The following is a 57011-nucleotide window of genomic DNA, read 5'->3' as shown; positions in this document are numbered from 1 at the left end:
CCGGCGCGAACGCCCATACCTACATTTTTGTAAGCACTCATAGCAATACTGATAGCGCGGTAGCCTTGGTTGGACAAGGACAAGGCGGATTTAGCCAAATAATCGTTGGCGCTGGCATAGTCGCTCTGCCCCAAGTTACCGTATTTACCGGCAATAGAGGAGGCAAAGGCGAAGAAACCGTCGTCGCGTACAATATTGTTAGCCAAGAAAGTGGCAAAACTCGTGGCTTTTACGTCAAAGATGCGGTAATATTCAGCCGGGTCTTTATCGTAAATAAGTTTAGAGCGTTCCAAGCCAGCAAAGTGGATAAGCCCGTCCACGCGTCCGTTTTTGGCTTTAATCTTGGTGCAAACTTCCTTCATCATAGAGGAGTTCATTACGTCGCAGTGGTAGTATTCCACTTCACTGCCCAAGTTGCGCAATTTCTGCAAGTTGTTATAGAGCGTAATGGAATCTTTCACGCGGCCGAAAGCGCGTTCCAACATTACAGGGGTAGCCTTTTTGGTCGGATCGGCTTTGAGGTCTTCCCAGATTTGTTTTTTGAGCGCGGCTAATTCGGCTTCGTTCATAGAAGCCCACAACGGCGTTTTTTCTTGGATTTCAATGATATCCAATACAATAATTTTGCTGTGGTACTGGGCGGCAATCTTTTGGGAAAGCATCGCACCGATACCGCGGCCGGAACCCGTGAAGATAATGGTTTTGCCGGCAAGGTCAAAATTCTTGACTCTCTTATCCAACCGGGTCGGCAAAGAAAGAATCGTGGAGCGCACGTTATCTCTCGTACCAATCATCAGGCGCATATCGCCGTGGAGCACTTCGTCCATCGTCTTTTGGGCCATTTCGTCCGGAGTGGCGGTGGGTTCAAAATCCATTAATTTGCTAATGGCGCCCGTGCGTTCGTACACGTCCTTGCGGTAGCAAGTAGTACCGCCCGTAAGCGCACCCACAATCGGGTTAAACTCCTCTTTCGTCGTATAACCGAAGTTACCGTCAATCTTGGTGTTTACCGCAAAGAACGTATCGGCATCTTGGCGGTTTGCAAGGCCTTTTTCAAATACGCGCAGCGCAATAAACAACGGCATAACGTATTTGGTCAGTTCTGCGTGCGGGCTGGCTTTTTTATCAAACTTCTTAATCGTCGCGCCCAACAGGTACACGATACCTTGGATATTCGGGTCCTCGGCTTCGTATGCTTTCAAGGCCGCTTCGGTTTCTTCGTACGATTCCCAATTTACAATAGTCGTGTTTTTGCTACGGGTTTTGAGCGTGGTAAATACGTGATATTTTACGCCCAATTCTTTAAATTCTTCCGTATATGCCTTAATCAGTTGGGAATTGTCGGCAAACAGCAACACCGTGCGGTCTTTGGAAAGACGTCTGTTTTCGCGTTCCGTAAGCGGCGCATCGGCTACCGTAGTAACATAGCGCAATTTCTTTTCGTGGCAATGTTCGCCCTGATACCCCTCTCTTTCGGGGCGTTCCGCCAAGGAAAAATGCTTTTCAATCGGAGCCGTCGGATTGGTAATCAGCGCATCTTCCTGCGGTTTACCAATGTGTTCGGCTACGATATGCGCCGGTTTTTTAATAAGTTTCGGCGAGGGAGCCGCAGGGGCTTCCTCGGCAGGTTTAATTTCCTCTTTGGCCGGTTCCGCTACCACGGGCTTTTCTTCCGTCGTAAGCGGAAGTTCAACAGGCTGCTCGGCAACGGCAGGAGCGGCTTGTTCGGCAGTTTTGCCACCCGCATTGGACAAGGCAAAATTAATGCAATGGCGGATAGTCGGGTAATCCTTCAACTGGATACCTTCCTGCTGGGCAATGCCGTAATGTTCGCGCATTGCGGCAAAAAGTTCAGCCTGTTTGACCGTATCAATGCCGAGGTCGGCTTCCATATCCAGGTCTAAATCAAGCATATCTTCCGGATAACCCGTCTTTTCGGCTACCATCTTCACGATTTCTTTCGTTACGCTGGCTTCGTCTAACGCTACCGCAGGTTTAGCGGCAGGAGCCACTGCGGCTTGTGCAACAGGAGCAGGCTGTACAGGAGCCGGAGCCGCAACAGGTGCGGGCTGAACAGCAGGTGCTACCGCCGGGGCAGGAGCAGCCACAGGCGCGGTTTTACCTGCATTAGAAAGTACAAAGTTAATGCAATGGCGGATAGTCGGATAGTCTTTCAACTGGATACCGTCTTGCTGGGCAATGCCGTAATGTTCGCGCATTGCGGCAAAAAGTTCAGCCTGTTTGACCGTATCAATGCCGAGGTCGGCTTCCATATCCAGGTCCAAATCAAGCATATCTTCCGGATAACCAGTCTTTTCGGCTACCATTTTGACTACTTCTTTCGTTACCGTCGCTTCATCAAGCGCGGCCGCAGGTTTAGCGGCAGGAGCCACCACGGCTTGTGCCACAGGAGCAGCCTGTACGGGAGCCGGAGCGGGCGTTACCGTCGCTTGGGCCACCGCCGGAGTGGCCACAGGGGCCGCGGCTTTACCTGCATTAGAAAGTACAAAGTTAATGCAATGGCGGATAGTCGGATAGTCTTTCAACTGGATACCGTCTTGCTGGGCAATGCCGTAATGTTCGCGCAAGGAAGCAAAGAGTTCAGCCTGTTTGACCGTATCAATGCCGAGGTCGGCTTCCATATCCAGGTCAATATCAAGCATATCTTCCGGATAACCAGTCTTTTCAGCCACCATACCTACTACTTCTTTGGTTACGCTGGCTTCATCAAGCGCGGCCGCAGGAGCCGGAGCCGCAACAGGTGCGGGCGCGGCCGATTGTACGGCAGCGGGTTTGCCCGCATTAGCGAGCACAAATTTAATGCAATGGCGGATAGTCGGATAGTCTTTCAACTGGATACCGTCTTGCTGGGCAATGCCGTAATGTTCGCGCATTGCGGCAAAAAGTTCAGCCTGTTTGACCGTATCAATGCCGAGGTCGGCTTCCATATCCAAGTCAATATCAAGCATATCTTCCGGATAACCAGTCTTTTCACCTACCATTTTCACGACTTCTTTCGTTACGCTGGCTTCGTCCAACGCTACCGCCGGAGCGGGCGCGGCCACAGGGGCTTGCACTGCCGGAGCAGGTTTGGCAACAGGCGCAGGTGTTACAGACGCTTGGGCTACCGCAGGAGCGGCCACAGGAGCCGGAGCCGCAACAGGTGCGGGCGCGGCTGCTTGTACGGCCGCAGGTTTGCCCGCATTAGCGAGCACAAATTTAATGCAATGGCGGATAGTCGGATAATCTTTCAACTGGATACCGTCTTGCTGGGCAATGCCATAATGTTCGCGCAAGGAAGCAAAAAGTTCTGCTTGTTTGACCGTATCAATACCGAGGTCGGCTTCCATATCCAGGTCAATATCAAGCATATCTTCCGGATAACCAGTCTTTTCGCCTACCATTTTCACGACTTCTTTGGTTACGCTGGCTTCGTCCAACGCTACCGCCGGAGCGGGCGCGGCCGCAGGGGCTTGCACGGCCGGAGCAGGTTGCGCCACAGGAGCCGCGGCCTTGGCTTCGTGGGCGTGAATCGTGTTCACTTTATCCACAAAAGCCTGAGAACCTTCCATTACCAAGGCGGGTTTTACACCGTGGCGATAGTTATCCTTAATACGCAAGGTGTTCTGCACAACTTCCAACACCGGGGCTTCCTGGCCGGAAATGGCTTTCAACCAAGAAGCGTGTTTGGCTTCATCAGCGATACGGGGTTCCCCCTCTTGCCATACTTTTTCAAGCAAAGTCATACCAAGTTGAGAACCGAACCCGGCGGCTAAGCGCAAAGCATATTTAAAGTTGTAATGTCCGCCTTTGCTCAGCGTAATGCCTTCCAATTCGGGGTCGGCTTCTTTAAAGTTTGCAATCGGCGGCACGAGGCCCGTGTTCAGGCAGCGCACGGCGATAGCATCTTCCAACCCGGCACCCATAGAGTGCCCGGTGAAACCTTTGGTATTGCTGACAATTACACTGCTGACGTCTTTACCAAAGGTGGATTTAAGTGCATACGCTTCGGCACTGGCGGAACCGCCGCGGGCGGGCGTATAGGTTTCGTGAGAGATGAACACCAACTGCTTGGCAATATCGGAACGGTTCAAACCGTATTCCTTTTCTGCGTGGGTTACCAAGCGGTCCATCACTTGGGCAACGTGGCCCACATCCAAACGGGTTACGTGGAAACCGCTGTTGGCAATTTCGGTGGACAAGAGTTTAGCCAACGGTTTCATACCGCGTTTGGCGGTTTCGGCTTCGTCTTCCACAATCAGGGATACCGCACCCATACCCACAATCATACCGTTGCGGCGGCGGTCAAAAGGCAAGGCCGCTTTGGTAACGTCGGCTTCCGTCGTAGCAGCACCGGAGGCCAAGAAGGCCGTCAAAATCCACTCGGACACATTATCATTGGTAATATCGTCGGCACTGATGACGATTACGCGTTTGCAGCGGCCGAGTTTAATCCAATCCTGCGCCACAGCAATTGCCTGGGCAGTAGAGGCGCAAGCCGCGCTCATAGCCGTCGCCGGGCCGCGGGCACGAATCCATTGGCAGAAGTGGCAATGGGCAATAATAATGGTCTTTAAAATAAATTCCGAGGTAAAGGCTTCGGGTTCAATTTCTTTGTCTTTAAAGTTATCTCTGTACCAAGCCTCAATTTCGGCTTTGAGGGCCGGGTCGGAAATTTGGGCAATAAATTTGTCGCAGAACGCGCGGACTTCTTTGGCGGTTTTGTTGTTAAGCAAACCGGACACGCGTTTGGAAAGGTCGCCCATCATACTGTTGGCCACCGGGAAAGCGGAGGTGAAAATTACGCCAGTTTCGTCAATCATTTCGGCCGGCAGACCCCAGCGGTCCGGCAAATAACCGCCCGTAGAAGTGGGTTTATAATATAAGACCAACGGGATACCCGCGTCCTTCAAGGCTAAGATACCTGCGGCAATAGCCAGTTGGAAACTGCGGTCCATAGAGCGGACCCATTTGGCGGGCAGACCGAATTCTTTTTCCAGGTCAAACGCGCCGCCCTTGGCCGCCAATTTAATGGCCTGCATCGGAGAGGTCAAGCGTTCAAAACGGTGGTTACCGTCTTTGGATTTGATAACAAATTCAACGTGCTTATCAATTTGTTTCTGCTGAATTTCCGCAGAGACGGGCTCAATCATATTGCGGCCGGAAAGAATTTCGTCCAACACGCCTTCGCGGAAGATTTTATCCCAACTGCCGGGACCGCCGGCAGCAATACCGCTAATTACCACGGATTTTTTACCGTTGTTCGCGGCGGGCGCGGACACTTTGCACGCGCAGGTTTTGGGAGTTTCGGCAGAACCTTCGGTTTTTTCAACCGGGGTAGCATTGCCGGTTACCCAGTTTACAAAAGCAGGGTTAAAGGTGTGGTTATCACCATACATATCAGTACCAGTCCAATCCAAATGAATACCGGAGGAAATTAAGTTAGCGAACAAGTCGTTAAATTCCACAATACCGCCCTTTTTGGGGTGGTTGGAGGCCAACACTTTAATATCTTTTTTGTCAGACAAGGTGTTAGAGGCCAAAGCGGACAACACGCGTTTCGGGCCGCACTCTACGAACAAGCGCACGCCGGAATCGTAGGTGGTTTGGAGTTGTTTAATCCATTCCACAGAATGCGAAATCTGCGTAACCATAAGGTCTTTGATTTTTTCCGGGTCGCTCGGGTAAAATTCCGCCGTAACATTGGTAGTAATAGGCATCTTGGGGGCGTGGAACGTAAGCGTATCCAAGAATGCGCGGTATTGCGGCATAGCCGGGCGCACGATAGCAGAGTGGAAGGCGTGGGAAACCGGGATTTGCACCGCTTGAATACCCATATCGGTAAACATTTTAATTGCATCATCCACGGCTTTGCTTCCGCCCGCAATAACCGTCTGGGTCGGGCAGTTCTTGTTTGCCACCGCCACATAACCGTTAATGCGTACAAGTTCGGGTTCTACGCGTTCCACAGGAGCCGCGACAGAAGCCATTTTGCCGTTGTCTTCTACCTTAATTTCGGACATTACTTTACCGCGCGTGCAAACGGCTTTCAAACCGTTTTCAAAATCAAAAATACCGGCGGCTACGGCAGCGGCATATTCACCCAAACTGTGGCCCATTACCACATCCGGCTTGATGCCGAACGAGGACAAAAGACGCATCATCGCGATATCGGCCGTAAGTACAGCAGGCTGGGTCATTTCGGTCTTTTTGATAGCGGCTTCACGCAAGGCAATTTGCTCTTTGGTTTCGCCGGGTTTGCTCCACAAAGTATCCGTCAGATTTTGGCCGATAATGCCCATCAGCAGGCGGTCGGCTTCGTCAAAGGTATCCTGCACAATTTTATACTTGGCAGCCAGGTCCTTCATCATATCCACATACTGGGAACCTTGTCCGGGGAACATAAAGCAGACTTTCGGTTTGATTTCAGTCGGGGTAAAAGGATAAATACCTTTCATACGCAGGTACAGAGATTCTTTTTCCCATACGTCTTGGGTAGAAGCGGTCTTCTTGAAAAATTCAATTTTTTCTTTTAATTTATCCGGATTTTCAACATTAATCGTTACCGCAAATTTGCCGGGTTTAGCCATATGGTTTTTATAGGAAATGCTCGGCAAATAGGTCGGGTCGTATTGGATAGCCACAACGGCTTTATCTAACACATTGAAAAGTTCCTGTTTGGTAGCGGCGGAGAAAGTCAAAACGTCGCTTTGGATTTTTTCACCGGGAACGTGAAGGGTGTAACTGCTGCTCATGGTAGATTTCTCCTGTGCGGGGGTTGAAACGGTGTGCTGAGTGGCTTCTTCGGTCTGTTTCAAAAGGCCGTCGTTCATTTCTTCCATAGCCACGTGGAAGTTCGTACCGCCAAAGCCAAACGCGGAAACGTTGGCGCGGCGCACTTTATTAGTGCTCCAATCTTCCGTATGCGTAATCACGCGGAAGGGGCAGGTGGCCCAATCCACAATCGGGTTGGGGGTTTTGAAATTGACAGACGGCGGCAACACCTTATTATATAAGGCAAGCGCCGTTTTGATTAAGGAAGCGATACCGGCCGCCGCTTTGGCGTGGCCGATTTGGCTCTTTACACTTCCAAGCCCAATGGTGCCCGGTTTGGCATACGGGGCAAACAGTTCGGTCAACGCGCCAAGTTCGGTAGCATCACCCACGCGGGTACCCGTACCGTGCGCTTCAAGCAGGCCGACTTCACCGGGAGTATAGTCCAACTGTTCAAACGCTTTTTCCACAGCCAATTTTTGGCCCTTGGGGTTCGGAGCGGTAATACCCTTACCTTTACCGTCGGAGGAAGCCCCTACGGCGCGGATAACGGCATATACGCGGTCGCCATCTTTTACGGCGTCGGACAAGCGCTTCAAAATAACCATACCGGCACCTTCGGCCATTACAAAGCCGTTGGCGCGGGCATCAAAGGGATAGGAGCCGTCCTCGGACAAAGCACCGATTTTGCAGAACTTAATATAGGCAGAGGGCGACATCATTTGGTCCACACCGCCGGCTATGGCCATATCAAAGTTCCCCATACGCAGGCCATTTACGGCTTGGTCAATAGCCGCCAAAGAGGTGGCGCAAGCAGCATCCACCGCAAAGTTGGTACCGTGTAAATCAAACACATTGGCTACGCGGCCCGGAATAACGTTGGCCAGTTCACCCGGCATAGAATCTTCGTTAATCGGGGAAAATTTTTCGCGCACACCCGCATCCATTTCGTCCAGCATCTTCTGGGCGTCGGCGGGAGCCAGCGACTTGAAAGAGGAGGTATTTTTGAGAATTTCGTACAAGAACGGACGGTTCAAGCGGGTGTTGGACATTTCGTTCTTCATACCGCCCATAGAGTTACCAATAATTACCGCCGTGCGGTTATGGTCATAGGCTTTTTTATCGTATCCGGCATCTTCCAAAGCCATACGGGTAGTTTCAATGGCCAGGTGTTGCACCGTGTCCATTTGCTTGGCAATTTGCGGAGGAATACGGTATTTTAAGGAATTAAATTTGAAACTTTGCGGAATAAAACCGCCGATTTTGGAGTACAGTTTATCTTCTGCTTTATGGTCAGGACTATAAAAGAGATGATAGTCCCAGTACGACGCGGGAATTTCGGTAATGCAGTATTTGCCTTCTTTAATATTTGTCCAGAATTCGTCTTTATTCAACGCTCCGGGCATAATCGCCCCAATACCAACAACGGCGATAGGTTCAAGGTTTTTATTTTTCATTTGTTCTCCTAACGTAAAATCCTCTTTCCTTGGCATACGTATATAGATATATTTTAGGAAATTTAGAAAGGCAAAACAAATTTTAAACGGTATTTTTGAGCAAGAGTATTGACAAAATCTAATCCGTTTTGTCAGAAATCGCTTCTCTTGGGAGCGGTTTGCAGCGGTTTACCGTCATAGAACGGGTTTTTGGATAAAAGAGCAATATCGCAAAATCGGGCTTAAATTTGCATTTTTTAAAAACGCCTGGGAAAAATTTGGGGCTTAAAATTTTAAAACCGCCGCAGAACTTGCGGCGGTTTTAAACCAGAGCAAAGCAAATTTAAAACTATTTTTGCGTTTTTTCTTCCGCCACTTTCATATTTTCCAAATCTTCAATCAGGCTTAACAAAGTGGGTTGGAGTTTGTTTACATATTCTTGTTCAAAAGTGCTCATACGCTGTTCCATCCGGGCCATTTGTTTAGCCAAATCGCCGGCGGATTTATCTTGCGCCATTTTGAGTTCTTCCAAACGGTAATGCAAATTTTTCACTTTTTCCTTTACATCAGCCAGGTCCAACGAAGAAGAGCCCTGCAACGATTGCAAAAGCGAAGCACGCGGCTTAAAGGAAGGCGGTTGGGCCACGGTTACCACGGTTAAATCTTCCACAGCCGGCTCAAAGTCCGTTTCGTGCGCCAAAGCCGCGCGGTACTTGGCCGTAAAAACGAACAACAAAATAAAACAAACGGTAAAACCGATAAGTTGTAAAATGACGGTAGTTTCCATAGTTTTTATAATACCATATTTTTAAGAGTCTGATATGCCCGTTATTTGGAACGCACAATCACAAAACTGGCAAAAAACGCCCCCAGCGCAAACACCCCATATATAAGGTAACGCCAAAAAGCATTATCCGGCACTGGGCACAGCCAGTAAAACAGCCCGCACAGCACCAAAAAAGACACAATCCCAAAAGTATTAAATTTAAAAGTTAAGTGCATTTGTTGCTCCTATTTAATAACTGTACCCGTTTGGCCCGTTTGATAGTGGACAATGCGAATTTCCACCCCCTTTTCCTTGGCCAGACATACCGCGTCCGGGTGCAGAACACTCGCGCCGTTTAAAGCCAACTTATACATTTCATCAAAATCCAGTATCTCATATTTCTGCGCTTTGACATCTTTGTTCGGGTCTGCTGAGTAAACTCCGTCCACATCTTTAATCATTTCCACGTGGCCCGCACCTAATTGGGAGGCTAAAAATACGGCGGACACATCACTTCCCCCGCGTTTTAAAGTGGTAATTTCCTTATTTTCACCAATGCCCTGGAAACCCGCCACAATGGGCACGTTACCGGCCTCAATTTCGCGCAATAAACGGTCGCCTTTCAACTTTAAAATATCCGCGCCGGTATGATTGCAAGTAGTAATAAGGCCGATTTGCGAACCGGTCAGCGATACAGACGGCACACCCTTAGCCCGCAAAGCAATAGACAAAAGCGCCACGCTCACACGCTCTCCGGTGGTAATCAGCATATCCAACTCACGCTTATCCGGAGTTGGCGTAATGCTAAACGCGTGGTCCAAAAGGACGTCCGTCAAATTGCCGTTGGCAGAAGCCACCACCACCGGGATAAATCCAGCCGTATAGCGGGATTTAATCAAATCGGCCGCCATTAAAAGTTTTTGTTTGTTGGCTAATGTATTGCCGCCAAACTTCATAATACAAATCGGTTGCATAAATACTAAAATTCCCCTGCAAACATTATACCAAAGTAACCCTTAAAGCCGCTTTACGCTTTTCGCCAAAAAAACTAATATGTAGGCAAACGGAGGTTTGTATGAAAAGACTTGTACTTTTGCGCCACGGGCAAAGCCAGTGGAATTTAGAGAACCGCTTTACGGGTTGGACGGATGTAGATTTAACTCCGCAAGGAGTGGAAGAAGCCCGCAACGCGGGGAAATTATTAAAAGAGGCAGGTTTCTATTTTGATGCGGCTTATACCTCTTATTTAAAACGGGCGGTCAAAACCTTAAACTGCGTGCTGGATGTGCTCAACCAAGATTGGCTGCCCGTGGAAAAAACGTGGCGGCTTAATGAAAAGCATTACGGGGCCTTGCAGGGTTTAAATAAAGCCGAAACCGCCAAAAAATATGGCGACGAACAGGTAAAACTGTGGCGGCGCAGTTATGATGTGCGCCCGCCCGCTTTAACCTTGGATGACCCGCGCGCACCGCAAAACGACAAACGCTATGCAGGGGTAAATTCCAAAGATTTACCGCTGACCGAAGCCTTGTGCGACACGGTAAACCGCATTTTGCCGTATTGGAACGAAGTCATTTTTCCGCATTTAAAAACGGCTAACGAAATTATTGTAGCGGCACACGGAAACAGCCTGCGCGGAATTGTAAAACATCTTAAAAATATTTCAGATGCGGATATTATCGGGCTAAATTTGCCGACGGGAGTGCCGTATGTGTTTGAATTTACGGACGAGTTAAAATTGAAAAGGGATTATTTTTTAGGAGATGCGGAAGAAATCAAAAAGAAAATGGCCGCCGTTGCCAATCAAGGAAAAGCCAAATAAAACTTTACAGCAAAACTCCCTATCGTATGATAGGGAGTTCCGTTTATAACCGTTCAATTCCAATTTTTGCGCAATTTTTTTATGGCTTTTTTAAGTTCCGGCTTTAATACCGGGTCCACCAAATCAATAAACAACTTGCCGTCCAGGTGGTCCACTTCGTGTTGGAAAGCCTTAGCCAACAGCCCGCGCGCACGCTTCACCTGCTCCACTCCATTTTCGTCGGTATATTTCAGGGTTACGTCCGTCGCGCGTTTTACTTCGGCCCACAAACCGGGCAGAGAAAGACAACCTTCTTCTTCCAGTTTTTCTCCCCGCATAGAAAGGATTTCGGGATTGATAATCACATATCTTTTTAAAGGCGCGTTTTCTTTATCACTTTCGGGAATCAAAATTACCGCCAAACGGTAATCCAACCCAATTTGGTTAGCCGCCAAACCTACCCCTTTTACCGCCAGACAAGTTTCCTCCATATCTTTTAGCAGTTGGGGCAGTTGCGGCTGCAACGCTTTAAAATCAACAGGTTTCAATTTTTGGCGCAAGATATCTTCGCCGTATTTTGTTACACGCAATATTGCCATAAGTTTATTTTAGCATAATTGGACTCGGGCCGAAGGCGCGTCAGCGAGATAAGCGTTCAGCCACGGCTTGCGGGTCGTTTAACGTAAGCAATTCTTGGATAAAACCGGGCTGAAAGGTCTCTGCCAATGCCGCCAAAACCTGCAAGTGTTTTTGAAAGAAAGCCGGCTTGTCGGGCGATAAAAACAAAAACATCACGCGAATAGATTTATTATGGCGTTCCTCCGTCACGGGAACAGGCAAAACCGCCAGCGCGGCAACAAAATCGTCCAATCCCTCCACACGGGCGTGCGGAATAGCCAAGCCCGTATCCAAGGTAGTGCTGATGCCTTTTTCGCGTTCCAACACCTGGGCTGTTACTTCTGCCGGGTCCAAGCGCGGGCATTGGCGGCAAGCCATACGCACCAAGGTTTCAATTAAACCGTCTTTGTCTAATCCCTCGGGAGCCACCAGCACGCGCTGTGCCGTAATCAGCCTCCCCAGGTTTATTTTTGTTTGTTCGTTCAATGCCATAATTCTAGGTTTTTATGGTAGCAAATAAGCCCCCCTGCTGGCAAGTTGTCAAAAATCGGTTTTATTCCCCCGCTAAAAAAGATAGAATACATATATAATGACAGAGAACGAGTTGCAAACCCTTTTTAACACCCTTTCCGCAGGCCGTGTGCCCGGGAAACAGGATTTTAATGCTTCCAAGATGTTTTCCTTGCTGGAAGACCCTTTCAGCATTTGGTGCGTTTTTCACGCCCCCAAAGAAGAAGCCGTTCCGGAACCTAACCGCTACGAAAATTTAAAAATCCGCACCGACCGCACCATTCGCGATAATTGGATTAAGCAGGAGTTTCCCGGTGTGGTATTCATTACGGGTGAAACGGAAAGCGAACGCTTTAAAAACACTTTATCCGCTATGGCCAAAGGTGAAAGTGCTATTGCCAATGCCTTACTTTGGAACTTGCCTGAAAACACCTACGGCAGCATAAATTTACTCGTCCGCTCCAATAATGCTTCCAGCATATGGGGCAACTATCATTATCATATTTTCCAATTTAAACGCGCACACGATTTAAAGGAACATTATGCCTTACAGGTCTGTCTGCTTAACCGCATACTGGGCTGCACGCAAAAATACACACCGGCTAATACGCGCGTGTTCCTGCGCGACCGCACGATTGACGTTTGCTATGAAGACCATTGCGACCGTCTGGCCCGGGAACTGGCCTATTGGCGCAGCATCCGCGACGGGAAATCCCGCCCGGAGGCCCACAAACCGCCCAAAGCCGCCAGTGCGCCTTGGCGCGTTTATGCTAATAAAGTGGTGGCCCAAAGCAAAGATTTACTAATGCTCCCCGGCCTAAATACCGAAATGCGCCAATGCCTTAAAATCAATGGGATGTTCACCACTGACGATGTGGCACACGCCGGATTAGAAAAATTACAGGGTATTTTGGAAGAACCGCACGCCACAAATTCCTATTACAATTCTTTGGCCTATTTGCACAACAAACCCGTCTTGCGCGAAGCGGGGCATTTCCCGCCGCCTGTAAAAAAATATAATTTATATTTTGATTTTGAGGCCACCGAAACCTTTACCAAAAACAATGTATCCTTTGTCTATTTAATCGGTATTTGGGATAAAGAAGAAGACAAATATGTAAGTTTTGTGGCAAAAACCCCGGAAGAAGAAATTAAAATCTTTGAACAGTTTTACGACTATATCAAAGATTTTTCCGACACAGCACTCTACCATTGGACGGAATACGAAGTAAAAAAGATGAAAAATCTGGCCGGGAAAAATCCGCAAGATGCTGCTAAATTAAAAGCCCTCTGCTCCATTTGTTACGACTTAAAAGTGTCCGTAAACAAACAGTTCTATTTGCCCGCACCCAGTTTTTCGCTCAAAGCCGCCGCGCCTGCCTTTGGCTTTAACTGGCGGCAAGATGACTGCGGCGCAATGGACAGTATGGTCTATTTTACCAACTGGCTGAAAACCGGCAACCAAGATTTGTTAAACAAGGTATTGATGTACAACGAGGATGACTGCAAGGCAATGCTCGTACTGGAAAACAAATTAAAAGAAGCCGACGTACTGGACCTGAAAAAATGAAAAAAGAATTTGCCGTACTGCAAGCGTGTTTAGCCGCCGCGGCCAAAACGGTGCGCAAAAATTTTGGCAAGGTGGGCTATGAATTAAAGGGAAAGGCCAACTTGGTTACTAAGGCAGATGTTGCGAGCCAAAAGGCTGTTTTGGCACTGATAAAAAAGAATTTCCCCGCGCACGACTATTTAGCCGAAGAAAACGGCATCAAAAACACCGGAGCAGATTATACTTGGGTGATTGACCCGATTGACGGAACTACTAATTTTGCGCATACTTTCCCGCAATGCAGCGTATCCATCGCACTTTTTTATAAAAACGAACCTGTTTTGGGCGGTGTAGTCAACCCGGCCACCGGCGAAACTTTTTTGGCCCAAAAGGGCAAGGGAGCCACCCTAAACGGCAAAAAAATACACGTTTCCAAAACGGCTAAATTGGAACAATCGTTATTGGTTACGGGTTTTCCGTATGACCGCTTTACGCGGTTGCCAAAGTTGCTAGACCGGTTTGGGCGTTTTTTAAATTCTTGCCACGATGTGCGCCGGCTAGGCTCCGCCGCTCTGGACTTATGTTGGCTGGCAGCCGGGCGTTTGGACGGCTATTGGGAAGATAATTTAAACCCGTGGGACGTCGGCGCGGGGGTGCTTATCTTGCAAGAGGCCGGAGGCAAAGTTACGGATTATTCCGGCAAAAAATACAAAAAAATCAAGGATTTCGGACATACACTTTTAGCAACCAACGGCAAAATTCATACGCAAATGCTAAAAATCATCAAAGAGACCGAAAACGAATTGCCAAAAATTTGAGAAAAGGACCGCCAAAACGCGGTCCTTTTTGTTGTATCATCGGCGGCGGTGTGATATAATTTTAGGTAGGGTTTTATTTATAAGGGGTTATTATGTCTATCAACGTAGTCAAGCAGTACAGCGTCTTCCTGATAAATGAACCGGGTGCGCTCAAAAATTTTGCCGAATTATTTGTACGCGAAAATGTAGATGTAATCGCCATTTCGCAAGATGTCCGCTATGATGCTGCTGTTGTCCGCCTGACAGTTAAATACGACCAGGAAATCAGCCACGCGCTGACCAAGGCCGGTTTTACAAGCGTAAAGACAGATGCCATCTGTATTGATACCCCCAACCGCGTGGGATTGTTGCGGGATATTGGGGCCGTCCTTTCCAGCCACGGGATAAACATTACCACCATTTACGGTACCGCAAGCACAGGGCCGAACAGCCGTTGGATAGTGGTAGTAAATGATATAACCAAAGCGTTAAATGCCCTGGAAAGTTCCGGTATATTTGAGTAAGGAAATTTGCATATATAAAAAACCCCGCAACCTGCGGGGCTTTCTAGATACAACAAAAACCCCCGGTATTCGGCCGGGGGTATGTTGCAAAAGGCTTTTGGGTTAATGCAGTTTTTCTTTGGCTTCTTTGAGTTGTTTCTTCCAAGCCTTTTTGGCGGCTTTGTGCTTTTTTTCAGCCACACCGGACAATAAGTCCTCTACGCGCCGGGCTTTTACCTGCTCCAAGTTGGCCTCGTCGGCTTTCACCTTGTTTTCCCAATTATCCAAATTTGCGCGTTCAGCGGCGATGCGGTCCTTTACATAAGCAAGTCCCGCATCCACTCCGGCAGAAACTTCCTCCGCCAATTTGGCTTTAATGGAGGCTTTATCTTCCGCCGTTTTGGCTTTTTTGTACTGCTTTACTAATTTTTTTATGCGTTTTTGGCGTGCCTTAAAGGCCTTTTTCTGCTCGGCAACCGTCTGTTTCTTCTCCGCAGAGGAAAGATGTCCGCCATCTTTTTTAACAATGGGGGCCGACTCCGCGGGCAAACTGCACTCCGCCGGAGGTTCCACCTCAATATCCTTTAATTCCGCCGCCGTTATACCGCCCGCCAAACACACCGCCAATAAAGCCAAAAGGAGTTTTTTCATTTTTATCTCCGTTAATCAAGCGACGTATCGTGCACGCCCGCTTCGGCAAAGCCTTTGGCGCGCAATTTGCAGGAATCACAATGGCCGCACGGCTTTTTGCCGCCCGCATAGCAACTCCAAGTGAGTTCAAACGGAACTTTCAACTTGGCAGCCAGGCGCACAATATCGGTCTTGGACATCCGCATCAGAGGTGCCAATACTTCAATGCCTTCCGTTACACCCATTTTGGTACCGCGGTTAAGCGCGTCCGCCGCCGCTTTAAAGAATGCAGGGGTGCAATCGGGATAACCCGAAAAATCTATCGCGTTGGGGCCTGCAATAATCGTATCGGCGTGAATTGCATCCAATAAAGAGCCTGCAATAGAAAGGAACATCAAATTCCGCCCCGGTACATAGGTAGAAGGAATTCCCTCTTTCGGAATATCCTCTAATGCCACATCCGGCAGGGCCTGACTTTTATCCACTAAGGAACAGCAGGACAGCCACGGCAAATTAAGCGTAATCATATGGTGTTTAATACCCAGATTGCGCGCAATCATTTGTGCGGCCAACACCTCGCGGTCGTGGCGCTGTCCGTAAGAAACGGTAAGCGCTTCGCACTCGTAACCGTGCGCCAAGGCCCAATACAGGCAGGTAGTGGAATCTAGTCCGCCCGAAAAAAGCACAATGGCTTTCTTTTTTGCCTTGCCGCCAAACACGGCCGCCTTGCCCGAAAAAGTAACCTCGGCAGACGGCACCGCCTGTTGCGGAGCAACCGGCTGCACCTCTGCGGGCACCTTAGTAGCAGGCTGTTGGGCCGGAGTTTGGACGGAACTTCCAGAAGAAGCGGCGGCCCGGGCCGGAGTCTTTTTTAAAGCGGCGTCCAATAAATCCTCCGCCGGAGCAGGCACGTTATCCACCTTACTTTCGCCAAAACTATTGGCAATTTCTTGCTCCAATTCTCTCTTTTCTTCTTTTACTGTATTTAAAATCCCACTAAAAAAACTTTTAAGGCCACTCTTGGTGTTCTCCGCCGGTTTCGGAGTAGCCACTGTTTCCTGTGCCGCCGAAACAGGCTTTTGCGCAGGAACATCAGCGGGCTGTTCAGCGGGTTTGGTAACCAACCAAGCCTCCGGCGCCTGCGTGCCGTACGGGTAGCAGACCGCATAGCCTTGGTCAGAAAAAGACACCTGAGGCACAACCTTTAAATCATCCACTTTAAACGCAATTTTGGCATCTTTTTCGGCATTTTTAGGCCCCTGTTTCAAAAACTCTACACAGCGCATTGTGTTATTAAATTCCACAATAGCGTCCTCGGGGTTGCCGATACCTTGCACGCAGTCTTTCAAGGCAGACACGCAGAAACCGTCTTCTACCGAATCCGCCGTACCATACAAAGCGGCCGGCACCAGCAAAACATCCTTATCTATATTAGCAAGCACATCAGCCAACGTATAAAAATTGCAAAAACCGCCGACCAATACGGTGCTGGCGTTTTTGGCGGCGAAAAGTGCCTTCATCCCTTCGTTGCTCAGCACCAAAGCAGGCGTACGGCCCGAAGCACGCGACGCCGCATAAGGAGAATCGTCCTCGTGCGAAACGGACAATTTTTGTTCGCTATATACCTCAAAATCAGCGTGCCGGCTTGTAAAAGCGGTTACGTCCTCCGCCTTATCAAACCCCAAAACAGTTTTCTTGCCGCGTGCCAACAACGCACACAGCGTGGTGGACGTACGCAATACATCCACGACGACGGCTACATCCGTCCATTGTTCACATTCTCCTGCGGTTTTAGCTATCAGAACGCTCATTTAATATCCCCAATACTTTAAAATCTTCAATCGCTTTTTCGTCTTCTTCGCTCAAATTATCCACATATTTAATGGCATAGATAATCAGCGTTACGCGCGGGTTGGACGCACCGTCCTCCGCGCTGTTGTACTGGCCGATAAGCATTGCATCGGCCCCCTTGGAGGCTACAAACTTGCGGCCCTTTTCCACGCCCATTTTTAAATTATCGCGGGTGGGCTGTAAATTTTTAATGCGCAAAAGCCCCAAATTACCGTACGGGCGGGTAATATCACTCTTACTGCCGATAATTTCCACATTTTTGGCCTTGGTGGGCGGAAAGTCCGGCCCTATTGGAATCCAATCCAAATTATTCATTTCCAACGTAGCACATCCGGCGAGTAAAAGACCGGCTGCCACTAACCCCAATTTTTTCATTTTCCCTCCTTTTTCTGGGAAGCCAACTGTCCGCACGCGGCTAAAATATCGTTACCCATACTTTTGCGGATAGTTACGCCTATGCCCATTGCTTTTAGGCCGGCGGCAAAATCTTTTACTACACGGTCTTCTGTCTTTTCGCCGCGGCCCAGGTTGCACGCAATCAAATTAACGTGCAGTAAATAGTTGTCTTTAATGCTGTAAATCCAGTCCGCCAGTTTGCGGATATGTTCCGGGCGGCTGTTGACGTTTTCAATAACAGAATATTCCAAAAACACCTGGCGGCCCGTCATAGCAATATATTCTTCCAACGCTTTTTTGATATCGTCCAAATCAAATTTGCGGTTTACGGGCATAATCTTGCTGCGTTCGGCATTATCGGCATTATGCAGGGAAATAGCCAAGTTGGCCTGTGGCAAGTCCACCGCCAGTTTATGCAATTTATCTGCAATTCCCGAAGTGGAAACAGAAATATGACGCGCACCGATATTTAAATAGTCCGGGTTGGAAAGATCCTGCGCCGCCTTTACTACATTTAAATAGTTGAGCAAAGGTTCCCCCATTCCCATAAAAACTACGCCGGAAATACGCTCGCCCAGTTTTTCTTTATGCACATACTGGTACCACATCAATACCTGGTCGGTGATTTCCTCTTGTGTTAAATCGCGCTTGAAACCCATTTTGCCCGTAGAGCAAAAGGAACAGCGTAACGGACACCCCACCTGGCTGGACACACACACACTCCAAGTATCCTGCGGTTTTAACAATACGGTTTCAATCTGGTAGCCGTCTTTAAGTGTTAAAAGAGCCTTGGCCACCTTATCCCGGTTTGAACAGACAATTTTAGATACCTTAAAACTAAGCAAGGGACGGTCCTGTTTCAGTTTTTCCCGCAAATCAGCGGGCAGGCTGGTTGCTTCGTCCCAAGACGAAATCCCGCGTTTGAAAATGGCATCCTTTACCTGCGCAATACGGAAATTCGGCAGGCCGGCATCTTTGATGTATTGTTTAACGTATTCAAAATTCATTTTTCTTTCCTTATTATGTAATATATATATTTTAACATTTTCCGCTACCCAATATACAAAGCCACAGAAAGATGAAAAAATGCCTATTTTTTAGTATAATACCTGCACGATGAGTGAAGATATTAAATTTAGCACAGCCGGCTTCCGGGCCGTTACCGCAGACGGGCTGACCGCCCAGTCCGTACAGCGTTTGACTTACGGGATTTCCGAACATATTTTGGAACATCCTTTCTATGGATTTGAAGGTACGGGCTACCGCAAGCACTGTGAAGAACAAGGCAAAAAACCCAAAAAGCCCCTCGTTCTCGTGGGGTATGATACCCGTTTTCTGTCTAAACAATTTGCCTATGTAGCCGCCAATGCGCTCGTGCAAAGCGGCATTACAGTAAAAGTGGCCGAACTCCCCCTGCCTACCCCGGTAGCCGAGTGGGCGGTGCTCAACGAGTGCGCCGTAGGGGCAATTGTTATTACGGGCAGTGAAGCCGAATACTATGTAAACGGCGTGAAATGGATTTCGTACTACGGCGGTATTGCTAATAACGAAATTGTGCAAGATATTGAAAAGCGTATTCCTTCACCCAACGCACAGATTTTAAAAGCGTCCTCTACCGAGTTTGGCGTATTGAACGCGGCGGCTATCGTCAGTAAAGATTTCCGCAAAGGCTATATGGCCCGCTTGGAAAAAATGATTGATGTGAAGGCACTTAAAAAGGCGAAATTAAAAGTAGCCGTTGACCCGCTTTTCGGTACGTCAAAATATTATTTCCGCGACTTTTTGGAAAAACACGGCGTAACGGTAGAAGGCATCCACGAAGGGGAAGATGTCCTCTTTGGCGGACACACGCCCAATGCCGGACCGGTCAGTTTGACGGACCTTAAAAAATTAGTTGTAAGCAAAAAAATGCACTTGGGTATCGCTTGTAACCCGGACTGCGATAAATTCGGCATTATTGATGCCGAAGGCAACTGGGTGTCCCCCAACGAAATTGCCCCGCTGTTGCTGGAACACCTGGTCCGCAATAAAAATTTAAAAGGCCGCGTGTGCAGAAGCGTCATTACCTCAAACTTGATTGACCAGGTAGCCAAGATAAACGGGCTAATGCTGCGCGAAACCCCGGTAGGCTTTAAATATATTACCGAGTTAATGATTACCGGGCAGTACATAATGGGTATGGAGGAATCGGGCGGTATTGCGATTGCCCACCATATTCCGGACAAAGACGGTCTGGTGGCCTGCCTGTTGGTGGTAGATATGTTAGCCACCGAAGGCAAGACCTTAAAACAACTGAAAAAAGATTTTTATAAAAAATACAAACAGTTGTTTGACCAAAAAGTCAGTATTCCCAAGGCGGAAACCGAAATTAACCGCATTATGGAACGCTTGGATATTAAACCGCCGCTTTCCATTAATAAAACCTCTGTATGGCGTATTGACAATACAGACGGGTTTAAATTTATCTTAAAAGGCGGCAGTTGGCTGGCTATTCGCCCGTCCAGCACCGAGCGGTTAATCCGTATGTATGCCGAAGCGCAAGACGAAAAATTGCCGGAAATACTGATTAAAGAAGGCAAAAAAATCATAGACAGCATTGTCTAATCCGGCAATTTGCCGGAAGGGGGTTGTATGGTTCGCATTAAAAAAATTACGGCAAGGGAAATTTTGGATTCGCGCGGTTATCCGACAGTAGCCGCCGACGTCCTGTTAGATGACGGCAACACAGGCACCGCGGCCGTACCCAGCGGAGCCTCTACCGGCTCGCACGAAGCACTTGAACTGCGAGACGGTGGCACCCGCTACAATGGCAAGGGGGTGTTAAAGGCGGTGGCCAACGTGGAGAGAATTTCACAGCAGTTGGCCGGGATGAATCCGTTTGACATCCGCCTGGTGGACGAAAGTATGCTGGCTTTGGACGGCACGGAAAACAAAACAAATCTGGGCGCCAATGCAATGTTGGCCGTTTCTATGGCAGTATTGCGTGCGGGTTGCCACAGTGCCAAATTGCCGCTCTACCAGCATCTGCGCAACGTCTATAATTTGGATAACAGCCGCTATATCTTGCCCGCTCCTATGCTCAATATTATTAACGGCGGGAAGCACGCCGATTCCGGGCTGGATGTACAGGAGTTTATGATCGTACCGACCGCACCCAAAACTTTTGCCGAAGCCCTGCGCGAAGCAAGCGAAACCTATCACACCTTAAAAGATTTGCTTAAAAAAGAAGGTATGGTGATTGCCGTAGGGGATGAAGGCGGTTTTGCTCCTAAAATCACCAAACACGAAGATGTACTAAAAACTATTTTAGCCGCCGCCAAACAGGCCGGACACCTGGATATTTCGCTTGCTATGGACTGCGCCGCCAGCGAATTTTATCACGAGGGTTCTTACCGTTTTGAAGGGAAAATGCACTCTGCCCAAGAAATGACCGCACTTTACTCCTCTTGGTGCCAGAAATATCCCCTTGTATCCATTGAAGACCCTTTGCAAGAAGACGATTGGACCGGTTGGAAACACATTACCGCACAACTGGGCAAAAAAATTAACCTGGTAGGTGATGATTTGTTTGTTACCAATATAAACCGGTTGGAAAAAGGTATTGCAGAAAAAGCCGCCAATTCTATTTTAATCAAGGTCAACCAAATCGGCACCGTTTCCGAAACCATTGACGTAATGGAACTGGCCAAAAAGCACGGTTATTCCCGCATTGTGTCGCACCGCTCCGGCGAAACCGAAGACACTTTTATTGCTGATTTAGCCGTAGCCACTAACGCAGGCGCCATTAAAACGGGCGCGCCGGCGCGTTCCGAACGGACGGCAAAATACAACCGTCTGCTCCAAATTGAAGCCGAACTGGGCAACAAAGCCGAGTACGCGCAAGATTCTGTATTTAGCCGCAAATGAACACGCAAGCCATAACGGATTTTATTATCCAAAACAAAAAACCGCTACTACTGGGGACCGCCCTGGTAGTAGTGGTTATCTTCTTTTTAGGGAGCAGTATTTTAAGTTTGGTACATAACAAACTGGAACTGCATAAACTGGCGAAACAAAGCGTTCTGCTGGATAAAGAACACGCCGAATTGACCGCCACTATGGAATTGCTTGAAAAAGAAGATGCCGCTTATTTGGAAAAAATTGCCCGGACCCAATACAATATGGTCGGCCCAAACGAAGTGGAATTTAGATTTCAACCCGATAAATAACTTATGAATATTGATGTCATCAACTTAGGCCCTATGGGCAACTGTACATATTTGCTGACCGAAGGGACAGAGGCGGTTTTGATTGACCCGGCCTGGGATATGAACTATTTGGAACATATCTTATCAGAAAAAAAATTAAACTTGCGCGCCGTATTTTTTACGCACGGGCACTTTGACCACGTAAAATTTTCCCAAGATTTACTGCGCAAGCACCATTTACAAGCCTTTTTGGAAGAAAATGACCTGGTTCTTTCGGGTTTGGAGCCGCAGTTTGTACACTCTTACCAGGGAGAACAACACTTACAAATCGGTCCGTTTAAGGTACATATTATCCCCACGCCCGGCCATACGGCGGGTGGGGTGTGCTTGCATATCGGCAACGCGCTTTTTACGGGCGACACCCTTTTCCCGGGTGCGTGCGGAAGGGTAGATTTACCGTCTTCTAACCCGCGCCAAATGCGCCAAAGTTTAGTAAAACTTTCCAAACTCCCCGAAGATACGCAAATTTTTGCAGGGCACGCCTACGGCGGGAAATGCAGTTCCACCATTGGCTACGAACGCTTAAAAAACCCTTTTATGCGAAATGCAATACGAGATGAGGAGCGACTGTAATGCACCCGATATTTTTAAAAATAGGATCCTTTGAACTGGCAAGTTACGGCCTAATGACAGCATTGGGATACGCGGCGGCTTCGCTGTATTTGATTCCGCGCCTGAAAAAAATCGGTTTAGACAAAGACACCTTTTGGAACCTGATTTTTATTGCCTTTATCGGCGCATTAGCAGGAAGCAAACTCCTCTATATTATTGTTTCCTGGCCGCAGTTAGGGGCAACCTTAGCCGAAAAAATTACCAATATTGTGCGTGATTTCCGCTACGGGTTTGTCTTTTTCGGCGGGATGATTGCCTCAGTCGGCGCGCTCATTTATTATATAAAGAAAAAGAAATTACCCCTTTTAAAAACGGGCGACTTTTTAATTGTTGGCCTTCCGTTGGGACACGCCTTGGGGCGCATTGGCTGTTTTTTGGCAGGGTGCTGTTTCGGCAGCCCGACCACTATGCCGTGGGGCGTCCGCTTTACCGACCCGCACTCCTTGGTAGCCCCGGAACTTTTACACGTGCCGCTGCATCCCACGCAACTGTATGAATCTGCCGGAAACCTGATTTTATTCGTATTACTACACTATGCGTCCAAACGCCCGCATAAAGACGGAAAAATATTAGCGCAATATATAACATATTACAGCATAATGCGCTTTATCATTGAGTTTTTCCGCGGGGATTACCGCGGCGCCTATTGGTTGGGATTATCTCCCTCCCAATGGATTGCCTTGGCGGCTGCGGCGGTCTCGTGCTGGCTTTGGATTCGTTTAAAAAAGGACTCTACTTATGCAGGAAAATAAAAAAATCGTTTTTGAAGGATATTCTCGCCGTTTGGACATTTTTGCCGCAGACGAACTGGCTGATTTTTCGCGCGCCATTGTGCAAAAGATGATTAAAGACGGCAAAATTACCGTCAACGGAAAAAGGGTAAAACCCTCTTGGCCGCTCACTCCGGGCGAAGTGGTGGAAATTGAAATGCCCGCACCGGAAGCCAAGACAAAACTGTCTGATTTAATTATCCACGACGGCAAAGATTTTTTTGTTCTCATTAAACCTGCGGGTATGCTTGTTCACCCGCAAAGCCCGGTGTGGGAAGAACACCCCGAAGCAGTTTTTTCAACCGAAGAAACTTTGGTGTCCGTCATTTTGGCTAACCCGCCCAAAGGATTTGATACATCTATGCCCCGCGCGGGGCTCGTACACCGTTTAGACCGCGAAACCAGCGGTGTAATGGTGGTAGCCAAAACACAAGAATTTCAAGCCGAAATGGTGGCCCTGTTTTCCAACCGGGAGGTTCACAAAACATATCACTCCATCGCCTGCGGCGAAGTGCCCGATAACGAAGGCACTATTGACGTGCCGATAGGGCGTGTAGCCGGAGGCAAAATCAAGGCTTCCGACGTAGGGCGCGAAGCCGTTACCGATTACAAGGTATTGGAACGCAAAAACGGATTTACCTACATTGAACTTTACCCGCGCACAGGCCGCACCAACCAGTTGCGCGTGCATTTAAGTTGGTTGGGCTATCCGGTATTGGGCGACTGGCTCTACCGCGGCGCGACGGCTGACCGCCTGATGCTGCACGCCCGGAGAATTGAGTTTAACCACCCGCTAACGGGCAAAAAATTAAAGTTTGAGGCTCCCGTACCGGACGATTTTTTGGCCGCGTGGAAACGCGTTACCGAAGAAAAGTAACTTTTCCCCCGCCTTACCCGGCGGGGATTTTTTTACCCTAAAAAACTAATCCTTTTTTAGACTTTTATTTTGACGCTTTATGCGCTATCCTTTAAATATAGAGAACGGCCCGGGGGATAAAGCATAAACAAGGGGCCGTAAACTGGGGGAAAGCGTAAAGTGGGGTAAACACGGAGCGCTTTAAGACGAAGACGCCCCAGCCGGAGTACCCGGCGGGGCGTCCACTCTAAACAGATTTCATCCGTCCGGACGCGGGAGGGGACCCGCTATCCCGGGCAACACACTAAAAGGGTTTCGTTTTCCGTGGGAGGGAGCGAAACCCTTTTATTTGCGTTTACAAACTTTTTTGATACAGTCTGTACCGTTTACTGGTATGACAGCCGCACTCCGTAATTCCGCGGATAATCCCCTCATTATCTTCCAGCACCCACGACAGTTCCGCTTCGTTCCAAACGGCTACCCCGTGGTCAATAATGTGCTTAATCAAAATCAGGTCAATACCGCGCTTTCTAAATTCAGGAGCCACACCCAACATAATCAGGCGCGCATCTTTAATTTTGCGCCAAGCCAAGAGTGCCTTGATGATACGCCACGGATTAGCCAGGGAACCTTTTAATTCTTTAAGCGCGTGGTTCATATTCGGAATAGCAATATAAAACCCCGCCGCAACCCCATCCACTTCCAATACACAAGTTCCTTCCGGCCGGACAATTAGTTTTAATTCGTTTACCACATCCGCCATTTCCTGTTTGCTCATTGGCACAAAGCCCCAATTTTCCGCCCACGCCTTATTGTAAATTTCGCGGATGATTTCGGCCTCTGCTTCCAAATTTTTGAGGTTCAGCCTCCGCAAAGTAATACCGTGCCCGCGCGAACAACGCGCACAAACTTTTAAAAACCGTTCGGAAAATTTGTCGTCTTTACTGCGTTCAAAGGCGAGCAGGTCCTTAATTTTTCCATATCCGGCCTGTTCAATTAACTCCATATAATAAGGATAATTATAGGGCATCATAATAGCGGGCATACTGTCAAAGCCGTCGGCCAGCAAGCCGTAAATATGGTTACTGTCCGGATTAGCCGGACCACGCACCGCCGTTACACCCTTGGCACGGAGCCAATCTTCTGCCGCCTGAAAAAGCGCAGCCGCAACATTTCTATCATTGATGACATCAAAAAAGCCGAAAAAACCAATATTTTCGTGATGATATTCGTTATGTTCTTTATTCAAAATGGCGGCAATACGCCCAACGGCTTTTCCGTCTTGGTATGCCATAAACAGAGCGCGCTCGTTCTTCGTCCAAAAGACGTTATTCAAGCGCAATAACTTTTTAGTATCGGCCTTTAACTCCCCCACCCAATACGGGTCATTTTTGTATAATTCAAACGGAAAATTGACAAAAGAGTCCAAGTCCTCGTCCGCTATTTGATGTATTTCCACACGCATATTCCCCTCTCTAAAAAAGAAACCCCGGCCATAGCGACCGGGGTCATACTGGTAACAAACTATTTAATCACACCTACCGCACGGCCTGCTTTTGCAAAAGCATCAATAATTTGGGCAACGTGTTCGTCGGTGTGTGTCGCCATAAGCGTTAAACGCATAAGCGCGTGGCCCGGAGGCACGGCAGGGCTGACCACCGGGTTGGAAAAAATACCCAACTCGTGCAAGGCGCGCCACATTTTAAAGCAGTTTTCGTTGCTGCCGACGTGTACCGGCAAAATCGGTGTGGTGCTGGTGCCCAAATCGTAGCCTAAATCTTCCAAGCCTTTTTTGAGTTTGGCTGTTAAACGGAACAGATTGTCGCGGCGGGAGGTGTCGTTTTCAATCAGTTCCAACGCCTTGGTGATAGAGGCCACACAGGCCGGCGGCAACGCGGCAGAAAAAATCTGGCTGCGGGCATTGTGGCGGATGTAATGAATAATATCCGCATCGCCAACGACAAAACCGCCAACAGTAGCAAAGGTTTTGGAGCAAGTGCCGACCACTAAATCCACTTCGCCGTTTTCCAAGCCGAAATATTCGCAAGTACCGCGGCCCGTTTTACCGATGATACCCGTCGCGTGCGCATCATCCACCATCACACGGGCGCCGTATTTTTTAGCAATTTTGACAATTTCCGGCAACGGACAAATGTCCCCTTCCATACTAAAAACACCGTCCACAATAATCAGTTTGCCGGCCTCGGCAGGCAGTTTGGAAATAACGCGCTCCAAATCGCCCGGTTCGTTATGTTTAAAACGCACCATTTCGCCGTCAGAAAGTTTAATACCGTCCAAAATACTGGCGTGGTCTAATTTATCCACAATCGCGTAGTCGCCCTTTTTAACGAGGCACGACACGACCCCCAAATTCATCTGATATCCGGTAGAAAAGATAAGCCCGGCTTCTTTACGTTTAAATTTAGCAATGCGCTCTTCCAACGCATCTGCGGCTTTGGTGTTGCCGTTTAAAAAGCGGGAGCCGGCACAACCGGTACCGTATTTTAAAGCGGCTTCGGCGGCGGCTTTTTTCATTTCGGGGTCATCTGCCAAGCCTAAATAGTTGTTGGAACCGGCCATAATGTATTTTTTGCCGCCCAACACCACCTCCGGCCCTTGCGCAGATTCAATCGGCTGAAAATAGCCGTAAATGCCCAAGCGCATAGCCAGTTTGGCGTCTTTGTAGTTTTTGCATTTCTCAAAAATATCAGACATATTTTATCCTCTTGACACAACAACCGCGCCGCAGCCCGCAAGCCGCAAAGCGGTTTATTTACTTACCTTTTTAATAATATTAGTAGTGGAACGACCTTTAAGCAAAGGGAAACGCACCACTTTCTTTGCAAATTCACGGCCGACAATTTCGTCGGTCTTATAGTCTCCGCCCTTTACCAACACATCCGGACGAACGATTTTAATTAGATTATACGGTGTGTCTTCTTCAAAAATACTGACGGCGGATACGCTTTCCAATCCCGCCAATACCAAGGCTCTGTCGGCCTGGGTGTTTACCGGACGGGTTGGCCCTTTTAAGCGGCGCACGGAAGCATCGCTGTTGAGCCCAACCACCAGCACATCACCCTTGGAGCGGGAAAACTCCAACACGCTGACGTGCCCGGCGTGCAAAATATCAAAACAACCGTTCGTAAAAACGATTTTTTTGCCTTCCGCACGGGCGGCCTCTACAAATTTTTTAAGCGCGCGCGGGCCTAAGATTTTATTTTTTGCCTTCACCTTGTGCCTTCTCCTGCGCCATCATCCGTTCAATAAGGCCCGTATCCATATTACCTTTTATAAAGTCCGGGTTATTGACGATTTTTTGGTGGAACGGAATCGTGGTTTTTACACCGTCAATCAAAAATTCGCCCAAGCAACGGCGGCAACGCGCGAGCAAGTGTTCGCGGTCCGGCGCGGTAACAATCAGTTTGGCAATCAAACTGTCGTAATAACTGGGAATGGTGTAACCCGTGTACATATGGCTGTCCACGCGCACACCCAACCCGCCCGAAGGAATCCACTCGGTAATAGTGCCGGGGCACGGCGTAAAATTATGTTCGCTGTCTTCGGCGTTAATGCGGTGCTCAATCGCGTGGCATTTGATAACCGCCGCGTCCTTTTGCGTAAGGTAGAGCGGTTCCCCCTGCGCAATCTGCAACTGCATTTTGACGAGGTCCTGCCCGCAGACGGATTCCGTTACTGGGTGTTCCACCTGCAAACGGGTGTTTACTTCCATAAAATAAAATTCTTTATTTTGAGCCATCAAAAACTCTACCGTACCGACACCGCGGTATTCGGCCGCTTTTACCAATTTGCAAGCGGCCTCTTGGAGTTTTTGGCGGGTTACCGCGTCCACAAACGGGGACGGAGATTCTTCCACCAGTTTCTGGTGGCGGCGCTGCATACTGCAATCACGCTCCGCAAACGCCACAACGTTCCCATAGTTATCGGCGGCTACCTGCACTTCAATATGGCGCGGGTTCAAAACGAGTTTTTCAAAATATACGCGGTCATCACCAAAGTTGGCGCGGGCTTCACCCTGCGCGGTTTCCATCATCAGTTCCAAATCTTCTTCTTTTAGGCACGCGCGCATACCTTTGCCGCCGCCGCCCAAAGAGGCCTTAATCATAATCGGGAAGCCGATTTTGCGGGCTACTTCGCGGAAATTTTTACCTACAATGCCGTCTGAGCCGGGAGTAATCGGCACTCCGGCGCGCACGGCAATTTCACGCGCGGTAGATTTAACACCCAACATTTCAATAGCGTGCGCGGTCGGCCCGATGAACGTCATACCGGCCTTGGTAACAGCCGTGGCAAAATCCGCATTTTCAGACAGAAAGCCATACCCGGGGTGAACAGCATCTGCCCCGGTAATTTTACCCGCGGTAACAATAGCATCTATATTTAAATAACTTAAAGGGGAGGGGGCAGCACCGATACAAACGGCTTCGTCAGCCATACGGACGTGCAGACAGTTGCGGTCGGCTTCCGAATAAATAGCCACGGACTTAATGCCCATTTCTTTTAAGGTACGGATAACGCGCAGCGCAATTTCGCCACGGTTAGCAATCAAGACTTTTTTAAAGGGAGTAATTTTAATGTTAGCAGACATGGGTTATGCTCCTATTTGGCTGCCTGCTCAATAAAAAATAACGGCAAACCAAATTCCACGGGAGCACCGTCTTTGGCGGTTACTATACGCAATTTTCCGGACACAGGGGCCGTTACTTTATGCTTGTGGGAAACGGTTTCCACCACGCCCAAGGAATCGCCTTCTTTTACAGTTTGGCCCTCTTTCAGTGCCAAGTTTTTGCCTTTTTCAGCCGCGTGATAAATACCGACAGCCGGAGAAGTTACCGCCGTAAGCGAGCATTCAAAATGCGCAGGCTCCGGCAAGGCTTCTTGGGTTTTAACTTCAATACAATCGCCGTCTTTTTCGTAGCAAAATTCGGCTAAATCGGTGGTTTTGAGCCAATCGGTAATTTCCGTAATGAGTTTGGTGTCCATAATGTCCTCAATATATAAATAAAATACGTTTAGTTTATTCTACCATTTTTATAAACCGAACAACACGCTTTTATAACCTTTTTTTCACCTTGGGCGATGCCACGCAAAATGATACGGTAAAAATATGAAAAATATTTACAGAACTTTTTTACCGCTCTTATTCTGGCTTTTGCTCTGCCAGTTGCCCGCCTTGCCCGGCGGATATATCGTGAGGCAAAATTTGGTTTGGTATCACGGGATTGCCAAACCGCCGTTTGTGCCGCCGGATATCGTTTTTGGAATGGTGTGGAGTATTCTTTATCTGTTTTTGGGAATAAGTGCCTTTCTCCTTTTCCGCAAAGGCTTACAAAAACATAAGAAAACAGCCATTTTATTTATTATCCAACTGGCTCTTAATATGTGGTGGACACCTGTTTTCTTCGGCCTGCACGAATTGACACCGGCCCTGCTGTTGCTAGTGGTAATGTTAGCAGAAACATTTTGGCTATGGAAGGAAGCCCGTTTAAAAAATGGTTTAGCCGCACTTTTGTTGGTTCCTTATGCAGGCTGGTTAGGATTTGCTTGTTATTTAAATTTTGGTTTTTGGTTGCTTAACTAGCAAAAAGCCCCGGGTATCCAAACCGGGGCTTTTGCAAAAAGAATAAACGCATTAGCGTTTGCGGTAATGGCGCACCAAATCAAGGCCTACCTTCATTACCTTGTAAAAGGTTGAATCCAAAAGTGTGGAAACATTGTCAATTAAATCAAACGCACTTTTGGTTTTATCTACATTTTCAGCAGCAGAAACCGCCAAATATTCTACGGCTTCGGCTGTGCGGGTAATTTGCAAAAATGTCCGCACCGCAAAAACGACCAACACCACAAAGGCAACTACCGCTACAAGCACACACCATTGGTAAAAGTCCATATAATTCCCCCCTTTTTCCTTTTTCTTTATTAAAACTTTTTGCCCGGCGTTCGTCAAGTCCCGCCAAAAAGACTAAAAAACAAGCAAGAAAACCGCGCCGTTTTCCCTTATTTTTTAGGAGTTATCTAATTTATTATTGACAAAGCACCCGCTTATTAGTAATAATTACTATTAACAAGCCTGGCTGCCAGCCTGCCAAGGACAAGGCAAAAGAGCGTTTTTTCCGTCGGAGGGCTTCATTTTTAGGCTTGTGGCAAAATCGGTTTTAAGACGAGATTTGCATTTTTAGTCCGTTTTTGCCAAAATTTTAAAAGTCGTTAGTTTATTTAGCGGCGAATTATTCTACCAGGATTACACTATTATGGAAAACTCCGAAGTTATTACCCGTATCGTAAAAAGAGATGGTACGACACAGCATTTTGACTCTAAAAAGATTACCCGCGCCATTACCAAGGCCGCCGAGGCAACCGGCGAATTTGACGCCGAAACCGCCAAAAAATTAACGATTCGCGCCATTAACATTATCCAACAACTTTATTCCGACACCGTTCCCAATGTGGAAAATGTACAGGATATTGTGGAAGATGTGCTTTTAACATCAAATTATCATAAAACAGCCAAAGCCTATATTCTGTACCGCGACCAGCACGCCCGTATGCGTGAAATTTCTTCCAAATTTAACGTAGATTTGGTGGACCAGTATTTGCAAAAGATTGACTGGCAGGTAAACGAAAACAGCAATATGGGCTACTCCTTGCAGGGGTTAAACAACTACATTTCCTCCGAAATCAGCAAGGTCTATTGGCTCAATAAAATCTATCCCGAAAATGTCCGCCGTATGCACAGCGAGGGTGATTTTCACTTGCACGATTTAGGATTGTTGGGTGCTTACTGCGTCGGTTGGGACTTGCAAGACCTGCTTTTAAGCGGTTTTACGGGCGTAGTCGGCAAGGCTGAAAGTAAACCTGCCAAGCACTTGCGCACCGCATTAGGCCAAGTAGTAAACTTCTTTTACACCTTGCAAGGCGAAAGTGCGGGGGCGCAGGCTTTCAGCAACTTTGATACCTTGCTCGCGCCGTTTATCTATTACGATAAACTTTCTTACAATGATGTAAAACAAGCCTTACAAGAATTTTTGTTTAACGTAAACGTGCCCACCCGTGTCGGGTTCCAAACACCGTTTACCAACTTAACGTTGGACTTAACCGTACCGTCCTACTACAAGGACCAGCCGGTTATTATCGGCGGTAAATTGCAGGATAAAACTTACGGCGAATTCCAAGCGGAAATGGATATGTTGAACCGCGCGTTCTGCGAAGTAATGCTCGCGGGTGATGCCAAAGGCCGCGTGTTTACGTTCCCGATTCCGACGTATAACATTACCAAAGATTTTGATTGGGACAACCCCAAACTTACCCCTCTGTGGGAAATGACAGCCAAATATGGTATCCCGTACTTTGCCAACTTTATCAATTCCGATATGAACCCCGAAGATGCGCGTTCTATGTGCTGCCGCTTACGCATTGATAACCGCGAACTGCGCAAACGCGGCGGCGGGCTCTTTGGTTCTGCCCCGTTGACCGGTTCTATCGGCGTCGTAACCATCAACTTGCCCCGGCTGGGTTATTTGGCCAAAGACGAAAAAGACTTTTTCGCCCTCTTAAAAGACCGTATGGAAGTAGCCAAAACCAGTTTGGAAATCAAACGCAAAATTATTGAGCGCTTTACGAAAGGAAATCTCTATCCGTATATGAGTTTCTATCTGCGCTCGGTTCGCCAACGCTTTGGCGAATTTTGGAAGAATCACTTTTCCACCATCGGGCTTGTCGGCTTAAATGATGCGGCCGTCAACCTGTTGGGCGAAGATATCGGCACCGAAAAAGGCAAAAAATTTGCCGAGGACGTGCTGACCTATATGCGCGAAACGCTTGTAAAATTCCAGGAAGAAACCGGCAACAATTATAACTTGGAAGCCACCCCGGCGGAAGGGACCTCCTACCGTTTGGCTAAACTGGATAAAGAGCGCTACCCCGAAATCATCTGTGCCGACGAAGAATTGTATAAGCAAGGCCACCAGCCTTTCTACACCAACTCTTCGCAGTTGCCCGTCAACTATACGGATGATGTGTTTGAAATGTTGGACTTGCAAAGCACTATCCAATCCAAATACACCGGCGGCACGGTTCAGCATATTTTTACAGGGGAAAAGATTAAAGACTTGGAAGCGATGAAGAAATTCATCAAAACCGTCTGCGAAAAATACACCTTGCCGTATTTTTCCATTACCCCTACGTTCAGCGTCTGCCCCAAGTGCGGCTACATTGAAGGCGAACACTTTGAATGTCCCAAATGCAAAGCCGAACGGATGCAGGAACTGGAACACAAAATTAAACTGTTGGAAGAACAGTTATACAGCAAATAGATCTGTAAGATATTACCTTTTTTGGGTTACTTTGCCCGTCAAAGATAACCCAAAAAAGCGGTTGCGGCCGGCGCTGTAAAGTGCCATAATAAAAGTAACGGGTTTTCACGGGCCCGTTCCCGTCAACATAGGTTATTAATCGTCAGGAGACACACAATGACTGCACAGGAAAGACAAGTAGTTGAAAACAAAATCTCGGAACTTAAAAAAGAATTGAACGACGTTCACGGTTCCAAATGCGAAGTTTATTCCAGAGTGGTAGGCTATCTGCGCCCCGTACAAAACTGGAACAAAGGCAAAAAAGAAGAATTTGCAATGAGAAAAACGATGCACGTCGGTTGCTCTTGCGGCTGTGATAAATAATTTTTTGCTTTGAACGCAACGGATTCGGTATGAAGATAGGCGGATTATTAAAATTTACATTGATTGACTTTCCCGGACGGCCAGCCGCGGTAGTTTTTACACAAGGGTGTAACTTTCGTTGCCGCTACTGCCATAACCCGGAACTGGTCTATCCGCATATGTTTGCCGAACCCGTTGCCGAAGAAGAAATAGACGCCTTTTTAAAGCGCCGCCAAGGCACCTTGGAAGGAATTGTGGTATCCGGCGGGGAACCTACCCTGCACGAAGATTTACCGCAGTTTCTAGCCAAATTAAAAGGGATGGGCTATGCCACCAAGTTGGACACCAATGGTACCCGCCCGGAAGTGCTAAAACAATTAATTCAAGGCAAACTGTTGGATTTTATTGCTATGGATTTAAAGGCTCCGCTAGAAAAATATTCACTCATCACGGGAGTGGATTTTAATCCGGCGGTGTTGCGCGAATCTATGAAATTAATTGTGGAAAGCGGACTTGGGTACGAATTCCGTACTACCTATGACAAGGAAGTGCTGACCGATACAGACATTGCGGCCATCACACAACTGACTGACGGCAAGCACTACCGCGTACAGGAGTGTCTGCCAGTAGCCAAAGAAAAGGCCGCCTTAAAAGTTTTGCATACCGAGTTATAGAATTATTTCTATTACAAAAAACGCGCTTTCGGGCGCGTTTTTTTATGGTTTTTTAGGGGTTTTATCCGCAATAATTTCCCCATTTTTCTAACCTGTCTGGCTACAAAAAACCGCCTGGAACAGTTATTGTTCCAAGCGGTTTCTATGAAAAGTCTATTTATTAGCGGGCAAAGCGGACCAAATTGTCGCGGAAATCAAACAAATCGTCCTGTACCGGGCCTTGTAAGGTAATGGCATACTCGTTGATGATATCCAACGGTTTTACCGTACCCCAAGACGTTTTAATGGGCTTTACAAACTCCTTCGCCATTGCCGGCCCCAACTGCGGGTTCTTTTGCAACTGGGCATTAAATTCGTCCATTGGGTTCATCATACTCTGCAAAATCCAGTTTGCGTTAAGTTTCTTGGTGTTGCTTACAAACTTACGAAACGCCACCACCGATTCGGCATACGCTTTCGGCAATTTGTTATTTACCGTCACCACATCATATGTATTTAAAGCGTTTACCAAAGCGGTATAGAACGCATCAAATTTCACTTGTTCGCTTTGGGGCAAGTTAATCGTTTCCATACGCAAGTAACTTTCAAGCGTTAAGAAATAAGAACCGTTGGCAATCGCCACCGGGCGGTTAATGAATTTAGCAACCTGCGCCGCGGCTTCCGGCGATTTGGTTTGCAGTTTCATAAAGGTTACACGAACTTCATCCATTACCTGAAAGATGTAGTTAAAATCGTGGTATTGTCTGCCTTTAACCGCCTGGGCAAAAGTGTCATAGGCTTCCAGCACGCGGGTCGCTTCGCCAATAGAGGCAGGGGCCTGGGTCGCAATAGTTGCGGCAATCGCCTTGCTTAGTTGCGAATCCAGCGCACCGTTTTTCTCAATTCTCTTTTGAGCAAAAGCACCCGTCGTCAACAACAGGGCAAGCGCCACAGCAAAAAATCTTTTCATAGTTTTCTCTCCTTTTTTTAAGTAACCTTCTTATTATTAGTTTAAAATAATACAACCTTTTTTACCAGGGTCTTTGGACCTAGACCCAAGGGGCAAAAGGTCCTAGTATTTAAATTGGCCCTTTTCATATACCGTAACCAAAGAACCGTCCTTTAAGCGGGCGGTAACCTTTTTGTCTTCGGTGTTGATTAAGTCCCAATGCAGGGAAGAATCATTAAAGCCCAGTTTATCTTTTTCGGCCTTAGTCAGTTTATCTTGCGGGCCGGTGTAGGTATCTGCATAACTGGCTCCGACGGCAACGTGGCAATTACCGTATTTGCCGCCAAAGTTTTCATCATACAAGATATCTGCCATAAACTTGGTAATTTTGGAAAAGCGTCTGTCTGTCAACGAAAACTCGCCGATTTGCGCCGCGCCTTTATCCATAGCCAGCATTTTGCGCACAAAAGCCGCGCCTTGCTCCGCATCTGCCTTGACGGCGCGCCCTTCCTTAAATTCCAAGCGCACCCCTTTTACATAATTACCACTCCGGTAAGAGGACAAATCGGCAAAATACACTCCGCGCGTACCGCGCCAATCGGGTGATGTAAAAATTTCAAAAGACGGGATATTGCACCCTCCGCCTGCTACAAAGCGGCGTTTTTCGCCCAAAAGCACTTCAAAATCCATTGATTTAGACTCAATATGCAAGGTACGAATCGGCAAGTTGGAAAGCCAATCGCCAATTTCGGTAACGGCTTGGGTTACCTCTTGCCATTTTGTAACAGGGTCCTTTTCGTTTAAAAAACAGGCACGGGCAATTTGCGCGGCATATTCCTTGCCGGAAAGTCCCGCGCGCTTGGCAAGTTCTGCCGTCGGATAATTGCACAACGTCCACGCAAAGGCCCCCTTTTGCTCACGCACGTCTAAAATTTCGCGCAGGGGTTTATGCGCCACCGCACTTTTGGCAATGCGCGAAGGGTCCACTTTTTTTAAGTGAGTTAAATCCTCCGGCGCGCGCAAGGAAATCAAGCCGTTAATGCCACCCTGAAATTCTTTTTCGCCCGGGGCCAAAAAGGCCAGTTGTTTGTCATCGGCCAAAGAGTAGAAATTTTTAGAAAAATTTTCCGGCGCGTTCCAACGCAACACAACGTGGTAGCGTTTTTCCAATAATTTGGTATAAATTTGCTCTGCCAGGGGCCGAGCGGAAAAATCACTACGCAAAAGCACCGTATCATACGGTTTAAATTTTCCGTTTTTGCGGGCTGATTCCATCGCCCATATCATTACATCGGCATATTTTTCGTTTTGCTTCTTGGTAAAAAACATTTTATGTTTCCCCCTATCTTATATTAATGTTATAATACAAAATATAATATCCCGAGTAAAAAAATGAAAAAATTATTACTTTTTATCTTTGCTTTTTTCTGTTTCTGCCCCGCGTGGGCGGACGTATCTCCCAAGCCGGAAATGGAATTTTCGTTCATCTACGAAACCGTCACCAAACCGGCCATTGACCCCTTGCACAGCGAGCAAATCCAATGTGAGGATAACCAATGTCTTTCTGCCAAACCGCTGGGCTCCTACGGCTTGCAAAAATTACGCTGTACGGAAAACACTTGTTTTTCTATTGCGTACGATTACGAGCCTTTCCAAAAGTTGGTTATTGCGTTTGCAGACGGCTCCAAACGCGAAAGCCAGGTGTTTGCCGCGCCGGACACCTTGCGGGCACATTTTAACGTAAAAGTTGGCGCGGATACGCTAGACGTTACCCCTGCGGGTTTGGCGGAAAATGTCGGCCCTTGGGCGCGCCGGGATGCGTGGACCTCACTCGCCGTTATTTTAATTTTGGAACTCTTGGCTGCGGCGGCTTTTTTAAACTATACGCAAAAGAGTTTCACTATTTTGTATAGTGTGGGGTTAGCAAATTTGCTTACAACGGCAGCCTCGTGGATTTTGCTGGTGCGGTATGTAAAGGAAACGGCGCTTTTGTGGATTTTCTGCCTGCTGGCCGAAACGCTCATCATCCGCCTAATGAACCGCCGAAAAATATCACTGCACGATGCGTTTATGTTAAGTTTAACAACAAATGTAACCAGTTATTCGCTGGGGCTGATGATATCCTTTGTGATAGCACCATTACTCTTTTAAAAATTCCCCCCGCCCGGTGCGGGGTTTTTACGGGCAAATAAAGGAAAGCCGTTGGTGCGCTTCCCTGTATAACCCTTCTAAAATAATATATATAGTTGATAGAAAGAACAGAAAAAATTCTCGGAATAGATTGCCACAATATACCCAAATGTTTTATAATACTGATAAATTGTTAGTAGTTGGAGAAATGTAATTTGCAAAATAAGCCTTAAACGCGGCTTATATATAATTTTATTCTGTTTTTGGAACCGTATGTAGAATACGGTGCGCTATTGGGATACCAACGGCACATGAACACTCCAAAAACAGCCGATTTAGACAGAGTACGCTCGAACTGATCCCTTGGGTGTACTCTGTCGAGTGCTTCCTGCCATATTTTATATATGGCGGGGGCCACGGCTGTTATTATTTGGGTTAGTGTTCATGGCTCAAATATAACAGCCGTTTTTATTTGCCTACTTTTGATTCTTGTTATAGTTGAGCCTGAAAAATAATAAGGAGATAATATCATGGCATTAATTAAATGTAAAGAATGCGGAAAAGAATATTCTGATATGGCTGAGGTTTGCCCTAATTGCGGGTACAGCGAGAAAAACGCGCAAGAAAAGACCTGTCTTAAACCGCCTATGGAACGAAAAAGTAAATATAAAGCGGCCGTAATAGCTGTTTTATTTTTTTATGTAGGAGCGCATGAGTTTTATTTGGGAAAGATTGGTAATGGCATCGCTTGGATAGGTTTTTTCCTGTTGTTTGGTTGGTGGGTACCTGGTTTTCTAGCTCTTATGGCAGGGATAGCATTTTTTGAAGGCTTATGGTTAATACTTATGAACCAAGAAAAATTTGATTATACCTATAACTGTATTAAAAAATAACAGGAGAAATTATGAAAAAAATTCTTAAAATCACATTATTATTAATCATTGCGTGTTTTATTGCCGCTTGCGGCGCATCCAAAGAGGAAAAATTGCTAGATCTGGCCGCCAAGATAGAATACAATAAACCGCTCATTATTGAATCTGTCAGAAAACATCAAGTTGACAGCACAATGGTGGATTCTGGGATCAAACGGGACGAAGAAATAAAAATCAGTACATTGGCGGAAAGTTTTTATCTGCTTAGACGAAACGTTACGACTATATGTTTTATGAAAGAGCCTGCTTATAGGGCGCAGGCGTGTGCACTAGTGGACTTTGATTTACGTACCAACAGTTCAGATAACAATGTATGGGTTGTTGACGTAGTATTACAAGGCCCTGGCGTCTCTGGCGACGCGTTTGAGTCCTTTAAAATACTAAAAGATAAAAAACGTATTATGGCCAGAGATGAACAAGCATGTCTGGCTTTAAATTCTAAATTAGCAAAACTGTTGATTGAGAAAAATAAAACGGAACCCGTTAATTGGGAAAAACAATGTTCTTTTCCCTTTAAGTTTGTTAAAGGAGTTAAATAAAAATGCATATCAAACATAAGTTCTTGCCGAGGCAGTTAAACCCGGAGACGGAAATTTTGATTGTTGGGACATTTAATCCGGGTATCAATGAGACTCGCGCTAACTTCTTTTACAGCCGGGGACATACCAGTTTTTGGGAATTAATGTCGGCCATTTTTGGGGAGAAATGTTTAAGATACAGCGAGAAACAAGAAAAAGAAGATTTCATAAAACGGCATAAAATAGATTTTGCCGATTTAATTGAGGAAATTGATATAGCTACGCAAGATCTTTCCTCTTATGACGATCTAACCCTTGATGAGAATTGGAATGTGGTAAAATGCAAAAATCTTCCGCAGGAAATTTCTCATTTGAATAAACTAAAAAAAGTTTGTTTTACACGAAAAACATTTCAGCACATTCCCAACATTCGCAAAAAGGTGGAGGAACTGGAACTCTGGTGTAAAAACAAGGGAATTGAATTTAGTTGTCTAACCACTCCCGCAAACTATGGGAAGGTGGATGCCGAGACGCGATTTAACGAATGGAAAAACTTTTTTCAGGAGATAAAATAATATGAAAAAAATGTTTATTTTATGTGTACTCATCAGTACGTTATGCGCCTGCAACACTATGCAAGGACTACGAGTACATAACGAAGCCCATGTGGGAAAGCAGCAAATTAACGGCGGGCTATATTACAACGACCGGCAGGCCATTGGCCACGATGCCCAAGTGAAACATAAGGTAATAGATAACACCCACGCCCAGATTGAAATTCCTGTACATTATCAGGAAACAATGGCTGCACTTCCCAAGCAACTGCCCGGTAGTTTAAAAGAAGCGCTAAAAGAATATGATTTACAATCCGTTGGCAAATGCACCTATCCCGGCTCTTTAACAAAACAGGCTCTCACGTTGGATTTGAATTATAAACAAATAGAGGGTGGGGAAGAATTGCTATTATTGTCCCTTTTTATATGGCCGTTGCCGCTGACCGCACCTGTTTATATTTACAACTATACCGGGATAGAGTTGAAGGAACAAGGGGAGTTCTCCATCGCAAATCCTTTTGAATCCCTTAATAAGAAAAATTTGGGCGTTCAGATAAGTTATGAAGCGGAACCAAAAGAAATGGTTTTGTCTTGTGACAGAAAATCCTGCGCAGTGCAAGACAAACAAGGAAATCCAGTAAATAAAATCAGTATCATCAAAAAAATGTCGGTTAATCAAAAAAGAATTAAACAATTACTGGACGCAGAAGTTGCCGCAGCCGCCAAAAGAAAACGCCAAAAAGAGGAGCAAGCCAAAGAAGAGGCCAGAATGCGGAAGCAAAGCGACAGAATTTGCCCCCAATTATATGATGAATGGTGGGGTAGTGGCAATTTGCAATACCGCAAAAGCGATGTAATTGCCAGATATCGTTGGGCTCAGCAATGGCAGGAATATAACTGCAACTCTTGGTTACAAAGAGTAATAGGAGGTTATTAAGTTTTTAAAATTAAGTTTTTTTGGCATACCAATTAAACTCCCCGGGCTTACGCCCGGGGTTTTTAGGGGTTAAAAGTAAAATCCCTACGCAGGCAAAGCAGTTTGCCTGCTTCCCCGTATAAAACGAAAATGCCACCTGAACGGTGGCTTCTAAATCTTTTACCGGGAAAAGATACTTCCCTACGGTCTTTTCCCTGACGGAAAAAGCCTCCGGGCCGGGCCTCGCGGTTTTCGCCTTGCGCGCCGTGGTACCTTTTGCGCGCAAACTCAAACATCGCTCCGGCCTTCAAGTCCCTACGCGCACCAAGCAGTTGGTGCGCTTCCCCGTATAAAATGAAAATGCCACCTAAACGGTGGCTTCTAACTCTTTACCGGGGAAGGGACTTGAACCCTTAAGCCCGTGCGGGCAATAGTTTTTGAGACTATCCTGTATACCAATTCCAGCACCCCGGCATAAATCTTATATATTTATTTTAGCAAATTTATTTAAAAAAGAAAATATTTCTTTTTAGTTTTCTCCATTTTCCTTAAAATACCCGGAAAATTATCCTGTTTCGTTTTACTACTTTTGCAGTTGTTCATGCAACAAAATTAAATTTATCCTTGATTTTTCCGATTTATAGAACTATACTGTAAATATATTTACTATTTAAAGGAGAAAAATGAAATGAAAAAGGGTCTGTTGCTTGTACTGACGGCTGTTCTGTGTGCCCCAATGACCTATGCACAAGAGCAAGGCAATGTAGCTTCGGCTTTGTCTAATATATTGACATCCAAAAAAACTGCCAATGAGTTCTTGACTGCGGTAAAAAATGGTAAATTCAATAAAGTAAAACAAATGATTGACAATGCTACTATTACCCAAACTCTGGTAAACGTAAAAGACGATAACGGCAATACCCCAATGATGTGGGCCGCTAAAAAAGGGTATATTGATATTGTCAAACTTTTAGGTAATGCCGGCGCAAGAGTGAATACCATAAATAAAGACAAGTGGACAGCGTTATGCTTTGCGACTTCTAATAACCGGCCCCAAGTGGCTGAATATTTGCTTAAATTAAATGCCAAGGTGAATTTTGCGTGTGGTAAAAATGCCGAAACTCCGCTTTTATTATCTGCGGCAAATGCTGCTAATCCCACAATGATTCGTATTTTGGTCAATCACAAGGCTAATGTAAATGCTACCGATGCTGACCAGGAAACGCCTTTGATGAAAGTGGCCTCTACGAAGCTGATTGATTCTGCCAAAACGTTAATTAAGGCCGGAGCCAAAGTAAATGTAAATACCGAAAATGGAATGTCTCCTACAATGAAAGCCGTTTTTGCGGATAATTTGCCTATGGTTAAATTCTTAATTGAAAACGGCGGTGAGGCCAATGCCATTATGAGCGATGGGGTGTTTGTTTATGCTTTGGATGTAGCCCAAGCAAACAGTTCTGATAAAATGGTGCAATACTTAAAGAGCAAAGGTTACACTAAGCCGGACCATCCGGTTGAATATTAAGTTTTAAAAACCCGCCTAACGGCGGGTTTTTTTATAAATACTGCTCACAATACACCTCGGGCGCAAGCCCGGGGTGTTGCATCTAATTTCTCCCAACTTTTCCATTTATATTACAAAAATAAACTGTTTTTCCCACTAACTGCTTTGGAGTATTTTCATCGCGTGTATGAACTTGTTAAAATATATTTATGAAACATTTGTTGCTTCTCGCTTTGCTCTTATTTTCTGTTTCATTATATGCTCAAATTTACCGTGCCGAACAGGGTACACCTGTTAATTTTTCCCGTTTAGAAATTTCCGTCGGTATGGGATTGACCTCCTCTTCTTTACAAGACCCGTCCGGCGACACCATCATCCACGATAAAAACTTTACAGATTTCCGCCTATTATACGCTCTTTCTTCTCGCTTTGCCATAGGCCCGGCGATTTATTTTAGCAAGAAGCAGGCCAACCGGCCGCTTATTTCCTCGTACAAAACCCGCCGCTTGGGCCTACTGGGCAAATTCAATTTATCGCCTAATACTACTCCGCGCTCGTATGCGGTAGCAGAAGCCGGCGCAATGAAAAGGTCTCTTTCTTATTTGCGGTCGTTGGAAGATTCTTCCACAAGCCCCTATTTAATGTTCGGGTTGGGAACAGAGGTTGATATTTACAGCGGTTTTTTCTTGGGATTAGAAGGACAAGTATCTTATTTTTTTAAAGACAAACTAGGGCCTTTCTTTCAGTTAAACTCCCCGTGGGAAGCCTCTTTTACACTCCGTACCGGATTTCACTTTTAGCCATTAAAAAACACCCTTTCGGGTGCTTTTTAAATTCATACTACAAGAGAAATTTCATTTTACGTCTAACTGCCCTCGGTTTTATTCCTAATAAAAGATTGGGAGTTTTCAAAATAAAAAGCCCTAATTCTAGGTGTTAGCGCGGAGGTATCCGACCGAGCAAACAACAAAGGAGCAGGGCTTTTTAGTAAGAAAACTGGCGGAGAGGGAGAGATTCGAACTCTCGATACGGTTTCCCGTATGCAGTCTTTCCAGGACTGTGCCTTAAACCGCTCGGCCACCTCTCCAAAATCGGTGTGCGGTCTGATGACTACCTGTTTATTATAGCAAAAAAAGAAGCAGAAGGAAAAGATTTCGTTGAAATTAGCGTTTAAATGTACGCACTTGGAAGCCCAACACCCGCCCGATAAGCATTAGCGGCACCACCACTAACAGGCTAAATGCCGCCACGAGAAGCGTCATTATAAACCCGAGTGCCAATACTAAAATACCGCCGAAAATTCCTCCGTTATCGCCTTTTCGGCGGGCGGAGTCCTTGGGGGTATGTTCTCCCCCAATGGGGTTGCCGTTTTCGTCCAAAATTTCCGGCTCTATAATTTCTTCCGTGCGGACCAGGTCTTTATTTTCCATACTTATATTATGGCATAATCGGGGCCATTTGCACAGCCCGCCAACCAAATTTTAGTTACACCCGCAGGCACGGGTACGGCTATTTCCGTGCCAATGGTAATCTGGATGAGTAATACAATGAAGGAAGCCGACCATATTGATTACGCGTGCCTGAAAAAGAAAGCCGCAGAAGGGAAATTCTCGCACGATAATATATCCCACTCGCTTTTAACATTAATGGAATCGCAAAGCAAAGTGTACGACCCCAAATTAGACATTTTTGATTCGTGCCGCACCTTACCGCTTCCGCAAGAACAAAAATAATTTACCCCCGGGACAGTCCCCGGGGTTTTTTATGCCGTGCCGTGAGGCGGCATAATTGGTAAAATATATATAGGTTACGCGTGAAGTCACATCACGCAAATTCAAAAAACCGAGGAAGAATTTATGTTACCCAAAGCGTATGAACCGCAAGAAGTAGAACAAAAACTGGCCGACAAATGGCAAAATGCCAAATTATTTGCCGCTAAAAATGATAAAACTAAAAAACCTTTTGTTATTGTTATCCCGCCGCCTAACATTACGGGGGCTCTCCATATGGGACACGCCTCAACCAATACTTTACAAGATGTTTTAATCCGCGCCCACCGTATGTTTGGCGAGGACGCCTATTGGGTACCGGGTACGGACCACGGCGGCATTGCCACGCAAAACGTCATTGAAAAGAAACTAGCCAAAGAACAACACAAATCCCGCCACGACCTGGGCCGTGAAGCCTTTGTGCAAACCGTTTGGGATTGGTATAAGGAATGCGGCAACGCTATTTTTAACCAGTTCCGCAAAATGGGTTGGGCGTTGGATTTGTCCGATATCCGCTTTACTATGGACGAAAAACGCGCGCAAGCCGTTTACGAGTGTTTCCGCCAATGGTGGGAAAAGAAATATATTTACCGGGGCAAACGCTTAATCAACTGGTGCGTGCGCTGCTCTACTGCGCTTTCCGATATTGAAGTGGAACACGAACAGCACGCGGGAAAATTGTGGTACTTGCGCTATAAAGGCGAAGACGGTTCCGACGGTATTATTATTGCTACCACGCGCCCGGAAACCATTTATGCTGATGCTGCCATTGCCGTCAACCCCAAAGACGAACGCTATAAAGATATGGTGGGCAAAAAAGTAATTATCCCGCTTGCCAACCGTGCTATTCCGATTATTGCTGATGAAGCCGTAGAACTCGGCTTCGGTACCGGTGCTTTAAAAATTACCCCGGCGCACGATGCCACCGACTACGAAGTCGGCCAGCGCCACAATCTGCCCATTATGACCGTTATCAACGATAAAGGCAAAATGATTAACTGCCCCGAAAAATATTTGGGCATGGACCGCGAACTCTGCCGAAAAGAAACGGTAAAAGATTTGGAAGAAGCGGGGCTTCTCGTAAAAGAAGAAAAATATAACAATGCCGTTTCCACTTGCTACCGCTGCCATAGCCCTATTGAGCCTTTTATGAGCGAACAATGGTTTGTAAAAATGGATAAATTGGCTGCCCCGGCTATTAAAGCCGCGGAATCGGGCGAATTGCAATTTCACCCGGCCAGTTGGAAAAACCCGTTTTTGGGCTGGCTTAAAAACATACAGGATTGGTGCATTTCCCGTCAAATCTGGTGGGGCCACCGTATTCCGGTGTGGTATTGCCGCCATTGCAGCGAAAAAGGCCTTACTTTTGCCACCGACCAACAAGGCCACGAACAATTAACCAAGGTATCGTTTGAAGACGGTGCAAAACCGATTGTTTCCTTCAAAAAGCCCGAAAAATGCCCCATTTGCGGCGGCCACGATTTGGTGCAGGACCCCGACGTGTTAGACACTTGGTTCTCCTCTGCCTTGTGGCCGATGTCGGTATTCGGCTGGCCGGAAAAAACGCCCGAAATGGAGCACTTTTATCCCACCAGCGTAATGGTAACCGGATACGAAATTTTGTATCTGTGGGTGGCCCGTATGGTAATGACCGGGCTTGATTTTACGGGCAAATTGCCCTTTAAAGACGTGTATTTGAACGGGATTATCCGCGACAAACGCGGCAAAAAAATGTCCAAATCCCTGGGCAATGTAATTGACCCCTTGGATATGACCGCCAAATACGGCACGGACGCGGTGCGCTTCTCGCTCTTAATGCAGGCCGTTCCCAGCAAAGATATTCCTTATTCCGAAGAAAGCATTACAGGCGCACGCAACTTCTGCAACAAGATTTACAACGCCTCCCGCTTTATCTTAATGAATATGGAAGGCTTAACAGGCCCGCTCAAAATGCCGGCGCACGTTACGGAATTGGCCGACCAATGGATTTTGGACCGCTATACCAATGCTATCAAAACCGCCCGCGAAGGCATTGAAAAATACAACCTCGCGTTGACCGCAAATACCCTTTACCACTTTTTGTGGGGCGATTTCTGCGATTGGTATGTAGAACTGGCCAAGCAACGCTTCCAAACGGCGGAAAAAGAGCAGGTTATGGCGCTTTGCGTACATATTTTGTACGGCACGTTAAAGGCCTTACACCCGTTAATTCCGTACATCACGGAAGAAATTGCCGCCTCCTTGCGCCCTTATGTCGGCGAAACGGAAGAATTTTTGCTTAACCAGTCCTATCCGGAATTTGACCCGTCCTTGGTAAATACCGAAGCCGTAGCCAAAATGCAGGCCGTGCAAAATGTTACGCGCGAAATCCGCACTATCCGCGCCCAGTTCAATGTGCCGCCGGGCCTCAAAATTGCGGCCGTGTTGTCTGCCAAGAACGAGGCTGATTTGGCTGTTGTAAAGGCCTATGAGGGCTACATTAAATTAATGGCCAAAATTGAAAATTTGGATATCGGCATTAATTTAGCAAAACCCAAACAAACGGCTACTGCGGTGGCGGACAATATTGCCATTTATGTACCGCTTACCGGGTTAATTGACTTTGAAAAGGAAAAGAAACGCTTGGAAAAGGACCTCGCTATTGCCAAGGCAAACATCGCCTCACGCGAAGCGCGCCTCTCCCAAGAAAGTTTCATTAAAAACGCACCCAAAGAACAGGTGGAAAAAACCAAAAACGAACTGGCCGCCGCCCGTCTTACCTTGGCACAGGTTACAGCATCGTTGGAGGATTTGGCCTAATGAACAAACTTTATGGTGCAGTCGCGTGTGTGGCTGCCCTGTGCTTGCCGATTTTTGTGCAGGCACAGGATTTGGAGTGGAAAACCGTAACTAAATACAATAAAGCCGAGTCAAAAAAACAACTGACAGACCGCTTTACCAAGTATGTTACGTTTAACACGCAATCTAACGACCAAACGGATAAAGTGCCCAGTACGCCCGGCCAGGTAAAATTGGCTAAGGCTCTTGCCAAGGAACTCAAAAAATACGGCGCAAAAAACGTAAAGGTAGATGCCCACGCCATTGTTACCGGGGAAATCCCCGCCACCTCAGCAAACTCCTCTGCCGTAGTGGCGTTCCTGGCGCATATGGATACGGCGCTGGAAGTTTCCGGCAAGGACGTCCAACCCCAGGTACATAAAAACTATCAAGGGGGCGATATCGTTATTAATGCCGAAAAAAAATTAGTTATTAATCCAGCCAATTCCCCCCAACTTTCCCGCGCACGCGGGCACGATATTATTACCGCTTCCAGCGGCACCTTGTTGGGTGCAGACGACAAAACGGGTATAGCCGTGATTATGACAATGGTGCAATACCTCTACGACCACCCTGAACTGGAACACGGCCTCATTAAAGTAGCCTTTACGCCGGATGAAGAAGTTGGAATGGGCGCCGGGAAAATGGACGTAGCCGCATTTGGGGCTGATTATGCCTATACGCTGGACGGAAGCGACCTGGGGCAACTGACAGACGAAACCTTTAACGCCAAGTCCTTTACCGCCGTATTTAAAGGATTGCGCGCCGTACACCCCGGCGAAGCAATGAACTCCGCCTTTGCGGATAACCTGTTAATGGCTTCGGATTTTCACACACTCTTGCCGCGCCAAAGCCGCCCGGAAAACACAGCAGGACGCCGCGGTTTTATCTTGGTGGACTCCATTGTTACAAACGGAGACGAAAGCACGGTAAAAGGAATTATCCGCGCCTTTACCGACGAGGAGATGCAAGGCTTTGTAAGCGAAGTTACCCGCGCTTTTAATACCGTTAAAGCAATGAACTACAAAGGCACCGGCTTTGAACTTACGTTTGAAGACCAGTATAAAAATATGAAAACAGTTCTGCCCGCACAAGTAGTAAATTTGGCCGAAACGGCTATGCGCCAAGAGGATATTACACCTCGCCGTATGGCGGCACGCGGCGGAACGGACGGGTCCACCCTCTCGTTTATGGGGTTACCCACGCCGGATATTTTCTCCGGCCAGTATAACCTGCACAGCGAACGGGAATATGCCGATGTGGATGTAATGGAAGCCTCCCTGCGCACGGTGTTGCGGCTTATAACCTTGTGGAATATGCAACCTGTACCTCAAGCAGAAAAATAAAACTTTTAACACCCCGCTCCTGGCGGGGTTTTTATTTGCTCTCTTTGCATCTAATTAAGGTCCCAAGTTTTATTTAGGTCTTTTGGCCCTTGCAGTAAAAGAGGCAGATTCATAAAATAATAGTAATATCACTTAAAGGAGATTTTATGCCAATCAAACAGTTGTTCGCCGTTTTGTCCGTATTTGTTTTCGGCATTTCTTTTGCCAGCCAAGCCTATGCCGCTGTTGCCTGGCCTACCAACAATGCTCCGCGGGAACGCACCTATGTAAAAGATTCCGTACGCAAAAACCTGGGGCAAAAAAATGCCTCTTTGGCCGCTAAATACCGCACCACGATGCTAGACCGTTTTATGAAGTACACCACTTATGACAGCCAAAGCAGCGATGCCGCAGACATTACACCGGAACAAATTGAAACTGCAAAAAAACTCTATTCCGAAATCCAAAAATTCGGTTTTAAAACTACCTTATCCGAACATTACTATATTTATGTGGAAATTCCTTCCAATGTAAATTGGAAAACCCCGACTTTGGGTTTTAGTTGCCACTATGATACCACCCCCGATATCATCGGCAAAAACATCAAGGCGCAAAAAATCTCCAAATATGACGGGAAACCTATTCAACTGAAAGAGGGGCACACGCTGAGCGTGGAAACCGACCCGTATTTGAAAAAAATGATTGGTAAAACCATTGTTACCTCCGACGGAACAACTATGTTATCCGCCGACGATAAAGCCGGGGTTTCCGTTATTGTAACATTGATTCAGACTTTGGCGGAAAACCCGTCTAAAAAACACGGAAACATCCAAATCGTCATTACACCGAACGAGGACGTAGGCCGCTCGGCTGATTATATTGAAGAAACCCCCTACAACCCGGATATCGCCTTTGACTTTGACGGCGGCGTAAATGGCGAAGTGGTGGTGAGCAACTTCAATGCCGAAAAAGTAATTTACCGCGTGCACGGGATAAACGGACACCAGTCTATGGCTGCCGAAAACGGTTACAGAAATGCTTGGAAACCCGCCTGCGAATTGGGTGCCGCCTGCTCCAAAGACGAATGGCTGCCCAACAACAGCCGCGGGCAACAGGGCTATGTGGAATTGCACCATATGGATATGAGCGACGGCAAAGTAAATGTAGCCGAATTGGATTTCCGCCTGCGCGATTTTCACCAACAAAACATTGACAACTGGAAAAACTATGCCGACAGCGTAGCCAAAGATATCAGCGCCAAATACGGTGTGAAAATTGAACGCGCTATTGCCAAACAATACGGCAACGTAGCCGAAAACATCCACCCGCAAGCGCACCAAGTGGTTGCCAACGCGCTTAAAAATGCAGGCGTAACACCGAACTTTAAAGAAGAACGCGCCGGCACAACGGCCTCTATGTTAATGCTTAAACTAGGCAAAGGGGCTTACACCGTCTTTACGGGGCAGAACAACCCCCACGCCTTTACCGAGTGGCTCAGCGAAGAAGATATGTATAAAGCCTACTTAGTGGCGCTGAATATGACCGACGAAGTCGTAATGATGAAATAAGGCGCAGAAGTTTGATGAAAATTTTAATTGCTACGGGTAATTCAAATAAGTTTAAAGAACTAATGGCTATTTTGCCCGTAAAAACTAAAAACGGAACCCCGATAGAATACGTCAGTTTGGCGGATTTTAAGGGGCTGACACTCCCGCCCGAAACGGGCCTAACGCTAGAAGACAATGCGGAAATAAAAGCCGTTTATGCTTCCCGCCAAACAGGGCTTCCGGCTATTTCGGACGATACGGGATTGGAAGTTAAATTTTTAAACGGCGCACCCGGCGTGCATACGGCCCGTTATGCGGGGGAGCACGCCGACACGGACGATAACAATCGCAAACTGTTATCCGCCTTGGAAGGGCAGTTGCTTCCGCAGCGCGGAGCCAGTTTCCGCACCGTAGCCTGTTTGGCCACCCCGCAAGGGTGCGTACAAACCTTTGAAGGCTCGTTAGACGGCTACATTGGTTTTGGCTATCGCGGCGAAAACGGCTTTGGCTATGACCCTCTGTTTTTAGTGGGCGATAGCAAAAAAACCCTCGCGGAACTGACGGAAACAGAAAAAAATAAAATCAGCCACCGCGCCCGCGCTTTTGAAAAACTAGCCGAACGGCTGGTGCTGTTAAAACCGCAAAAATAAGTTGGATTTTATAAGGCCCCCGCGCATTAAACGCGGGGGTTTTTATTGTTAAGGAAGTTGAAAGTTGGTCTTTTCGCCACTAAATGTAAATTTATGGACTGTTTCCGTTCCGCCCATACTTTTGCACACCGTATCATCGCCACCACACAAACGGACATTAGGATAGGCTGAATTTTCTAAAAATTGAACATACCAAAGCCCGACTTGCAAACGCGCTACTACATACAATGAACTGCCACCGCCGGCTTGATGCCCTATACCCCCTAATAAATCTATCACCGTTCCGTCTGGAAAGCGCAAATAGCCGTCGTCCGTGCTTTCCCCGGCCAAGGTACCGCCTGCGGGCATATCCACATCCAGTTCGCTCACATTACCGGTGTAATACCCATTAGACATATAAAACACCTCTTCCGCATTAGCCAGCGTTTTCACAAGTGGGATTACTTTGGTCAGGCGCGCCTTTTTGACGGCTTTTTCGTACTGCGGCACCGCCACCGACGCCAAAATGCCAATGATAAGTACGACTACTAAAAGTTCAATTAAAGTAAAACCTGCATTTGTTATGTGGAAAGTATTAACCGTGCGGCCACCCCAAACAGACGTCATTCCGTAAGGTTTCTGTACGGAATCTCGTCGTTTCGCAACAACAGATTCTGGACTACAACTTTCCAGAATGACGCCACTAGCACAAGTGGCCGCACGGCTAACATTACTAAAACCTTTCATTTTTTCTCCTTTTTAGGCCTTTATATTTGAGCAAAACGGCCTTTTATACGCATTTTATACAACAAATACATCCGGGTACACCAACCGCGATTTATCAAAATTTTAACAAAAAAAAAAAACGAAACAACCCCTTTACAATAAGTCCTGCGGACGGCTTATCTTTTTTCCCTCTTTTGACTAATGGAGCCACACTGTTTTGGCAATGTCGCAAACCAACGAAACGGCAACAATAAATAAAACAAAGGCCGTTATAAAATAAAAGTCATCCTGAATTTATTTCAGGATCTACCGATTGTGCTGTTGGATGTTTATAGAACTAAAGGTCATACGGGAAGGTTTTTGTCCAGTATCTGTTCCTTGTTTTTATAACAACAGATCCTGGACTACGACTTTCCAGGATGACGACAACGACTAACGACCCAAGATGTAGATCCTGAAATAAATTCAGGATGACCGCTTTTTTTAATTCACCCCGCACCTTGCGGGTTGCTAACCCCACCACAAAAAAGCCGGAACGCAAACAACACGTTCCGGCTTCCCTTTATGGCATTTTCTAAAAATTAGAACTCTATTACCAACATAGAGGGCAATACCAAATAGAATAAATTAATAAGCGCCCCCATACTTAAAAATGGCCCAAACGGAATAGCATCCGCGCCTTTTTTGCCCTTAAAAATCATTAGGAAAATAGCGTAAATCAGCCCCAAGAAAGAAGCAAAAATCAGCGTAGTAATTACCCCTTCCCAACCGATAAGCGCGCCAATGCCGCCCATTAATTTAACGTCGCCGCCGCCCATTGCTTCTTTTTTAAACCACCAAGTGCCGATGAGGGCAATCGCCAGCACGCCAAAAAGCCCCACGCCGGCCCCTAAAAGCGACAAAAGTTCCTTCTGCCACCAGATACCCTCAAAATTGGGATTCAGCCACGCAAACGCCAAGCCAAGGCCAATAAGCCCCAGGGAAAAACGGTCCGGGATAATCATCAGTTCCAAATCAATGACGGACAAAATAACCAGCGCATATACCGCCGCCAAAACCACAAATGTCCACGGGGTCAGGCCATACCGCCAAACAAACAAAAAGGTCAGCACTCCCGTTAAAAGTTCCACCAGCGGATATTGCACCGAAATAGGTTGTTTGCAGTTCCGGCATTTGCCGCGCAACCACAAAAAACTAAACACAGGGATATTATCATACCATTTAATATGGGCGTTGCACTTAGGGCAAGCCGAGGGCGGCCACGCAATGGATTTCTCACGCGGAATGCGGTAAATGCACACATTTAAAAAACTGCCAAAAATTAAACCGAAGATAGCGGAAAAAACTAAAATCAAGGTTTCCATAACACTCCTTATACAAAAAAATCCCCCGCCCGTTTTAACAGGCGGAGGACAAAACTTAATGCATATTCCAAGGTTTACCGTAACTGTCTTCTTTATCGGTATTTACGAAGAAATCGCCGTAGCGCGGGTCGGCCGGGTCGCTTACATAGGCCCAACCGCCTGTTTTGGTAAAACACTCTTCAAAGTTTCCGGTAGAAACGTGTGAAGACGGCGGATAACCCGGCACGGTGGCCTGCGGAATACGCTCAATATACGCCGGCACTAAACTGGCCAAATTATCCGTAGGATACGTTCCTTGGTGTTCGCCATAATAGGCGGCAATGGCACTGCGGACCTTAACCAATTTGTGCTTGGTGCTGCCCTCTTGGGCTTTGTGCACGAGCGTTAAGAATTTCGGCACCGTAAAGCCTAGCAGCAAGGCAAACACCACCACCGTAATCAAGATTTCCACGACCGTAAAACCTTTCTTCATACGCGCCCCTATTTAAAATTTAACGCCACCAAGGTAAACACTTTGGCATCGCCCAGCGTATTTTTAATGCTGGAATATTCATTGGGCTGGTGGGCCATATCATCCAGTTTAGAGAACACTACCACCGGGTACCCCGCGTTGCGCAAATACGCACCCACGGTGCCGCCGCCTACGCCCATAGCGCGCGGAGAGTTTTTATAAACCGTTTTGGCAGCGGCCTGCGTCAATTTGACGATAGAAGCGTTTTTATCTGTCGGCAACGAGGATTCGTTGATTTCTGTCTCCACCTTTACCGTTACTTTAAATTGCTTTTCAATGGCTTTTACCATTTTGGCAATTTCAGCCAAAACATCGGCATTTTTATAGCAAGGAAGTACGCGGCAATCCAAATAAAACACATCCGTACCCGGAATCGTATTTACGTTGGGCACATTGGCTAAACGTTTTGTCGGCTCAAAGGTGCAAGTGCTTTCAGGAGCAAACACCTTATCTTTTTTGTTGAAAATCTTATACAAATCGCCCAGTTTTACCACCAAGTGGGCCGAAGCCCGCGCCGCGTTGTTACCAAAGTGCGGAGTGGAAGCGTGGGTCTGTTTGCCCTGTACGGTAAATTTTACCCACAGCATATTCTTTTCGGCAATTTCCACCATTGTACCTTCCGGGTTACCGCCGTCCGGAACCAAGAAAGCATCCTCCTTGCCAAAGGTTTTGCCGTATTTCTTTAAAATCGCACGGATACCAAATTCACTGCCGATTTCTTCATCAGCATTTAACAAAAGGGCATAAGTGCACGGCGGGCGGACATTGCTTTCCATCATTGCTTTTACCGTCAGCAACGCGGACACCAACCCCTGTTGGTTATCTTCGGAACCGCGTCCGTAAATTTTATCGCCCTTTACCACGGCTTTATAAGGGTCGGTCTTCCACAAATTTAAATCGCCGGGAGGTACAATGTCCATATGCGCCATTACCCACAAGGTTTTCTTTTTATTTTCGCCGTAATATTTGGCAACAATGTTGGGGCGCACGCCGTCTTTGGCTTTGGGGTCTTTTACATTAATATAGTAAAGTTCGTCAAAATTCATTTCCTTCAAAACGGAAAACAGATACTCTGCTTTGGCATTTTCGCCGGGGCCGCCCGCGTGCGGCGATACCGCCGGGCAGGCAATCATATGGGTTTGCAAATCAATGACAGTCTGTTTATAGGAATCAATTTTTTTGAATAATTCTTTTTCCATTTTTTCCTCCGGTCCGTTCTTATAATGGATTGGGTACATCAATAAATTCTGTTTGCACGTCAAAGCGTTTGGCAATCAACTCCATTAAAGCCAAAACGCCAGGCTTTTCGGAATTGTAATGGCCCAAGGCCAAGCAATTAATATGCCCTTCACGGCACCACTCTTGGGCGGGCTCGTCCAATACGCCTGTAATATACAAATCTAAACGCTTTTCAATCGCCTGCGGGAGCATACTATACGCTCCGCCGCTAACAATACCAACCGATTCAATACGGTTCGTGCCAAACGGCAGGCGCACCGCCTTGGTTTGGCAATATGCTTCCAAGGTTTGGGCTACTTGGTCCAAAGTTTGCGGCTCGGGCAACACACCGCAAAAGCCAATCGTTTGCCCGTGATATACACCAAAGGGCTGTTCCCGCTGGGCACCCAACGCGCGGATTAAGCAAGCGTTGTGCCCCACTACGGGGTGTTTATCAAGCGGCAAGTGGTACGCCGCCAAATTGATATCGTTTTTGAGCAAAAAAGCAACGCGTTCTTTAAAAAGTCCCGTTACAGCCTGCTCCTGCCCCCACAAAAGCCCGTGGTGGACAAGAACCATATCTGCCCCGGCCTCTTTGGCTTGGCGGAATAACGCAAGTGAAGCAGACACTCCAAATACAATTTTTCCCACGCGCGGAGTCCCTTCCACTTGCAAACCGTTATGGCTCATATCCGGGATTTGGGCACTGTTCAAATATGTATCTAAGAAATGTAAAACGTCTTCGCAATTCACCATAGAATTATGTTATCATTTTATAAGATGAAAAAAATAGTTTTTTTTACTTTTTTTCTAATCTTTTTTTCCTCCTTTATCTATGGCAGCACTATTGCCACCGCCCCCTACCTGCCCGCACAGGCCGGGCCGCAGACGCAAAATGCCCCGATAACGGTGCAATATCCGCACGAGAAAATGACGGTAGCACGGGGAGCCAAAAAAATTTTTATCTTCGGGCAAGTCAATTTACCCGGAGCCTTAACGCTTGATATTAACGGTGAGACTGTCCCCTTGCACGACAACGGTGCCTTTTTGGCCTATTTGCCTGTGCAAAACGGAGAATTTACCTTTGTACTGACCGCCGGGAACGGCAAAGAAACCGTCCAGGCCGTACGCCGTATTACCGTACCCGGGGCGGATATCAAAGACTTCTCCGCCAAGGCCGAGTTTGACCCCGAAGAAGTATTCCCGCAAACACCTGTGGAATTACTGCCGGGAGATGTGATTGGCTTGTCCGTGCGCGGAACACCGGGTGCGGAGGTAACTTATACGTTAACCGGATTAAATGATGCCAAAAATATGCCAATGAAAGAGGATGTTTCGTCCCCCGGTATGTACCGTGCTAAATATTTAATTGATGACACACAAAAGGCCAAAACCGCCAAGGTAATTTATAAAATGCAAAACGGTCCGGGCGAAACCGAGGCCAAAATTACGGCACCCGCCAAAATTAAAGTATTAAACAAAAAGGCTCCATTTACCCGTGCCAAAATTTTATCTCCCGGGGTAAAACTGCGCAAAATTCCCACCCCAAGGGAAAACTTATATCCCTTTTACCGCGCATATGGCGAAGTGCTTATAAACGGGCGGTTAAACAAGCAATACCGCATAGCCTTAAACGAAAGCGAATCCGCGTGGCTGGAAGAAGAGAAATTACAACTGCTCTCGTCCGCCGACTACAAACCCGGGAAAGTTACTTCGTTGCGCACGATATCCACGGACGAAAAAACGCGCCTGGTTTTTGTGGGTTCCCGCCAAGGGCCTATAAGCGTACACGAGTTTAATGACCGCTTGGAACTGACCTTTTACTATGTAAACGGGTTTGACGAAAATTTCAGTTTTGATACATTAAGCCCCATTGTGGACAGCATCACCTGGTCCCAGCCCGCACCAGACACACTGCTTTTTAAAATTTACTTCAAAAAAGGCACGCCCCTATGGGGACACTCGTATAATTTTGAGGACAGCAACCTGCTGTTGGACTTAATCCACAAACCCGCCTTAACTCCCACTAAGGAACAACCGTTAAAGGGCGCGCGCATTTTGATAGATGCAGGGCACAGCCCGCGCCGCATTGTACCATACGACGGCGCCGTCGGCCCGACAGGCTATTTGGAATATGAGGCGAATTTGGCTCTGGCTAACGAATTGAAACCCCTTTTAGAAAAAGCAGGCGCCACCGTAATTATGACCCGCCACGGAAACAACCGTATGGGTTTACAGGCGCGTTACGAACTGGCCCTTGCCCAGCAGGCGCATATCTTTGTCAGTCTGCACTATAACGCCCTGCCGGAAACCATTAACCCTCTTTCACGCGCGCGCGGCTATTCGGTTTATTACAACTATCCGCACAGTTTTCAACTGGCCCAGGCCGTGTATGATTCTTACACACGAAATGTGCCGCTGCCGGATAACGGGATGATTGCCAACGACGTTTTGTTTATTCCGCGTATTCCGCAAATGCCGAGCATTTTGGTAGAAAGTGCCTACATTATTCTGCCCGAACAGGAGCAAATGGCTAAAACCGCCGACGGGCGTGCGCCTTTGGTGCAAGCCTTGTACGAGGGAATTTTGAACTTTTACGGTGTAAAACTACCCGTTAAAAAGAAGCCCACGCGCCGGAACTCGTTTAAAAAGCCGTCGCGCAAACTGGTTTTAAAATCCGGTAAAACAGGCAAATAAATTTTGATAGAAGACAACCGCCGGCACTAAAATTTGATATAGTTAAATTATAAAACATAAAAAAGGAGTTTATTCATTTTCCCAAGCCTTAAAAGTGGCTTGATTACAATTAATACTGTTTTTGGTGGCCCCTAGGGGCCGCACTTTTGCGAAAGCAAAAGAGGTTCAAAGCCAAAAGCAGTCGTGTTTAGCCAGTAGGAGCGGCCTAATTACCCGCTCTTACTGGCTGTAATCCTGTATTAATTTCTTTTAGTACGGGTAGGCGACTGTTTATTTGTGTGCTTTGAACCTCACAAATAGCAGTCGCCTTTTTTTATTGGGGAAATTTAAATAGAACAGGAGAAGAAAATGACAAAACAATGCATTCATATGGAACTACAAATTCAAAAAACATACGCCTTAGACGGCGAAAAAATTAGCACGCCTATTTATAATTGCAAAGTAAAAGATTCCAATTTATACAATAGACTCTTAGATATGGGATATGAAAGCAGTTTTCTTTCAACAATATGTCCTTTTTACTCTCAGATGAATAAAATTGCGGAATGCCCTTGTTACTGTGCCGGAAAAAATTAAAAACAAATTAGCCGGTAAATATCTCTATCAAACTGTTAAAAGATATTTTATGAGAAAAAAGGCTATTGTAAAAGGAGAAAAATATTATGAAAAGAATTATGTATATACAGATAAAAGGACATACACCAGTCGCTCCAAAATATGTTAGTGAATTAGAACTAAGAGAACTAGTAAATAATGGAACTATCCCATTAAAACAAGATGAACTTGAAAAAATGCTTATGAGTAATAACCCCATATGGACAGAGGGTTCCGCCGATTTTTTTATTGTTGGAGTTAAAAAACAATAAAAAAGTATTATTCCGTACAAATCCAGAATATGAAAACAAACAATCAAGGAGAAAACAAATGAAAAAAGTAATAATTTTAGTAATAGTTAGCCTTGTGGGCGCGTGTACTACATTAACCCCTGAACAAAAAAGAGCGCAATTTGAAAGTAAAATAAGCAAACCGGAAATGCAATGTGTATTGAAAGATGTGGGAAGCAAACCGATCGCCGCTAAACTTCCAGTTTCTTTAGATGATGTACCATACTATGATATTAGTAAATGCACTCCTATGATAACATTGGATGGGTTTGCTCCCTTCCAACGAATAAATAAGCGCGAAGTATCGGCTTTTCCGTGTTATAGTTTTGTATGTTCAAGGGACGAAATAATTCATATTAAGTTTCCATATGCATTAAGTAATTTAGAAAGATATACCCGTTATGACATTCCTAATGAACTTTGCGAGGAAGGTTGGACAAGGACAAAATATCGTTATACAACAATGGATGGTTTTAAAAACTCTGTTGATTCGTTTAAGATGATAAAAAAACGTATTTATTCAAAAGCAGAAAGACAAAAAATGTTAAAAGAAATTCAAAAAGAAAAACAAATAGAG

At 46.6% G+C, this 57011-nt stretch carries 55 protein-coding genes and 2 tRNA genes (1 of these 57 running past the window's edge); 31 read left to right on the top strand and 26 right to left on the bottom strand.

Annotated features, from left to right (window positions below):
• The 4 genes from ACQY2K_RS03865 to ACQY2K_RS03850 form a co-directional block, all read right to left on the bottom strand.
• Positions 1–8231, bottom strand: partial view of an SDR family NAD(P)-dependent oxidoreductase gene (locus tag ACQY2K_RS03865; protein ID WP_428040823.1) — the 5' portion only. 1126 nt of this gene lie to the left of the window's left edge; the window shows 8231 of its 9357 coding nt (coding positions 1–8231); the start codon lies at positions 8229–8231; the stop codon falls past the left edge of the window.
• A gap of 328 nt (positions 8232–8559) precedes the next feature.
• Complete coding sequence (locus ACQY2K_RS03860) at positions 8560–8997, bottom strand: hypothetical protein (protein ID WP_177748754.1); 438 nt, start codon at positions 8995–8997, stop codon at positions 8560–8562.
• A 41-nt stretch (positions 8998–9038) separates the two neighbouring features.
• On the bottom strand, positions 9039–9212 hold the full coding sequence (locus tag ACQY2K_RS03855) for a hypothetical protein (protein ID WP_177748752.1): 174 nt from the start codon (positions 9210–9212) through the stop codon (positions 9039–9041).
• A 9-nt stretch (positions 9213–9221) separates the two neighbouring features.
• The gene (locus ACQY2K_RS03850; RefSeq protein ID WP_428040822.1) at positions 9222–9950 is read right to left on the bottom strand and encodes a hypothetical protein; all 729 of its coding nucleotides are present in this window, start codon (positions 9948–9950) and stop codon (positions 9222–9224) included.
• A 101-nt stretch (positions 9951–10051) separates the two neighbouring features.
• Between ACQY2K_RS03850 and gpmA the strand changes: the two genes are divergently transcribed.
• Entirely contained in the window at positions 10052–10798 is a 747-nt protein-coding gene (gpmA, locus tag ACQY2K_RS03845) for a 2,3-diphosphoglycerate-dependent phosphoglycerate mutase (RefSeq protein WP_428040821.1), read from the top strand.
• A 53-nt stretch (positions 10799–10851) separates the two neighbouring features.
• Here the strand turns inward: gpmA and def are convergent, their stop codons facing one another.
• Both def and ACQY2K_RS03835 read right to left on the bottom strand, forming a co-directional pair.
• Positions 10852–11376, bottom strand: coding sequence for a peptide deformylase (gene def, locus ACQY2K_RS03840; RefSeq protein ID WP_177748746.1), 525 nt, complete (start codon positions 11374–11376; stop codon positions 10852–10854).
• Positions 11377–11416: 40 nt separating this feature from the next.
• The gene (locus ACQY2K_RS03835; RefSeq protein WP_177748744.1) at positions 11417–11887 is read right to left on the bottom strand and encodes a PTS sugar transporter subunit IIA; all 471 of its coding nucleotides are present in this window, start codon (positions 11885–11887) and stop codon (positions 11417–11419) included.
• A 97-nt stretch (positions 11888–11984) separates the two neighbouring features.
• Here ACQY2K_RS03835 and ACQY2K_RS03830 point away from each other — a divergent pair, with 97 nt between their 5' ends.
• The 3 genes from ACQY2K_RS03830 (at position 11985) to ACQY2K_RS03820 (ending at position 14775) form a co-directional block, all read left to right on the top strand.
• Positions 11985–13475, top strand: coding sequence for a TM0106 family RecB-like putative nuclease (locus ACQY2K_RS03830; protein WP_428040820.1), 1491 nt, complete (start codon positions 11985–11987; stop codon positions 13473–13475).
• Entirely contained in the window at positions 13472–14272 is an 801-nt protein-coding gene (locus tag ACQY2K_RS03825) for an inositol monophosphatase family protein (RefSeq protein WP_428040819.1), read from the top strand. Before ACQY2K_RS03830 ends, ACQY2K_RS03825 begins: the two co-directional genes overlap by 4 nt.
• Positions 14273–14364: 92 nt before the next feature.
• Positions 14365–14775 carry an ACT domain-containing protein gene (locus ACQY2K_RS03820; protein WP_177748738.1) on the top strand — a complete coding sequence of 137 codons (411 nt, stop codon included), beginning with the start codon at positions 14365–14367 and terminating at the stop codon, positions 14773–14775.
• Between the two features lie 102 nt (positions 14776–14877).
• Here the strand turns inward: ACQY2K_RS03820 and ACQY2K_RS03815 are convergent, their stop codons facing one another.
• Genes ACQY2K_RS03815 through rlmN form a run of 4 tightly spaced genes read right to left on the bottom strand, consistent with a single transcriptional unit; the run spans position 14878 to position 18638 of the window.
• Positions 14878–15405, bottom strand: a complete 528-nt coding sequence (locus ACQY2K_RS03815; RefSeq protein ID WP_428040818.1) for a hypothetical protein — start codon at positions 15403–15405, stop codon at positions 14878–14880.
• An 11-nt stretch (positions 15406–15416) separates the two neighbouring features.
• Positions 15417–17195 carry a 7-cyano-7-deazaguanine synthase QueC gene (gene queC / locus ACQY2K_RS03810; RefSeq protein WP_428040817.1) on the bottom strand — a complete coding sequence of 593 codons (1779 nt, stop codon included), beginning with the start codon at positions 17193–17195 and terminating at the stop codon, positions 15417–15419.
• Entirely contained in the window at positions 17176–17610 is a 435-nt protein-coding gene (locus ACQY2K_RS03805) for a hypothetical protein (protein WP_428040816.1), read from the bottom strand. Before ACQY2K_RS03805 ends, queC begins: the two co-directional genes overlap by 20 nt.
• Complete coding sequence (gene rlmN, locus ACQY2K_RS03800) at positions 17607–18638, bottom strand: 23S rRNA (adenine(2503)-C(2))-methyltransferase RlmN (protein ID WP_428040815.1); 1032 nt, start codon at positions 18636–18638, stop codon at positions 17607–17609. The genes ACQY2K_RS03805 and rlmN overlap by 4 nt, the downstream gene beginning before the upstream one ends.
• 109 nt (positions 18639–18747) lie before the next feature.
• On the opposite strand from rlmN, the gene ACQY2K_RS03795 reads away from it, so the two are divergent.
• From ACQY2K_RS03795 to ACQY2K_RS03770, 6 genes are read left to right on the top strand one after another with little or no spacing between them, the layout of a single operon-like run.
• Entirely contained in the window at positions 18748–20235 is a 1488-nt protein-coding gene (locus tag ACQY2K_RS03795) for a hypothetical protein (RefSeq protein ID WP_177748728.1), read from the top strand.
• A gap of 27 nt (positions 20236–20262) precedes the next feature.
• Positions 20263–21537 (top strand): phosphopyruvate hydratase, encoded by a 1275-nt coding sequence (gene eno / locus ACQY2K_RS03790; RefSeq protein WP_428040814.1) that lies wholly within the window; start codon positions 20263–20265, stop codon positions 21535–21537.
• Positions 21534–21839, top strand: a complete 306-nt coding sequence (locus ACQY2K_RS03785; protein ID WP_428037752.1) for an FtsB family cell division protein — start codon at positions 21534–21536, stop codon at positions 21837–21839. Before eno ends, ACQY2K_RS03785 begins: the two co-directional genes overlap by 4 nt.
• Positions 21840–21842: 3 nt before the next feature.
• Positions 21843–22451, top strand: a complete 609-nt coding sequence (locus tag ACQY2K_RS03780) for an MBL fold metallo-hydrolase (RefSeq protein ID WP_177748722.1) — start codon at positions 21843–21845, stop codon at positions 22449–22451.
• Positions 22451–23242: a prolipoprotein diacylglyceryl transferase gene (gene lgt / locus ACQY2K_RS03775; RefSeq protein WP_428040813.1), complete on the top strand. Its 792-nt coding sequence runs from the start codon at positions 22451–22453 to the stop codon at positions 23240–23242. The genes ACQY2K_RS03780 and lgt overlap by 1 nt, the downstream gene beginning before the upstream one ends.
• The gene (locus tag ACQY2K_RS03770) at positions 23229–24137 is read left to right on the top strand and encodes an RluA family pseudouridine synthase (RefSeq protein WP_428040812.1); all 909 of its coding nucleotides are present in this window, start codon (positions 23229–23231) and stop codon (positions 24135–24137) included. The genes lgt and ACQY2K_RS03770 overlap by 14 nt, the downstream gene beginning before the upstream one ends.
• A gap of 334 nt (positions 24138–24471) precedes the next feature.
• Here the strand turns inward: ACQY2K_RS03770 and ACQY2K_RS03765 are convergent, their stop codons facing one another.
• Genes ACQY2K_RS03765 through ACQY2K_RS03745 form a run of 5 tightly spaced genes read right to left on the bottom strand, consistent with a single transcriptional unit; the run spans position 24472 to position 29120 of the window.
• Positions 24472–25581, bottom strand: a complete 1110-nt coding sequence (locus ACQY2K_RS03765) for a GNAT family N-acetyltransferase (protein ID WP_428040810.1) — start codon at positions 25579–25581, stop codon at positions 24472–24474.
• Between the two features lie 59 nt (positions 25582–25640).
• Positions 25641–26831, bottom strand: coding sequence for an aminotransferase class I/II-fold pyridoxal phosphate-dependent enzyme (locus tag ACQY2K_RS03760; protein ID WP_428040809.1), 1191 nt, complete (start codon positions 26829–26831; stop codon positions 25641–25643).
• A gap of 54 nt (positions 26832–26885) precedes the next feature.
• A complete protein-coding gene (rfaE2, locus tag ACQY2K_RS03755; RefSeq protein WP_428040808.1) occupies positions 26886–27350 on the bottom strand; it encodes a D-glycero-beta-D-manno-heptose 1-phosphate adenylyltransferase in 465 nt (154 codons plus the stop codon).
• On the bottom strand, positions 27334–28725 hold the full coding sequence (gene accC / locus ACQY2K_RS03750; protein ID WP_428040807.1) for an acetyl-CoA carboxylase biotin carboxylase subunit: 1392 nt from the start codon (positions 28723–28725) through the stop codon (positions 27334–27336). Before accC ends, rfaE2 begins: the two co-directional genes overlap by 17 nt.
• Before the next feature lie 11 nt (positions 28726–28736).
• Complete coding sequence (locus tag ACQY2K_RS03745) at positions 28737–29120, bottom strand: acetyl-CoA carboxylase biotin carboxyl carrier protein (protein WP_428040806.1); 384 nt, start codon at positions 29118–29120, stop codon at positions 28737–28739.
• 124 nt (positions 29121–29244) lie between these two features.
• On the opposite strand from ACQY2K_RS03745, the gene ACQY2K_RS03740 reads away from it, so the two are divergent.
• Complete coding sequence (locus tag ACQY2K_RS03740) at positions 29245–29718, top strand: TspO/MBR family protein (RefSeq protein WP_428040805.1); 474 nt, start codon at positions 29245–29247, stop codon at positions 29716–29718.
• A 51-nt stretch (positions 29719–29769) separates the two neighbouring features.
• On the opposite strand, the gene ACQY2K_RS03735 is transcribed toward ACQY2K_RS03740, so the two are convergent.
• Complete coding sequence (locus ACQY2K_RS03735) at positions 29770–30027, bottom strand: hypothetical protein (RefSeq protein ID WP_428040804.1); 258 nt, start codon at positions 30025–30027, stop codon at positions 29770–29772.
• 361 nt (positions 30028–30388) lie between these two features.
• On the opposite strand from ACQY2K_RS03735, the gene ACQY2K_RS03730 reads away from it, so the two are divergent.
• The 3 genes from ACQY2K_RS03730 to ACQY2K_RS03720 all read left to right on the top strand — a co-directional run bounded on the left by ACQY2K_RS03730 (position 30389) and on the right by ACQY2K_RS03720 (position 33465).
• The gene (locus tag ACQY2K_RS03730; RefSeq protein WP_177748701.1) at positions 30389–32449 is read left to right on the top strand and encodes a ribonucleoside triphosphate reductase; all 2061 of its coding nucleotides are present in this window, start codon (positions 30389–30391) and stop codon (positions 32447–32449) included.
• 156 nt (positions 32450–32605) lie between these two features.
• Positions 32606–32812: an anaerobic ribonucleoside-triphosphate reductase gene (gene nrdD / locus ACQY2K_RS03725; RefSeq protein WP_177748700.1), complete on the top strand. Its 207-nt coding sequence runs from the start codon at positions 32606–32608 to the stop codon at positions 32810–32812.
• 29 nt (positions 32813–32841) lie between these two features.
• The gene (locus tag ACQY2K_RS03720) at positions 32842–33465 is read left to right on the top strand and encodes an anaerobic ribonucleoside-triphosphate reductase activating protein (RefSeq protein ID WP_428037743.1); all 624 of its coding nucleotides are present in this window, start codon (positions 32842–32844) and stop codon (positions 33463–33465) included.
• Between the two features lie 160 nt (positions 33466–33625).
• Here the strand turns inward: ACQY2K_RS03720 and ACQY2K_RS03715 are convergent, their stop codons facing one another.
• Both ACQY2K_RS03715 and ACQY2K_RS03710 read right to left on the bottom strand, forming a co-directional pair.
• Positions 33626–34414, bottom strand: a complete 789-nt coding sequence (locus tag ACQY2K_RS03715; RefSeq protein ID WP_428040803.1) for a hypothetical protein — start codon at positions 34412–34414, stop codon at positions 33626–33628.
• Between the two features lie 102 nt (positions 34415–34516).
• A complete protein-coding gene (locus ACQY2K_RS03710) occupies positions 34517–35722 on the bottom strand; it encodes an aminopeptidase (protein WP_428040802.1) in 1206 nt (401 codons plus the stop codon).
• Positions 35723–35785: 63 nt separating this feature from the next.
• On the opposite strand from ACQY2K_RS03710, the gene ACQY2K_RS03705 reads away from it, so the two are divergent.
• The 6 genes from ACQY2K_RS03705 (at position 35786) to ACQY2K_RS03680 (ending at position 39796) form a co-directional block, all read left to right on the top strand.
• A complete protein-coding gene (locus tag ACQY2K_RS03705) occupies positions 35786–36544 on the top strand; it encodes a hypothetical protein (RefSeq protein ID WP_428040801.1) in 759 nt (252 codons plus the stop codon).
• 509 nt (positions 36545–37053) lie between these two features.
• On the top strand, positions 37054–37416 hold the full coding sequence (locus tag ACQY2K_RS03700; protein ID WP_428040800.1) for a hypothetical protein: 363 nt from the start codon (positions 37054–37056) through the stop codon (positions 37414–37416).
• Between the two features lie 11 nt (positions 37417–37427).
• The gene (locus ACQY2K_RS03695; protein WP_428040799.1) at positions 37428–37994 is read left to right on the top strand and encodes a hypothetical protein; all 567 of its coding nucleotides are present in this window, start codon (positions 37428–37430) and stop codon (positions 37992–37994) included.
• Between the two features lie 2 nt (positions 37995–37996).
• Entirely contained in the window at positions 37997–38548 is a 552-nt protein-coding gene (locus ACQY2K_RS03690) for a hypothetical protein (RefSeq protein ID WP_428040798.1), read from the top strand.
• Between the two features lies 1 nt (position 38549).
• A complete protein-coding gene (locus tag ACQY2K_RS03685) occupies positions 38550–39464 on the top strand; it encodes a hypothetical protein (protein ID WP_428040797.1) in 915 nt (304 codons plus the stop codon).
• A 143-nt stretch (positions 39465–39607) separates the two neighbouring features.
• Complete coding sequence (locus tag ACQY2K_RS03680; RefSeq protein WP_428040796.1) at positions 39608–39796, top strand: hypothetical protein; 189 nt, start codon at positions 39608–39610, stop codon at positions 39794–39796.
• A gap of 37 nt (positions 39797–39833) precedes the next feature.
• Here the strand turns inward: ACQY2K_RS03680 and ACQY2K_RS03675 are convergent.
• Positions 39834–39917: transfer RNA gene (locus tag ACQY2K_RS03675), tRNA-Leu, on the bottom strand.
• A 214-nt stretch (positions 39918–40131) separates the two neighbouring features.
• Here ACQY2K_RS03675 and ACQY2K_RS03670 point away from each other — a divergent pair.
• Both ACQY2K_RS03670 and ACQY2K_RS03665 read left to right on the top strand, forming a co-directional pair.
• Positions 40132–40968, top strand: a complete 837-nt coding sequence (locus ACQY2K_RS03670; protein WP_428040795.1) for an ankyrin repeat domain-containing protein — start codon at positions 40132–40134, stop codon at positions 40966–40968.
• A 188-nt stretch (positions 40969–41156) separates the two neighbouring features.
• Entirely contained in the window at positions 41157–41747 is a 591-nt protein-coding gene (locus ACQY2K_RS03665) for an outer membrane beta-barrel protein (RefSeq protein ID WP_428040794.1), read from the top strand.
• Positions 41748–41944: 197 nt separating this feature from the next.
• Here the strand turns inward: ACQY2K_RS03665 and ACQY2K_RS03660 are convergent.
• A tRNA-Ser gene (locus ACQY2K_RS03660) sits at positions 41945–42034 on the bottom strand.
• A 76-nt stretch (positions 42035–42110) separates the two neighbouring features.
• Positions 42111–42377, bottom strand: a complete 267-nt coding sequence (locus ACQY2K_RS03655) for a hypothetical protein (protein ID WP_428040793.1) — start codon at positions 42375–42377, stop codon at positions 42111–42113.
• Positions 42378–42470: 93 nt separating this feature from the next.
• Here ACQY2K_RS03655 and ACQY2K_RS03650 point away from each other — a divergent pair, with 93 nt between their 5' ends.
• The 5 genes from ACQY2K_RS03650 to rdgB all read left to right on the top strand — a co-directional run bounded on the left by ACQY2K_RS03650 (position 42471) and on the right by rdgB (position 49055).
• A complete protein-coding gene (locus ACQY2K_RS03650) occupies positions 42471–42680 on the top strand; it encodes a hypothetical protein (RefSeq protein WP_428040792.1) in 210 nt (69 codons plus the stop codon).
• Between the two features lie 123 nt (positions 42681–42803).
• On the top strand, positions 42804–45515 hold the full coding sequence (locus ACQY2K_RS03645) for a valine--tRNA ligase (protein ID WP_428040791.1): 2712 nt from the start codon (positions 42804–42806) through the stop codon (positions 45513–45515).
• A complete protein-coding gene (pepT, locus tag ACQY2K_RS03640; protein ID WP_428040790.1) occupies positions 45515–46879 on the top strand; it encodes a peptidase T in 1365 nt (454 codons plus the stop codon). Before ACQY2K_RS03645 ends, pepT (ACQY2K_RS03640) begins: the two co-directional genes overlap by 1 nt.
• A gap of 146 nt (positions 46880–47025) precedes the next feature.
• Positions 47026–48426 (top strand): tripeptide aminopeptidase PepT, encoded by a 1401-nt coding sequence (gene pepT, locus ACQY2K_RS03635; protein ID WP_428040789.1) that lies wholly within the window; start codon positions 47026–47028, stop codon positions 48424–48426.
• A gap of 14 nt (positions 48427–48440) precedes the next feature.
• Positions 48441–49055, top strand: a complete 615-nt coding sequence (gene rdgB, locus ACQY2K_RS03630) for an RdgB/HAM1 family non-canonical purine NTP pyrophosphatase (RefSeq protein WP_177748766.1) — start codon at positions 48441–48443, stop codon at positions 49053–49055.
• A gap of 48 nt (positions 49056–49103) precedes the next feature.
• Here rdgB and ACQY2K_RS03625 read toward each other — a convergent pair whose 3' ends face one another.
• The 5 genes from ACQY2K_RS03625 to ACQY2K_RS03605 form a co-directional block, all read right to left on the bottom strand.
• Positions 49104–49781, bottom strand: coding sequence for a type IV pilin protein (locus ACQY2K_RS03625; protein WP_428040788.1), 678 nt, complete (start codon positions 49779–49781; stop codon positions 49104–49106).
• A 560-nt stretch (positions 49782–50341) separates the two neighbouring features.
• Positions 50342–51124 carry a prepilin peptidase gene (locus tag ACQY2K_RS03620; protein ID WP_177748655.1) on the bottom strand — a complete coding sequence of 261 codons (783 nt, stop codon included), beginning with the start codon at positions 51122–51124 and terminating at the stop codon, positions 50342–50344.
• Between the two features lie 55 nt (positions 51125–51179).
• Positions 51180–51596, bottom strand: a complete 417-nt coding sequence (locus ACQY2K_RS03615) for a prepilin-type N-terminal cleavage/methylation domain-containing protein (RefSeq protein ID WP_177748653.1) — start codon at positions 51594–51596, stop codon at positions 51180–51182.
• Between the two features lie 8 nt (positions 51597–51604).
• Positions 51605–52834 carry a M20 family metallo-hydrolase gene (locus tag ACQY2K_RS03610; protein WP_428040787.1) on the bottom strand — a complete coding sequence of 410 codons (1230 nt, stop codon included), beginning with the start codon at positions 52832–52834 and terminating at the stop codon, positions 51605–51607.
• Positions 52835–52853: 19 nt separating this feature from the next.
• Positions 52854–53609 carry a Nif3-like dinuclear metal center hexameric protein gene (locus tag ACQY2K_RS03605; RefSeq protein ID WP_428040786.1) on the bottom strand — a complete coding sequence of 252 codons (756 nt, stop codon included), beginning with the start codon at positions 53607–53609 and terminating at the stop codon, positions 52854–52856.
• A gap of 24 nt (positions 53610–53633) precedes the next feature.
• Between ACQY2K_RS03605 and ACQY2K_RS03600 the strand changes: the two genes are divergently transcribed.
• From ACQY2K_RS03600 to ACQY2K_RS03585, 4 genes are all read left to right on the top strand, one after another.
• Positions 53634–55550, top strand: a complete 1917-nt coding sequence (locus ACQY2K_RS03600; RefSeq protein ID WP_428040785.1) for an N-acetylmuramoyl-L-alanine amidase — start codon at positions 53634–53636, stop codon at positions 55548–55550.
• A 348-nt stretch (positions 55551–55898) separates the two neighbouring features.
• A complete protein-coding gene (locus tag ACQY2K_RS03595) occupies positions 55899–56126 on the top strand; it encodes a hypothetical protein (RefSeq protein WP_428040784.1) in 228 nt (75 codons plus the stop codon).
• A gap of 86 nt (positions 56127–56212) precedes the next feature.
• Positions 56213–56416, top strand: coding sequence for a hypothetical protein (locus ACQY2K_RS03590; RefSeq protein ID WP_428040783.1), 204 nt, complete (start codon positions 56213–56215; stop codon positions 56414–56416).
• Positions 56417–56474: 58 nt separating this feature from the next.
• A partial coding sequence (locus ACQY2K_RS03585) for a hypothetical protein (protein WP_428040782.1) occupies positions 56475–57011 on the top strand: 537 nt, incomplete at its 3' end.

The organism is Candidatus Avelusimicrobium fimicolum, assembly GCF_021632165.1.
Lineage (GTDB): Bacteria > Elusimicrobiota > Elusimicrobia > Elusimicrobiales > Elusimicrobiaceae > Avelusimicrobium > Avelusimicrobium fimicola.
Note: the sequence above shows the minus strand (reverse complement) of the source record. Positions and strands in the feature narration are given on the sequence as shown.

What these genes read in the sequence shown, in the direction of transcription:
- ACQY2K_RS03860 (WP_177748754.1), bottom strand. Translation starts at nt 8,997, where the DNA reads ATGGAAACTACCGTCATTTTACAACTTATCGGTTTTACCGTTTGTTTT.
- ACQY2K_RS03855 (WP_177748752.1), bottom strand. Translation starts at nt 9,212, where the DNA reads ATGCACTTAACTTTTAAATTTAATACTTTTGGGATTGTGTCTTTTTTG.
- ACQY2K_RS03850 (WP_428040822.1), bottom strand. Translation starts at nt 9,950, where the DNA reads ATGCAACCGATTTGTATTATGAAGTTTGGCGGCAATACATTAGCCAAC.
- gpmA (WP_428040821.1), top strand. Translation starts at nt 10,052, where the DNA reads ATGAAAAGACTTGTACTTTTGCGCCACGGGCAAAGCCAGTGGAATTTA.
- def (WP_177748746.1), bottom strand. Translation starts at nt 11,376, where the DNA reads ATGGCAATATTGCGTGTAACAAAATACGGCGAAGATATCTTGCGCCAA.
- ACQY2K_RS03835 (WP_177748744.1), bottom strand. Translation starts at nt 11,887, where the DNA reads ATGGCATTGAACGAACAAACAAAAATAAACCTGGGGAGGCTGATTACG.
- ACQY2K_RS03830 (WP_428040820.1), top strand. Translation starts at nt 11,985, where the DNA reads ATGACAGAGAACGAGTTGCAAACCCTTTTTAACACCCTTTCCGCAGGC.
- ACQY2K_RS03825 (WP_428040819.1), top strand. Translation starts at nt 13,472, where the DNA reads ATGAAAAAAGAATTTGCCGTACTGCAAGCGTGTTTAGCCGCCGCGGCC.
- ACQY2K_RS03820 (WP_177748738.1), top strand. Translation starts at nt 14,365, where the DNA reads ATGTCTATCAACGTAGTCAAGCAGTACAGCGTCTTCCTGATAAATGAA.
- ACQY2K_RS03815 (WP_428040818.1), bottom strand. Translation starts at nt 15,405, where the DNA reads ATGAAAAAACTCCTTTTGGCTTTATTGGCGGTGTGTTTGGCGGGCGGT.
- queC (WP_428040817.1), bottom strand. Translation starts at nt 17,195, where the DNA reads ATGAGCGTTCTGATAGCTAAAACCGCAGGAGAATGTGAACAATGGACG.
- ACQY2K_RS03805 (WP_428040816.1), bottom strand. Translation starts at nt 17,610, where the DNA reads ATGAAAAAATTGGGGTTAGTGGCAGCCGGTCTTTTACTCGCCGGATGT.
- rlmN (WP_428040815.1), bottom strand. Translation starts at nt 18,638, where the DNA reads ATGAATTTTGAATACGTTAAACAATACATCAAAGATGCCGGCCTGCCG.
- ACQY2K_RS03795 (WP_177748728.1), top strand. Translation starts at nt 18,748, where the DNA reads ATGAGTGAAGATATTAAATTTAGCACAGCCGGCTTCCGGGCCGTTACC.
- eno (WP_428040814.1), top strand. Translation starts at nt 20,263, where the DNA reads ATGGTTCGCATTAAAAAAATTACGGCAAGGGAAATTTTGGATTCGCGC.
- ACQY2K_RS03785 (WP_428037752.1), top strand. Translation starts at nt 21,534, where the DNA reads ATGAACACGCAAGCCATAACGGATTTTATTATCCAAAACAAAAAACCG.
- ACQY2K_RS03780 (WP_177748722.1), top strand. Translation starts at nt 21,843, where the DNA reads ATGAATATTGATGTCATCAACTTAGGCCCTATGGGCAACTGTACATAT.
- lgt (WP_428040813.1), top strand. Translation starts at nt 22,451, where the DNA reads ATGCACCCGATATTTTTAAAAATAGGATCCTTTGAACTGGCAAGTTAC.
- ACQY2K_RS03770 (WP_428040812.1), top strand. Translation starts at nt 23,229, where the DNA reads ATGCAGGAAAATAAAAAAATCGTTTTTGAAGGATATTCTCGCCGTTTG.
- ACQY2K_RS03765 (WP_428040810.1), bottom strand. Translation starts at nt 25,581, where the DNA reads ATGCGTGTGGAAATACATCAAATAGCGGACGAGGACTTGGACTCTTTT.
- ACQY2K_RS03760 (WP_428040809.1), bottom strand. Translation starts at nt 26,831, where the DNA reads ATGTCTGATATTTTTGAGAAATGCAAAAACTACAAAGACGCCAAACTG.
- accC (WP_428040807.1), bottom strand. Translation starts at nt 28,725, where the DNA reads ATGTCTGCTAACATTAAAATTACTCCCTTTAAAAAAGTCTTGATTGCT.
- ACQY2K_RS03745 (WP_428040806.1), bottom strand. Translation starts at nt 29,120, where the DNA reads ATGGACACCAAACTCATTACGGAAATTACCGATTGGCTCAAAACCACC.
- ACQY2K_RS03740 (WP_428040805.1), top strand. Translation starts at nt 29,245, where the DNA reads ATGAAAAATATTTACAGAACTTTTTTACCGCTCTTATTCTGGCTTTTG.
- ACQY2K_RS03735 (WP_428040804.1), bottom strand. Translation starts at nt 30,027, where the DNA reads ATGGACTTTTACCAATGGTGTGTGCTTGTAGCGGTAGTTGCCTTTGTG.
- ACQY2K_RS03730 (WP_177748701.1), top strand. Translation starts at nt 30,389, where the DNA reads ATGGAAAACTCCGAAGTTATTACCCGTATCGTAAAAAGAGATGGTACG.
- nrdD (WP_177748700.1), top strand. Translation starts at nt 32,606, where the DNA reads ATGACTGCACAGGAAAGACAAGTAGTTGAAAACAAAATCTCGGAACTT.
- ACQY2K_RS03720 (WP_428037743.1), top strand. Translation starts at nt 32,842, where the DNA reads ATGAAGATAGGCGGATTATTAAAATTTACATTGATTGACTTTCCCGGA.
- ACQY2K_RS03715 (WP_428040803.1), bottom strand. Translation starts at nt 34,414, where the DNA reads ATGAAAAGATTTTTTGCTGTGGCGCTTGCCCTGTTGTTGACGACGGGT.
- ACQY2K_RS03710 (WP_428040802.1), bottom strand. Translation starts at nt 35,722, where the DNA reads ATGTTTTTTACCAAGAAGCAAAACGAAAAATATGCCGATGTAATGATA.
- ACQY2K_RS03705 (WP_428040801.1), top strand. Translation starts at nt 35,786, where the DNA reads ATGAAAAAATTATTACTTTTTATCTTTGCTTTTTTCTGTTTCTGCCCC.
- ACQY2K_RS03700 (WP_428040800.1), top strand. Translation starts at nt 37,054, where the DNA reads ATGGCATTAATTAAATGTAAAGAATGCGGAAAAGAATATTCTGATATG.
- ACQY2K_RS03695 (WP_428040799.1), top strand. Translation starts at nt 37,428, where the DNA reads ATGAAAAAAATTCTTAAAATCACATTATTATTAATCATTGCGTGTTTT.
- ACQY2K_RS03690 (WP_428040798.1), top strand. Translation starts at nt 37,997, where the DNA reads ATGCATATCAAACATAAGTTCTTGCCGAGGCAGTTAAACCCGGAGACG.
- ACQY2K_RS03685 (WP_428040797.1), top strand. Translation starts at nt 38,550, where the DNA reads ATGAAAAAAATGTTTATTTTATGTGTACTCATCAGTACGTTATGCGCC.
- ACQY2K_RS03670 (WP_428040795.1), top strand. Translation starts at nt 40,132, where the DNA reads ATGAAAAAGGGTCTGTTGCTTGTACTGACGGCTGTTCTGTGTGCCCCA.
- ACQY2K_RS03665 (WP_428040794.1), top strand. Translation starts at nt 41,157, where the DNA reads ATGAAACATTTGTTGCTTCTCGCTTTGCTCTTATTTTCTGTTTCATTA.
- ACQY2K_RS03655 (WP_428040793.1), bottom strand. Translation starts at nt 42,377, where the DNA reads ATGGAAAATAAAGACCTGGTCCGCACGGAAGAAATTATAGAGCCGGAA.
- ACQY2K_RS03650 (WP_428040792.1), top strand. Translation starts at nt 42,471, where the DNA reads ATGGTAATCTGGATGAGTAATACAATGAAGGAAGCCGACCATATTGAT.
- ACQY2K_RS03645 (WP_428040791.1), top strand. Translation starts at nt 42,804, where the DNA reads ATGTTACCCAAAGCGTATGAACCGCAAGAAGTAGAACAAAAACTGGCC.
- pepT (WP_428040790.1), top strand. Translation starts at nt 45,515, where the DNA reads ATGAACAAACTTTATGGTGCAGTCGCGTGTGTGGCTGCCCTGTGCTTG.
- pepT (WP_428040789.1), top strand. Translation starts at nt 47,026, where the DNA reads ATGCCAATCAAACAGTTGTTCGCCGTTTTGTCCGTATTTGTTTTCGGC.
- rdgB (WP_177748766.1), top strand. Translation starts at nt 48,441, where the DNA reads ATGAAAATTTTAATTGCTACGGGTAATTCAAATAAGTTTAAAGAACTA.
- ACQY2K_RS03625 (WP_428040788.1), bottom strand. Translation starts at nt 49,781, where the DNA reads ATGAAAGGTTTTAGTAATGTTAGCCGTGCGGCCACTTGTGCTAGTGGC.
- ACQY2K_RS03620 (WP_177748655.1), bottom strand. Translation starts at nt 51,124, where the DNA reads ATGGAAACCTTGATTTTAGTTTTTTCCGCTATCTTCGGTTTAATTTTT.
- ACQY2K_RS03615 (WP_177748653.1), bottom strand. Translation starts at nt 51,596, where the DNA reads ATGAAGAAAGGTTTTACGGTCGTGGAAATCTTGATTACGGTGGTGGTG.
- ACQY2K_RS03610 (WP_428040787.1), bottom strand. Translation starts at nt 52,834, where the DNA reads ATGGAAAAAGAATTATTCAAAAAAATTGATTCCTATAAACAGACTGTC.
- ACQY2K_RS03605 (WP_428040786.1), bottom strand. Translation starts at nt 53,609, where the DNA reads ATGGTGAATTGCGAAGACGTTTTACATTTCTTAGATACATATTTGAAC.
- ACQY2K_RS03600 (WP_428040785.1), top strand. Translation starts at nt 53,634, where the DNA reads ATGAAAAAAATAGTTTTTTTTACTTTTTTTCTAATCTTTTTTTCCTCC.
- ACQY2K_RS03595 (WP_428040784.1), top strand. Translation starts at nt 55,899, where the DNA reads ATGACAAAACAATGCATTCATATGGAACTACAAATTCAAAAAACATAC.
- ACQY2K_RS03590 (WP_428040783.1), top strand. Translation starts at nt 56,213, where the DNA reads ATGAAAAGAATTATGTATATACAGATAAAAGGACATACACCAGTCGCT.